This is a genomic window from Streptomyces yongxingensis (assembly GCF_055597465.1).
In genome coordinates this window covers 740,164-797,834 of record NZ_CM145717.1, presented here as the reverse complement: position 1 = coordinate 797,834, position 57,671 = coordinate 740,164, and the positions used below count along the sequence as shown (strand labels likewise).

Annotated in this window: 43 protein-coding genes and 2 pseudogenes (2 of these 45 only partly in view); 11 read left to right on the top strand and 34 right to left on the bottom strand. The window is 70.7% G+C overall.

The genetic code is table 11. From position 1 onward, the window contains the following. The 7 genes from ACZ6TD_RS03555 to rpmF form a co-directional block, all read right to left on the bottom strand. Window positions 1–654, bottom strand: partial view of an ABC transporter permease gene (locus tag ACZ6TD_RS03555; RefSeq protein WP_471350274.1) — the 5' portion only. 303 nt of this gene lie to the left of the window's left edge; 654 of the gene's 957 nt are visible here — the first part of the coding sequence; its start codon is at window positions 652–654; its stop codon lies off the left edge, out of view. Next, a complete protein-coding gene (locus ACZ6TD_RS03550) occupies window positions 651–2,210 on the bottom strand; it encodes an ABC transporter substrate-binding protein (RefSeq protein ID WP_471350270.1) in 1,560 nt (519 codons plus the stop codon). The genes ACZ6TD_RS03555 and ACZ6TD_RS03550 overlap by 4 nt, the downstream gene beginning before the upstream one ends. A gap of 28 nt (window positions 2,211–2,238) precedes the next feature. After that, complete coding sequence (locus tag ACZ6TD_RS03545; RefSeq protein WP_471350267.1) at window positions 2,239–8,919, bottom strand: SDR family NAD(P)-dependent oxidoreductase; 6,681 nt, start codon at window positions 8,917–8,919, stop codon at window positions 2,239–2,241. Then, window positions 8,916–12,932, bottom strand: coding sequence for an amino acid adenylation domain-containing protein (locus tag ACZ6TD_RS03540; RefSeq protein WP_471350261.1), 4,017 nt, complete (start codon window positions 12,930–12,932; stop codon window positions 8,916–8,918). The genes ACZ6TD_RS03545 and ACZ6TD_RS03540 overlap by 4 nt, the downstream gene beginning before the upstream one ends. 115 nt (window positions 12,933–13,047) lie before the next feature. Next, complete coding sequence (locus tag ACZ6TD_RS03535) at window positions 13,048–13,785, bottom strand: class I SAM-dependent methyltransferase (protein WP_471350258.1); 738 nt, start codon at window positions 13,783–13,785, stop codon at window positions 13,048–13,050. A gap of 102 nt (window positions 13,786–13,887) precedes the next feature. Next, window positions 13,888–15,108: a GTP-binding protein gene (locus tag ACZ6TD_RS03530; protein WP_471350252.1), complete on the bottom strand. Its 1,221-nt coding sequence runs from the start codon at window positions 15,106–15,108 to the stop codon at window positions 13,888–13,890. 7 nt (window positions 15,109–15,115) lie between these two features. Further along, window positions 15,116–15,286 (bottom strand): 50S ribosomal protein L32, encoded by a 171-nt coding sequence (gene rpmF / locus ACZ6TD_RS03525; protein WP_060944632.1) that lies wholly within the window; start codon window positions 15,284–15,286, stop codon window positions 15,116–15,118. Between the two features lie 223 nt (window positions 15,287–15,509). Between rpmF and ACZ6TD_RS03520 the strand changes: the two genes are divergently transcribed. Beyond that, entirely contained in the window at window positions 15,510–16,688 is a 1,179-nt protein-coding gene (locus tag ACZ6TD_RS03520) for a GTP-binding protein (protein ID WP_471350247.1), read from the top strand. Between the two features lie 66 nt (window positions 16,689–16,754). Here ACZ6TD_RS03520 and ACZ6TD_RS03515 read toward each other — a convergent pair whose 3' ends face one another. The 11 genes from ACZ6TD_RS03515 to ACZ6TD_RS03465 all read right to left on the bottom strand — a co-directional run bounded on the left by ACZ6TD_RS03515 (window position 16,755) and on the right by ACZ6TD_RS03465 (window position 27,910). Beyond that, on the bottom strand, window positions 16,755–17,474 hold the full coding sequence (locus tag ACZ6TD_RS03515) for an ATP-binding cassette domain-containing protein (RefSeq protein WP_471350243.1): 720 nt from the start codon (window positions 17,472–17,474) through the stop codon (window positions 16,755–16,757). Then, a complete protein-coding gene (locus ACZ6TD_RS03510; RefSeq protein WP_471350241.1) occupies window positions 17,471–18,481 on the bottom strand; it encodes an ABC transporter ATP-binding protein in 1,011 nt (336 codons plus the stop codon). The genes ACZ6TD_RS03515 and ACZ6TD_RS03510 overlap by 4 nt, the downstream gene beginning before the upstream one ends. 59 nt (window positions 18,482–18,540) lie before the next feature. Further along, window positions 18,541–20,277: an ABC transporter permease subunit gene (locus tag ACZ6TD_RS03505; protein WP_471350238.1), complete on the bottom strand. Its 1,737-nt coding sequence runs from the start codon at window positions 20,275–20,277 to the stop codon at window positions 18,541–18,543. Beyond that, window positions 20,274–21,764: an ABC transporter substrate-binding protein gene (locus ACZ6TD_RS03500; RefSeq protein WP_471350235.1), complete on the bottom strand. Its 1,491-nt coding sequence runs from the start codon at window positions 21,762–21,764 to the stop codon at window positions 20,274–20,276. The genes ACZ6TD_RS03505 and ACZ6TD_RS03500 overlap by 4 nt, the downstream gene beginning before the upstream one ends. 198 nt (window positions 21,765–21,962) lie before the next feature. Continuing rightward, window positions 21,963–22,268: a 30S ribosomal protein S14 gene (rpsN, locus tag ACZ6TD_RS03495; RefSeq protein ID WP_471350231.1), complete on the bottom strand. Its 306-nt coding sequence runs from the start codon at window positions 22,266–22,268 to the stop codon at window positions 21,963–21,965. After that, window positions 22,268–22,453, bottom strand: a complete 186-nt coding sequence (rpmB, locus tag ACZ6TD_RS03490; protein WP_471358811.1) for a 50S ribosomal protein L28 — start codon at window positions 22,451–22,453, stop codon at window positions 22,268–22,270. Before rpmB ends, rpsN begins: the two co-directional genes overlap by 1 nt. 178 nt (window positions 22,454–22,631) lie before the next feature. Continuing rightward, entirely contained in the window at window positions 22,632–22,931 is a 300-nt protein-coding gene (locus ACZ6TD_RS03485) for a hypothetical protein (protein WP_471350228.1), read from the bottom strand. 110 nt (window positions 22,932–23,041) lie between these two features. Further along, complete coding sequence (locus ACZ6TD_RS03480) at window positions 23,042–23,809, bottom strand: class I SAM-dependent methyltransferase (protein WP_471350225.1); 768 nt, start codon at window positions 23,807–23,809, stop codon at window positions 23,042–23,044. A 105-nt stretch (window positions 23,810–23,914) separates the two neighbouring features. After that, entirely contained in the window at window positions 23,915–25,114 is a 1,200-nt protein-coding gene (locus ACZ6TD_RS03475; protein ID WP_471350222.1) for an aminotransferase class V-fold PLP-dependent enzyme, read from the bottom strand. Window position 25,115: 1 nt separating this feature from the next. After that, window positions 25,116–26,444, bottom strand: a complete 1,329-nt coding sequence (locus tag ACZ6TD_RS03470) for a pyridoxal-phosphate dependent enzyme (RefSeq protein WP_471358808.1) — start codon at window positions 26,442–26,444, stop codon at window positions 25,116–25,118. Beyond that, a complete protein-coding gene (locus tag ACZ6TD_RS03465) occupies window positions 26,441–27,910 on the bottom strand; it encodes a type III PLP-dependent enzyme domain-containing protein (protein WP_471350219.1) in 1,470 nt (489 codons plus the stop codon). The genes ACZ6TD_RS03470 and ACZ6TD_RS03465 overlap by 4 nt, the downstream gene beginning before the upstream one ends. 635 nt (window positions 27,911–28,545) lie before the next feature. Here ACZ6TD_RS03465 and ACZ6TD_RS03460 point away from each other — a divergent pair. Continuing rightward, a complete protein-coding gene (locus ACZ6TD_RS03460) occupies window positions 28,546–28,875 on the top strand; it encodes a hypothetical protein (RefSeq protein ID WP_471350215.1) in 330 nt (109 codons plus the stop codon). A gap of 364 nt (window positions 28,876–29,239) precedes the next feature. On the opposite strand, the gene ACZ6TD_RS03455 is transcribed toward ACZ6TD_RS03460, so the two are convergent. After that, a complete protein-coding gene (locus ACZ6TD_RS03455; protein ID WP_471350212.1) occupies window positions 29,240–29,626 on the bottom strand; it encodes a winged helix-turn-helix transcriptional regulator in 387 nt (128 codons plus the stop codon). Window positions 29,627–29,734: 108 nt separating this feature from the next. On the opposite strand from ACZ6TD_RS03455, the gene ACZ6TD_RS03450 reads away from it, so the two are divergent. Next, window positions 29,735–30,376, top strand: coding sequence for an enoyl-CoA hydratase/isomerase family protein (locus ACZ6TD_RS03450; protein WP_471350209.1), 642 nt, complete (start codon window positions 29,735–29,737; stop codon window positions 30,374–30,376). 537 nt (window positions 30,377–30,913) lie between these two features. Next, the gene (locus ACZ6TD_RS03445) at window positions 30,914–31,705 is read left to right on the top strand and encodes an IPT/TIG domain-containing protein (RefSeq protein WP_471350207.1); all 792 of its coding nucleotides are present in this window, start codon (window positions 30,914–30,916) and stop codon (window positions 31,703–31,705) included. Window positions 31,706–31,825: 120 nt separating this feature from the next. Here ACZ6TD_RS03445 and ACZ6TD_RS03440 read toward each other — a convergent pair whose 3' ends face one another. Continuing rightward, complete coding sequence (locus ACZ6TD_RS03440) at window positions 31,826–33,529, bottom strand: ATP-binding SpoIIE family protein phosphatase (protein ID WP_471350205.1); 1,704 nt, start codon at window positions 33,527–33,529, stop codon at window positions 31,826–31,828. A gap of 669 nt (window positions 33,530–34,198) precedes the next feature. Next, on the bottom strand, window positions 34,199–34,852 hold the full coding sequence (locus ACZ6TD_RS03435) for a class I SAM-dependent methyltransferase (RefSeq protein ID WP_471350201.1): 654 nt from the start codon (window positions 34,850–34,852) through the stop codon (window positions 34,199–34,201). A gap of 382 nt (window positions 34,853–35,234) precedes the next feature. On the opposite strand from ACZ6TD_RS03435, the gene ACZ6TD_RS03430 reads away from it, so the two are divergent. Beyond that, window positions 35,235–35,930 carry an alpha/beta fold hydrolase gene (locus tag ACZ6TD_RS03430; protein ID WP_471350198.1) on the top strand — a complete coding sequence of 232 codons (696 nt, stop codon included), beginning with the start codon at window positions 35,235–35,237 and terminating at the stop codon, window positions 35,928–35,930. Window positions 35,931–36,716: 786 nt separating this feature from the next. Here the strand turns inward: ACZ6TD_RS03430 and ACZ6TD_RS03425 are convergent. Then, the gene (locus ACZ6TD_RS03425; RefSeq protein WP_471350195.1) at window positions 36,717–37,049 is read right to left on the bottom strand and encodes a helix-turn-helix domain-containing protein; all 333 of its coding nucleotides are present in this window, start codon (window positions 37,047–37,049) and stop codon (window positions 36,717–36,719) included. 135 nt (window positions 37,050–37,184) lie between these two features. Here ACZ6TD_RS03425 and ACZ6TD_RS03420 point away from each other — a divergent pair, with 135 nt between their 5' ends. From ACZ6TD_RS03420 to ACZ6TD_RS03410, 3 genes are read left to right on the top strand one after another with little or no spacing between them, the layout of a single operon-like run. Next, window positions 37,185–38,576 carry an MFS transporter gene (locus ACZ6TD_RS03420; protein WP_471350192.1) on the top strand — a complete coding sequence of 464 codons (1,392 nt, stop codon included), beginning with the start codon at window positions 37,185–37,187 and terminating at the stop codon, window positions 38,574–38,576. 1 nt (window position 38,577) lies between these two features. After that, window positions 38,578–39,582, top strand: coding sequence for a mandelate racemase/muconate lactonizing enzyme family protein (locus ACZ6TD_RS03415; protein WP_471350189.1), 1,005 nt, complete (start codon window positions 38,578–38,580; stop codon window positions 39,580–39,582). Beyond that, a complete protein-coding gene (locus ACZ6TD_RS03410; RefSeq protein ID WP_471350186.1) occupies window positions 39,579–41,543 on the top strand; it encodes an oxidoreductase in 1,965 nt (654 codons plus the stop codon). Before ACZ6TD_RS03415 ends, ACZ6TD_RS03410 begins: the two co-directional genes overlap by 4 nt. A gap of 19 nt (window positions 41,544–41,562) precedes the next feature. On the opposite strand, the gene ACZ6TD_RS03405 is transcribed toward ACZ6TD_RS03410, so the two are convergent. The 8 genes and pseudogenes from ACZ6TD_RS03405 to ACZ6TD_RS03370 all read right to left on the bottom strand — a co-directional run bounded on the left by ACZ6TD_RS03405 (window position 41,563) and on the right by ACZ6TD_RS03370 (window position 49,589). After that, entirely contained in the window at window positions 41,563–43,059 is a 1,497-nt protein-coding gene (locus tag ACZ6TD_RS03405) for a methyltransferase domain-containing protein (protein ID WP_471350183.1), read from the bottom strand. Window positions 43,060–43,102: 43 nt separating this feature from the next. Next, a pseudogene (locus tag ACZ6TD_RS03400) lies at window positions 43,103–43,453 on the bottom strand (ATP-binding cassette domain-containing protein); the annotation flags it as partial. Between the two features lie 166 nt (window positions 43,454–43,619). Further along, window positions 43,620–44,294 (bottom strand): annotated as a pseudogene (locus ACZ6TD_RS03395) (alpha/beta fold hydrolase); the annotation flags it as partial. A gap of 66 nt (window positions 44,295–44,360) precedes the next feature. After that, the gene (gene mhpA / locus ACZ6TD_RS03390; protein WP_471350180.1) at window positions 44,361–45,911 is read right to left on the bottom strand and encodes a bifunctional 3-(3-hydroxy-phenyl)propionate/3-hydroxycinnamic acid hydroxylase MhpA; all 1,551 of its coding nucleotides are present in this window, start codon (window positions 45,909–45,911) and stop codon (window positions 44,361–44,363) included. 51 nt (window positions 45,912–45,962) lie between these two features. Then, on the bottom strand, window positions 45,963–46,895 hold the full coding sequence (locus tag ACZ6TD_RS03385; protein ID WP_471350176.1) for an NADP-dependent oxidoreductase: 933 nt from the start codon (window positions 46,893–46,895) through the stop codon (window positions 45,963–45,965). Between the two features lie 53 nt (window positions 46,896–46,948). After that, a complete protein-coding gene (locus ACZ6TD_RS03380) occupies window positions 46,949–48,031 on the bottom strand; it encodes an alpha/beta hydrolase family protein (RefSeq protein WP_471350173.1) in 1,083 nt (360 codons plus the stop codon). Next, a complete protein-coding gene (locus tag ACZ6TD_RS03375; RefSeq protein ID WP_471350170.1) occupies window positions 48,031–49,014 on the bottom strand; it encodes a fumarylacetoacetate hydrolase family protein in 984 nt (327 codons plus the stop codon). The genes ACZ6TD_RS03380 and ACZ6TD_RS03375 overlap by 1 nt, the downstream gene beginning before the upstream one ends. Then, window positions 49,011–49,589: a VOC family protein gene (locus tag ACZ6TD_RS03370; RefSeq protein ID WP_471350167.1), complete on the bottom strand. Its 579-nt coding sequence runs from the start codon at window positions 49,587–49,589 to the stop codon at window positions 49,011–49,013. Before ACZ6TD_RS03370 ends, ACZ6TD_RS03375 begins: the two co-directional genes overlap by 4 nt. 287 nt (window positions 49,590–49,876) lie before the next feature. On the opposite strand from ACZ6TD_RS03370, the gene ACZ6TD_RS03365 reads away from it, so the two are divergent. Further along, window positions 49,877–50,635: an IclR family transcriptional regulator gene (locus tag ACZ6TD_RS03365; RefSeq protein WP_471350163.1), complete on the top strand. Its 759-nt coding sequence runs from the start codon at window positions 49,877–49,879 to the stop codon at window positions 50,633–50,635. A gap of 266 nt (window positions 50,636–50,901) precedes the next feature. Here the strand turns inward: ACZ6TD_RS03365 and ACZ6TD_RS03360 are convergent, their stop codons facing one another. Beyond that, window positions 50,902–51,714 carry a LysR family transcriptional regulator gene (locus ACZ6TD_RS03360; protein ID WP_471350160.1) on the bottom strand — a complete coding sequence of 271 codons (813 nt, stop codon included), beginning with the start codon at window positions 51,712–51,714 and terminating at the stop codon, window positions 50,902–50,904. Between the two features lie 68 nt (window positions 51,715–51,782). Here ACZ6TD_RS03360 and ACZ6TD_RS03355 point away from each other — a divergent pair, with 68 nt between their 5' ends. Next, on the top strand, window positions 51,783–52,679 hold the full coding sequence (locus ACZ6TD_RS03355; RefSeq protein WP_471350157.1) for an NAD(P)H-binding protein: 897 nt from the start codon (window positions 51,783–51,785) through the stop codon (window positions 52,677–52,679). After that, window positions 52,676–53,368: an SDR family NAD(P)-dependent oxidoreductase gene (locus ACZ6TD_RS03350; protein ID WP_471350155.1), complete on the top strand. Its 693-nt coding sequence runs from the start codon at window positions 52,676–52,678 to the stop codon at window positions 53,366–53,368. The genes ACZ6TD_RS03355 and ACZ6TD_RS03350 overlap by 4 nt, the downstream gene beginning before the upstream one ends. 120 nt (window positions 53,369–53,488) lie before the next feature. Here the strand turns inward: ACZ6TD_RS03350 and ACZ6TD_RS03345 are convergent, their stop codons facing one another. The 3 genes in view from ACZ6TD_RS03345 to ACZ6TD_RS03335 are tightly spaced (at most 40 nt apart) and all read right to left on the bottom strand, a layout consistent with a single transcriptional unit that may run on beyond the window. Next, window positions 53,489–55,870, bottom strand: coding sequence for a bifunctional salicylyl-CoA 5-hydroxylase/oxidoreductase (locus ACZ6TD_RS03345; RefSeq protein WP_471350151.1), 2,382 nt, complete (start codon window positions 55,868–55,870; stop codon window positions 53,489–53,491). Between the two features lie 11 nt (window positions 55,871–55,881). Continuing rightward, on the bottom strand, window positions 55,882–57,549 hold the full coding sequence (locus tag ACZ6TD_RS03340; RefSeq protein ID WP_471350148.1) for an AMP-binding protein: 1,668 nt from the start codon (window positions 57,547–57,549) through the stop codon (window positions 55,882–55,884). Between the two features lie 40 nt (window positions 57,550–57,589). Then, window positions 57,590–57,671, bottom strand: partial view of an acyl-CoA thioesterase gene (locus tag ACZ6TD_RS03335; RefSeq protein WP_471350145.1) — the 3' portion only. It continues 821 nt past the right edge of the window; 82 of the gene's 903 nt are visible here — the last part of the coding sequence; its start codon lies beyond the right edge, outside the window; its stop codon occupies window positions 57,590–57,592.

Sequence of the window (57,671 nt, the reverse complement as noted above, 5' to 3'; positions counted from 1 at the left end):
GATCAGCCGCGCCGGCAGCCCCCGCGTCCGCGCGTCGGCGACGTGCGGCAGACGCAGCACGTCGGTGAGCGCACCGCGCAACAGGACGGTGGCGAAGGCCGCCGACGGCAGCGCCAGGGTCAGGGCGGGCAGAACCAGCGCCCGCGGCTGTGCCCAGGGTGAACTCCCGGGCGCGAGCAGCGACACGGCGGGCAGCCAGCCCAGCACCCCGGACAACACCGCGCCCAGCACGGCCGCGTACACGGCCTGCGGTACGGCGGCCAGTCCGGGCGCGAGCGCCCCGCCCCGGCCCCCGCGGAGAAACCCCACAGCCAGAGCGAGCGCGGTGAGCGCCACCGTGACGGTCAGCGTGCCGACGACGAGCGCGGCCGTCGCGGGCAGCCGCTCCGCGAGCAGATCCGCCACCGGTCTGCCGCTCGCCAACGACCGGCCCAGATCGCCCCGGACCAGGTGGCCCAGCCACCGCAGATACCGGACGGGCGCGGGCACGTCCAGTCCGAGCCGCTCCCGCTCACGTGCCACGTCCTCCGCCGACGCCCGCCCCGCGCCCCGCACGTCCCCCACGTCGCCCGGCAGGATTTCGGTGGCGGCGAAGACCACGGCCGTGGCCGCCACGGCCAGCAGCCCGGTGCGGAGGAGAGCGCGCGGGATCATTTCGCCTTCCAGGCGCGGTCGATGAACATCCGCTGGAAGCCGGGCCCGTCGGGCAGGCCGTGGACCCCGGGCGCGGCCAGGTCCAGGCCGTCTCCGGTGCCCCACACCACGTATCCGCCGTTCCGCCACAGCTCCTTTTGGATACGCGCCAGGGCGGCGTTGCGCGCCCTGGCGTCCAGCGTCCCCATGGCCTGGGTGAAACCGGTGTCGAACGTCCGGCTGCGCCACGCGGTCTCGTTGGTGGGGGAGTCGCTGAGCAGACCGACGCGCACCAGGTCGGCGAAGGAGATCCCGCCGTAGTAGCCGGTGTAGAAGTCCTTCTTGGCATAGATCCTGGTCCAGTAGGTGTCCGCGGGCTCCACCTTGACCTCGGCATCGACGCCGATGTCCGCGAGTTGCTTGGCGTACAGGGTGGCCGCGGTGTCCATGCCCGGGTAGGAGGTCGTGGTGTGCAGCGTGAGCTTCAGCCCGTGGGCGTGGCCGGCCTCCTTCAGCAGCCGTTTCGCGCGGGACACGTCCCTGGTGCGCTGCTTGAGGCCCTTGGGGTACGACGGGTCGTAGGGGGTGGGCAGGTCGTTGGCGATCCGGCCGTAGCCGAGGAAGACGGTGTCGACCAGCGCCTTGCGGTCGGCGGCGAGCCGGAACGCCTCACGGACCTTGGGGTTGTCGAACGGCTTGGCATCCAGCCGCATGATGAACGGGTACTCGGTGACGCCCTGACGGGTGACGATCCGCACCGAGGAGGAGGACTTGGCGCTCTTCGCGGCCGCCGGGCTCACACTGCCCGCGACATCCGCCTGGCCGGACGTCACGGCCGAGGCGCGGGCCTGTGGGTCGGCGACCGCGCGGATCTCGATGCGGTCCAGGTGCGGCCGCGTGCCCCACCAGTCCTTGTTCCGGGTGAGGACGGCGGTCTGGGCATTGGTCCCGACCACCCGGTAGGGGCCCGAGCCGGGCACGGGTTTGGAGAAGTCCGTGGAGCCGTCGGGCACCACGAAGCTGATGGATTCCAGCGCCTTGGGCGCCTCGGCCATCGGGGCGCGGGTGGCGAGCACCACCGTGTGGTCGTCGGGGGCGGTGGAGGACTTCAGGTCGAAGTCGGCCAGTCGCCCGTAGTTCTCGGCGGCCTTCTCGGCGATCCGGGTCAGCGAGTACAGCACGTCCTTGGCGCGTACCGGCCGTCCATCGGTGAACTCGGCGTTCTCGCGCAGCCGGAACGTCCACCGGTCGAGGGCCTTGTTCGGCTTCCAGGACACGGCGAGTCGTGGCCGCGGCTCGCCGTTCCCGCCCGGGACCGTGAGCACGTCGTAGGTGAGGGCGAAGCGCATGACGTCGGATTCATTGCCGAGCCCGCCGTGGGGGTCGTCGCTCGCGGTGGCGGGGGAGCCCGCGACCACGTAGCGCAGGGTTCCGCCGTCGACGGGCCGCGCGGAGGCGTCGTCGGGTGTGCCGGGCCCGGCGTCGGAGCCGCATCCGGCAAGTAGCAGGGACGCGGCCGAGGCGAGGGCGAGGAAGGCGGTCCGTGGCCCGCGTCTGGACAGGGGGGAGTTGTGCATGGTCCGTCCGATCGAAGAGGCGGATGAGTCAGCGGGAGGGGAGGACCGCGAGTGCCCGGTCCAGCAAGGAGACGATCGTTTTCACGGCGTCGCCGGTGAGCAGCGAGTAGTGGTGACCCTCGACGACGGCCTCCTCGACGGGGCCCGCCGCATGGGGCCGCCAGCCGAGGGCGGGCAGGTCGCAGGCGTCGTCGACGCCCATGCCCACCGCCGCGTTGCGGGGGGACGGCTGGGAGGCCCGTACGAGCAACAGCCGGGTATCCGGGTCGGACAGGTGCCCGGCGCGGTGGTCACCCAGCGCGCGCAGATGCCGTTCGAAGACGGCCAGCCGTGTGTCGGCGGTGTCCCTCGGGCCGACCAGCCCGGCCCGGCGCATCCGCTCGGTGACCGTGGCGCGGATTTCGTCGTGGGAGAGCCCGAGCAGGTCGGTCCCGCCGTCCGGTCCGAGCTCCGGGACGAGATCCATCTCGAGGAACGCCTCCAGCGAGTGCAGATAGCGGAGCGCGGCGATGGCGGTGTCCTGGCGGGGGTCGGCTCCGCCCAGCGGCCTGATCCGGTCCGGCGTATTGGAGTCGATCATCACGAGGAGGTCGGTGCGCTCCCCACGCCGCTCCAGCGCGCAGGCCATCTCATGGGCCACGGTGCCGCCCATGGACCAGCCACCGAGCAGGTACGGCCCGTGCGGCTGGTAGGCGCGCACGGCCGACAGGTAGCGGTCGGCCATCGCCGGGATGTCCGCCGGGCCGGTGCCACCGGTCAGCGCGGGGTCGGTGAGGGCCACCAGCGGCCGGCCGTCCTCCAGCAGCCGGGCGATGTCGCCGTAGCAGAGCACGTCGCCGCCGGACGGATGCATGAGGAACAGCGGGCGGCCGCCGTCGCCGTCGCGCAGCAACAGCGCTGTCTCGCCCGGGTCCTCCCGGACCACGGCCGCGGCCGGAAGCCGTGGCGTGACAACCGGGCGTGGATCGCGAGCCATGTCCCATGCCGGGGAATCGGTGGCCAGCCGCCGCACCGCGGCGACGTATCCGGCGAACGCCCGGTCCGCCTCCTCGGCGGGCAGCACACTCTCCAGGACGTCCCACTGCAGCAGCAGTGCGCCGTGCTGCTCGATCACCTGGTGGTCCAGCCAGGTCTGCGGGGTGCTGCTCGCCCCGTACACGGGGGTGCCCGCCCAGTCCAGGTCGTGTCCGCCGGCCAGTGGGCCATCGAGCCCCAGGGCGCTGGTGAAGACCACGGGCACGGACGCGGTGCGTCCCTCGCCGGCGGACTTCTCCGCCAGCAGGTCCAGGGCGGAGAACTCGCGGTGGTCCAGGTCGCGGAAGAGCGTGCGCTGGGCCTGGGCGGCGTCGTCGGCGAAGCTGCCGGGCCGGGTGCGGTCCACCTCGTGGAGCATCAGGGAGGTGAAGTCCCCGACCACCAGGTCGACATCCCGGTGCACCTCCGGCCGGTCGAACAGCGTCAGCGTGATGGCGAACCGCCCCTGCCCCGACCACGCCGCCAGCGCGTCCGCGTAGGCCGCGAGCAGGACCGCGGTGGGGGTGAGGCCGCGCCGCGCCGCCTCGGTCTTGAGCGCCTGCCACTGGTCGGGCTCCAGCCGGGCGGCGCGCCGGGTGAAGCGGGGCCGAGTCGTGGGCGCGGCCGGTGTCTCCGGTTCCGGGCGGCGTACGGGGAGGTCCGGTGCGCCAGGCAGGGTGTCGAGCCTGGCCCGCCAGTAGGCGGCGGCCCGCTCCCACGCCGGGCCCCGCCCGCGTTCCTCCAGGGCGGCGACGCAGTCGGCGAACGTCGTCCCGATGGCCGGGAGCCGCGCGCCGGGGTCCTCGTACAGGGTGCGCAACTCGCGGTCCCAGACCAGGAAGCTGGCGGTGTCGCAGACGAGCACGTCCACATTGAGGAAGAGCCGTATGACCCCGCCGGGCAGTCGCGCGGCGCGGATGTCCACCAGGGGCCACCGGCCGGGCCGGGGCTCGCGGTTGACCATGGCTTCCCGGATGCGGGCGAGCTTGTCGGCGCGTGCCTCTTCGTCGAGTCCGGAGAGGTCCCGGACGCGGATGCGGTAGCGGGGTACCCGGTCGAGAATCCGGTTCCGGCCCTCGGGGGTGACGATCGCGCGCAGCATCGGGTGGCGGGCGATCACGCGGTTCCAGGCGTCCTCGTAACGGGCCATGTCCAGGCCGGGGCAGTCGTGTTCCAGATGGAACGAGCAGGGGACATCGCCCAGCCGGTAGCCGCCCGATCCGCCGACCCAGTAGGCGTGCTGCACCCGAGTGAGCGGGAACTCCCGCGGCCCGTCGGCGCCGTGCTCGGCACCGCGTGCGGTATCGGGTCCGGTCGCGACGGGTCGCGGGAGCGGTACCGGGGTCCCTTCGTCCGGCACCAGCTCCGCCAGCGCGGCGACGGTCGGCCGCGACAGCAGGTCCTGGAGCCGCAGTTCGACGCCGTGCTCGTCGCGGAGCCGGGCCAGCATCCGGGTGGCCAGCAGGGAATGGCCGCCGAGAGCGAAGAAGTCCGCGTCCCGGTCGCGGACCGGGAACCCCAGCAGCTCCGACCACAGCCCGGCCATCGTCTCTTCCGCACCGCCCCGAGGAGCGCTGCCGCTGTCGGCCTCCTCCCGTGACGCTCCATCCCTCCCTGGCCGCTGTTCCCGGGCCGGGGCACCGGAGGTGCGCGCGTTCAGGTCGGCGGGGGAGACGGCCACCCAGGCGGGGGCCCGGCCGCCGGCGGCCAGGGCGAGGAGCCGGTCCACCGAGCGCATGCCGTCCCGCAGGCCGATCGAGTGCCGTGCGGCCACGGTCCGTTCGCCCCCGTCCGGCCCGACCCGCCAGGCATCCCAGGCGACACTGATCCAGCGGGTGTGACCGTCCTCCCGCGCCAGCCGCTCGGCCAGCGCGTCCAGATAGCGGTTCGCGGCGGCGTACGGCGCGATGCCCAGGCCGCCGACGACGGTCGTCGCCGACGACATCAGCAGGACCGTGGTGGGACGCCGCCCCTCGGGCAGATCCTCCAGCGCCGCGCGCAGCGCCTCGGCGCCCGCGACCTTGGCCCGCGCGTGCGCGCGCACCACCTCGGGGCCGACGGATCGCAGCGGCGCCACCTCCGCCGACGCCACCACGCCCGCGCCGTGCACGACGAGATCGACACCGCCGTGCCGCTCGGCCACCTCCCGCAGCAGTGCCGCGGTGGCCGCCCGGTCCCCGGCGTCCACCGCCTGTACCTCGACCGGCAGCCCGCGGTCCCTCAGCCGTGCCACCGTGGCGCACTTTTCCGCCTCCCGGCTGCCCGGCGCGGGGTCGGGCGTCAGCCCGGTGCGCCCGGTGACCACCACACGCCATCCGGCCTCCGCCAGGTGTCCGGCCATGGCCAGGCCGACATCCCCCAGCCCGCCGATCAGTACGGCGGTGCCCGGTGCCGCACCGTCGCGTCCCTTGGGGAGCCGGGGCTGCCACGGGGTCAGGGAGCGTATCCAGCGGTGCTTGCCGCGCAGTGCGGTCTCCAGCCCGTTCCGTCCCCCGTACGACAGGTCCGCCACTTCCTCGATGACGGCCCGGCCGCATGTCGCGGGCTCCTCCTCGGCCGGGAGGTCGAGGGCACGCCACCGCAGTCCGGGGAACTCCTGGGCCAGTACGCGCGGGACGGCCGTGGCCGCCGCTCCGCCGGGGTCGGGGCGGTCGGCGCTCTCGACCTGCTGGGCCGCCCGGCTGACGTGCAGCAGGCACGCCTGGTCGGCCCATCCGGCGGTGAGCCGGGCCACTTCGGCGTGGCGCAGCACACCGTCGGCCGCCCGGTCGGCGGGGGCGCCGCCGGTGCCGGACAGGTCGAGCACGATCACGCCCGCGCAGGGGACCGTGGGATCGGCGGCCACATCGGCGGCGCTGACCGGCGTCGCCCCCGCCTCGGCCAGTGCCGTGCGTACCGCATCGCCGACCGGGTGGTCCGTGGGACCGTCGAGCAGCCAACGGCCCTGGAGCGAGGGCGTGTCGTCCAGCGCCGGCGCGCGGCGCCAGGACGGTACGTGGAACGGCTCGTCCTCGTCCGGTCCGCCCGCCTCCGCCGGGTCCGGCACGGCTTGTGGCGCGGGCGGATCCACCCACAGTCTGCGGCGTGCGAACGGGTGGCCCGGCAGGATGACGCGCCGCCGGCCGGGCCGGTGCAGGGCCTCGGCGTCGAGCGGGGCACCACGGGTCCACAGCTCGCCCGCCGCGGCCAGCAGCGCCGCCCGTTCACCGCCGGTGTCCTCCTGACCCGGGAACGTGGCGAGGGTGGCGACGAGGTTCGGCGACCGATGACCGCGGGCGAATTGCAGCAGTCCGCTCCCGGGCCCGGTCTGCACGAGGACGGTGGGACCGTCCGTCAGCAGGGCCGTGAGCGCGTCGGAGAAGCGGATCGGGGACCGCAGGTGGGACACCCAGTGGTCCGCGCCGGGCGGGCCGTCGAGGTGCCGTCCGGTGAGCGTGGAGATCAGGGGAACACGGGGCGCCCGCGCGTCCACTCCCGATGCGGCGGCCCGCAGCTCGGGCAGGACGGGATCGACGAGCCGGGAGTGGGCGGCGGCGGTCAGACGCACCCGCGCGACGCGCACTCCCCCGGCGGACAGCTGAGCCTCCACCGCGGCCACCGCGGCTTCGGGGCCGGAGACCACACAGGACTCCGGGGCGTTCACGGCGGCCAGGTCCAACTCGGGGTGGGCCGCCAGCAGGGCGGTGACCTCCTTCTCCGTGAGCGGCACGGTGAGCATCGCACCGCCCCCGGCGGTACGGGACATGCCCCGGGAGCGGACCTTCACCAACGCGGCCGCGTCGGCCGTGCTCAGTGCCCCGGCCACCACCGCGGCGGCGTACTCGCCGACGCTGTGCCCGACCACCGCGTCCGGCCGCAGCCCCCACGCGTGCAGCACACGCGCGGTGGCGAGGGAGACGGTGAACAGCGCCGGGAAACCGTACGCGGGATCGCGGACGAGCCGTACGGCCTCCTCGTCGTCGCGGTCGGCCAGGAGCAGATCGGCCAACGGGGGAGCGCCGTCGCCGTCGAACAGGGCGGCGCACTCCTCGACGGTCTGGGCGAACACCGGCTCGTCCCCGAGAAGTTCGCGCCCCATCCCCGGGTACGGAGCGCCGCCGCCGGGGAAGGCCAGCACGATCCTGGGGACCGGGGCCGCCGCCGCATGGTGTTGTGCGGTCCGCAGCGCGCGGCCGTCGTCGGAGGGGTTGCCCGTGACGACCGCCGCGGCACGGTGCGGCAGTGGCGTACGACCGGTGTGCAGGGTGAACGAGGCGTCCGCCACCGGCAGGTCGCCCGCCGTGTGCAGGGCGTCCGCGGTCTGGGCCACGGTGCGTGCCAGGGCGTCGTCGCCGTGCGCGGACAGCAGCATCAGCTGCGGTCGCGGATCGGGTTCGGTCGCCGGGCGCGGGGGTGCGCTGCCGAGCACCACATGGCAGTTGGTGCCGCCTATGCCGAAGGAGCTGACGCCGGCGTAACGCGACCCGGGCCATTCCGTCGTTCGGTCGACGACCGAGAACGGCGAATCGTCCAGTTCGAGGTCGGGGTTGAGCGGTGTGGCGTCGAGGGAGGCGGGGAGGACGCCGTGGTGGAGGGCGAGCACGGTCTTGGCGAATCCGGCGATCCCGGCCGCCGAGTTCGCGTGGCCGATGTTGCTCTTCACCGAGCCGAGGGCGCACCAGGCGGGACCCTTCTGTCCGAACACCCGGCGCAGGGCGGTGAGTTCTACGAGATCACCGAGCCGGGTCGCCGTACCGTGCGCCTCGACATAGCTCACCTGGCGCGGTTCCAGGCCGGCCACGTGGAGTGCTTCGGAGACGACCCGGGCCTGGCCGCGTGGCGAGGGTGCGGTGAAACCCGTCTTGTCGGCGCCGTCGTTGTTGACGGCGGAGCCGCACACCACCGCCAGCACCGGATCGCCGTCGGCGAGGGCGTCGTCCAGCCGGCGCAGTACGGCGACGCCCACGCCCTGCGTGTGGACGATTCCGGTGCCGTCGGCGGAGAACGTACGCACCCGTCCGTCGGCGGAGAAGATGCCGTCGGGCACATGCAGATACCCCAGCCCCTGGGGGACGATCAGGGAGACACCCCCGGCGAGCGCGGTGTCGCACTCGCCGGACAGCAGTGACTGCACGGCCAGGTGCACGGCGACCAGCGAGGTGGAGCAGGTGCTGCCGACCGCGACCGCCGGCCCGGTCAGGTTCAGGCGGTGTGCCACGTGCAGGGGCAGGTAGTCGGGCACCGTGGCCATCGCCGTCTGGAGGCTTCCGACCGGGTCCGTGGCCGCGGCGTTGTAGCGGTGGGCGAGGTTGCGCATCAGATAGTCGCTGTGGGCCGAGCCGGCGAACACGCCGACGGCTCCCGCGCCGGTGCCGCCGCCGTGGCCGGCCCGTTCCAGGGCGCGCCAGCACGCTTCCAGGAACAGCCGTTGCTGCGGGTCCATGAGAGCGGCCTCGGAGTCGCCGATCCCGAAGGGGGCGGGGTCGAATTGGTCCTGGCCGTGGATGACCCCGCCGACCGGCACATAGGCGGGATGCGTGCGCAGCCGGCGCGGCACACCCCGGTCGGCGAGTTCGTGTTCGGTGTGCCGGGTGAGGCCGTGGCGTGCGGAGACCAGCAGTTCCCAGAACGCCTCGGTGTCGGGGGCGCCGGGGAACCGGCAGTCGAGCGCGGTGACGGCTATGAGCGGCTCGCCGGAGCCGGACGCTTCGGTCATCGGCCGGCCTCCTGGGCATGGGCGCGGGCGGCGACCCGTGAGGAACGGCGCGTGGATACGAGGGCGGCGGGCGTTTCCGCGCGGGCTGTTCCGTCCGGGATCCGCAGGCCGGTGATGTGGGCGGCGAGGGATGCCACCGTGGCGTGTTCGAACATGTCGGCCAGGGCGAGTCGTGGAGCGACGCTCTCGCGCAGCCTGCGGTGCGTGAGGACGAGCGTGAGCGACGTCGCACCCAACGCGGTGAAGGTGCTGTCCGCCCCGACCGGACCGCCGGTCAGGTCGGCCAGGATGGCCGTGATGGCGTCGGTCACGGCGGGGTCGGCGTCGCGTGCCGGTGAGGTCCGGCCGCTCATGGAGGGGGATCGACCGGCTGTCGTAGTACGGGGCGGCGTGCTGGTGCCGTTCGGGTTCGCGGGCCGAGCCGGGAGGGCGATCTGTACCAGGCCGTCTGAGGAGAAACGTTCCTCCCATGCCGGGGTGCCATCGCCCACCAGCTCCCGCATCCGCTCCAGCCACCGTGCCGACGCGGCCAGCGCCTCGGCCGGGGCGAGCCGTCCGGGCCGTACGACGAGCCCGGTCTCCAGCCCGAGCGCCGCCGCTTCCGCGACCGCCACCTCGGCCCATGTCGCGACGGGCGCGGGGCCGGTTTCGGTCGTCGGCGCGGCGGGTGCGGCAGGCGCCGCGGCTCCGGAGGCCGTGGCGGACGCGGACGCGGGGGCGGCGGTGCCGGGTAGCGTCCGCGGGGGAGAGACGGGGGCCGACGCACCGTCGTTCGCGGGCTCCTCGCCGGTCCGGTAGGGATTGGTGAGCGCCGTATGGTCGATCTTGCCGTTGGCCGTGACGGGCAGCGCGTCGAGGACGACGAACCGGCTCGGGACCATGTAGTCGGGCAGCCGTTCGCTCAGCGCCCGGGCGAGTTCGCCGTCCGGAGGCGCGGTGTGCGACCTCCTCGGCGCCAGATACGCCACCAGGCGCGGGCGGTCGTCCGGGCCGGGGACCGAGGACACCACGCACTGCCGGATGGCCGGGTGGCGGCTCAAGACGGCCTCGATCTCGCCCAGTTCGATGCGGTGGCCGCGGACCTTCACCTGGCGGTCGGCGCGTCCCAGGAACTCGATCGTGCCGTCGGTGCGCCACTGCCCGAGGTCCCCGGTGCGGTACAGACGTGTCCCCAGGACGGGATGGGGGGCGAAACGGGCGGCGGTCTGCTCAGGGTCTCCGATGTAGCCGTGGGCCAAGCCGTCGCCGCCGATGAACAGCTCGCCCGGCTCCCCGACCGGGCAGGGTCCGCCCCGCTCGTCGAGGATGTGAAAGGACTGGGCGCGCAGGGCCCGGCCGTAGGGGATGCTGCGCCACTGGGGGTCGACTTCGCCGATGGGGTACGTGATGGACCAGATGGACGCCTCGGTGGCCCCGCCCAGGCTCATGATCCGGGCCTGGGGCGCGAGTCGGCGCAGCCGGTCGGGAAGGGTGAGGGGGATCCAGTCGCCCGAGAGCATGACCAACCGCAGGTCGGCCAGGGCCGTCGTGGCCGCCTCCGGTTCGATCTCGGCGTACTCGACGAGCATTTCCAGGAGCGCGGGCGCGGTGTTCCAGACGGTGACGTGATGGCGGTCGGCGAGTTCGAGCCAGTGCTGCGGGTCGCGCTGCCGGGCGGGGTCGGGCAGGACCAGCGAACCACCCGCCCCGAGAACCGCGTAGATGTCGAAGACGGACAGGTCGAAGCTGAGCGCGGAGAGCGCCAGGACACGGTCCTCGGCGTCGATGCCGAAACGGTCGACCACGTCGTCGATGGTGGTGCGGGCGGCCCGGTGCTGGATCTCCACGCCCTTGGGAGTGCCGCTGGAACCCGAGGTGAAGATGGTGTAGGCCGTGCAGTCCGGGGCCGGGCGCGCGGTTTCGTCCGGTCGGTCGGCCTCCTCCGCTTCCCGCTGGGCCCGAGGCCGGCCCGCCGCGGTGAGGCCGTGTACGGTGACCCCCTCGGGCCAGCGGGCACGCACGCCCCGGCCGACGAGGGCATGCCGTATCCCGGCCCGTGCGCAGACCGCGGCGACGCGGGCCTCGGGCCAGGACGGCTCGATGGGCAGATAGCCCGCGCCGCAGGAGTTGACGGCCAGCACGGCGGCGATCTGGGCGGGGCCCTTCTCGCAGGCGACCGCGACCAGGTCGCCGGGCCCGACGCCCCGTGCGATGAGCAGGGCGGCGGTAGCGGCGGCGTTCTGGGCGAGACGGCCGTGTGTCGTCGTACCGCTGCCGCTGATCAGGGCCGGTCGCTCGGGGGCACGGCGGGCGGCGGCCGCGGCCGGGTCGTGCAGCAGCGGTCCCGCGTCGGGGAACGGGGTGACGTCGAGCGGTTCCGGCGGGAGCACGAACGGGTCCCAGGCCAGGCCCGGATCCTTCCATCCGGTCGCGTCCGTCAGGCGGCGCAGAAGCCGTACGAAGGAGGCCAGCATGGAGCGGACGTAGTCCGGGGGGAACGCGTCGTCGACGGCGTCCCAGGCGATCCGCAGGGCTCCGCCTTCGTCCCGGACGATGTGGTCGAGCAGCACCTGCGGGGTCTGAGAGACGCCGAAGACCTCCTCACCGATCCACGCCGCCGCCGGCTCGGCTTCGCCGGACAGGCCCACGCCGCTGGTGAAGACGATGGGGTAGGGCGGCGTCTCCCGCGCGTGACCGAGGTCCCGCAGGACCTCCACGCCCGAGACCGAGCGGTGGTCCAGGTCCTCCCAGAAACGGTGGTTGAGGTCAGCGGCGTACGCGGCGAACCCGGACCATGAGGCAGGGTCGAAATGCGGTGTGGCGACCAGTGCCGTGGTGGTGAAGTCGCCTACGATCCGCTCGATGCCCTCGGGCTCGTCAGGGCGGTCGAACAGCGTGGTGTTGAGACAGACCCGCTCCCCGGCGCCCCACCGGCCGAGGATGACGGCGAAGGCGGCCAGCAGCGCCGCGGTCGGGGTGACGCCGTGCTCGGAGCACCGGGCGCGCAACTCCTGCCACTCGGCCGCGTCGAGCCCGTCGGCGTGCCGGGTGAACCGGGGAGGTTCGGTGGCGGCGGGGTCGCGGACCACCGGCAGGCGCGGCGCGGGCGGCAGGTCCGCGGCGCGCGCCGCCCAGTAGGCCCGGTCCCGTTCACGTCGGGCGGCCCATTCCGGGGAGGCGGCCCGGCCGCGGAGCAGAGCGGCGAAGTCGGTGGGCGGCTCCGCGAGTTGCTGAGCGGGGTCGGCGACGAGCCGCCCCCACTGACGTATGAGCAGCATCCAGCCCGCCATGTCCGTGACCAGCACGTCCATGCCCACATGGAGGCGGGTGCGGCCGTCGGGCAGGAACGCCGCGTGGAGGTCGAACAGCGGCCACTGCCCGGCGGGGCGCACCTGGTGGGAGCGCTCGTGCCGCAGGGCGGCGAGAGCCTCGGCTACCTGGGCCGGGGACGCGTCGCGCAGGTCGGTGACGCCGATGCGGTACGGACCGGGAGAGGGCAGAGTGCGCTGCCGGCCGCGGTCGTCCACGACCATGCGCAGCATCGGGTGGTGCTCGACCAGGCGGTTCCAGGCTGTTTCGAGCCCCGCCACGTCCACGACCGGATCACCCGCCGGGGGAAGGCGGTCGTACTCGTAGTAATAGAAGGTGGCGACTCCGCCGAGCGCGAATCCTTCCTCCCGGCCGACCAGGTAGGACTCCTGAATGGGAGTCAGAGGGAAGGGCTCGGCCGTCGGCTGCGGCGCCGAAGTCGGTGCCGCAGCCGGATCGCCGTCAGGAGCTCGGCCCTCGGCCCGCTCCGACAGCCGCGCCGCGAGGTCCTTCGCTGCCGCGTTCCCCAGGAAAGCGGTCAACGGCAGGTCGTGACCGGTACGTTCGCGAAGTCTGCGGCGCAGCCGCACGGCGGTGAACGACTCCAGCCCCAGGGTCGTCAGCGGGGTCTCCGGAGCGATGTGGGCCGGTTGAGTGCCGAGGACCTCGGCGATGCAGTCGGTGACGTGCTCGAGTGCGGAGTCGGTACATGCAGGCTGGCTCATCCGGTCTCCGTTGTCGCTAGAGAAGGGGGAGTCCCCCTGTTCCCGCAGAGGAGCGGAGGGGACACTAGAGAAGCTAAATGAAAATGATTATCGTATCAACTCTGAATCCCGGGTCTTACGACGCCAAGGAAGCGGCATACAGGCCGAGATCGGCTTGGCCGGCCGGGCGCAGGGACAGCCCGTGCTCGGCGAGTTCCCGGGTCAGTCCCGGTTCGTCCAGCACCCACCAGGCGTAATCCACCGTCACTTCGGACAGCGGTCGTCCCCGCCGCAGGGTGCGGTAGGTCATGTGCCAGGTGATCTGGCGGTCGCCGCTGGGTTCGGCGCTCGCCCAGCCTTCGTAGGTGAGGTCTCCCACGGTGAGGTTCGCCATCAGGGACGGTGGGACGTGGGCGGGGGCGGTCGGCGGGGCGAGGTTGAGGAGGATGCGGCTCCCGGGGGCCAGGCGTGGGGCAATCCTTGCCCACAACTCCTGCCGCTGGTCGGGCGGAAGGTGGCCAATCATGTTCATGGCCAGCAAGGCGCGGATGCGGTCGGGGAGTGGGCTGTTCAGGGCGTCGCCCGCGTCCACGGTGACGCGTCGGCGCAGCCGCGTGTCCTCGTGGATCCGGGCGAGCAGGACCGCCCGTAGTGACGGGGACGGTTCGACGGCCAGGACCGGGGAGTCATCCGGGAGAGCGGCGCACACGGCGCGGACGCCCCTCCCTGAACCGGCGCCCAGATCGACGATCGTTCCCTCGATGGCTTCGACACCTCTCAACTCGTCGGCCAGTGCGGGGCCGAAGGCATTCCAGGCATCGGCGATCATGATGTCGATGTACTCGGCCGACCGTTCGTAAGGGTCGTTCATCATGGCTCCTCGGCGGAAAGCGGTGGTGGATCAATGTGCGGGGTGGACCGGACCCGGCCCACCCCGCACGTGGCGCCGCTCGGGGCCTGCCGGGTGTGCTGAGTTTCAGGGCACCGGTACGGGTTCGGCCTCGTGTGGACCGTGCTCGTGGTCGCACGTCTCGTCGAGGCCGTAGGTCTCCCAGGCGGGGAAGGGGTCGTGCCAGGCCGACCAGTCCCGAGCGCCCAGCGCGTGTTCCTCGTCGGTGAGCAGGCATGCGGACAGTGCTTGGTGCAGGGCGGCGGGGCGCAGTCCGGTGCCGATGAAGACGAGTTCCTGGCCGTGCGCGGCGGCTTCTTCGGCCTCGCCGTGGCCCTCGCGTGCTCCGGAGGGTTCGAACCGGGCGACGGCGCCGGCCTGCGACCACAGACCGGTCACCCGCGGGCGGGTGGCCAGCCAGAAGAAGCCCTTGGAGCGCAGGACGCTGCCGTAGGCCCCGGTGTCCAGGTCCGTGGTGACGAAGTCCCACAGTCGGGCGGGGTGGAAGGGCCGGGTGGCACGGAAGACGGTGCTGGAGATGCCGTACTCCTCGGTCTCCGGTATGTGGTCGCCGTTGAGCTCCCTCACCCAGCCGGGGGCCTGCTGGGCGCGTTCGAGGTCGAAGCGGCCGGTGCCGAGCACGTCCGCCGGTTCCACCCGGCCGTGGGTGGCGGGTACGAGGCGGGCGGCCGGGTTGAGCCGGGACAGTGCCGCCGCCAGCCGTTCGGCGGTCTCGGGGGTGACCAGGTCGAGCTTGTTGAGGACGATGACGTCGGCGAACTCGACCTGGTCCATGAGGAGGTCGCTGACGGTGCGCTCGTCGTCCTCGTACTGATCCAGACCCCGCTCGACGAGCTCGTCACCCCCGGTCAGCTCCGGCAGGAAGTTCGCGGCGTCGACGACGGTGACCATGGTGTCGAGGCGCGCGACCTCGCCCAGAGTGGCGCCGTCGTCGCGGGGGAAGGCGAAGGTCGCGGCGACGGGCATGGGCTCGGAGATGCCGCTGGACTCGATGAGGAGATAGTCGAACCGCCCCTCCCGCGCGAGCCGGTCCACCTCCTCGAGCAGGTCGTCGCGCAGGGTGCAGCAGATGCAGCCGTTCGTCATCTCGACCAGGCGCTCTTCGGTACGGGAGAGGGCCGCGTCGCCGTCGCGGACGAGTGCGGCGTCGATGTTCACCTCGCTCATGTCATTGACGATGACGGCGACCCGTAGCCCGTCGCGGTTGTTGAGGAGGTGGTTGAGGAGGGTGGTCTTGCCGGATCCCAGGAATCCCGACAGGACCGTCACCGGCAGTTGATCGGCCATGGCGCGGTCAGTCCTCGGGGTGCAGCAGACCGCGCCGGTAGGCGGGGACGAGCCGTCGCGGCACCTGGTGTTCGCGGCCGTCGATGGTGATGGTCACCAGCTCCGGCGTGCTCGCCTTCCACTGCGCGCGGCGGTGGCGGGTGTTGCTCCGGGACATCTTCCGCTTGGGCACGGCCATGTCGTACGGGTCCTTTCCTGGTCGGTGTTGTTCCCGCGACCGTACATGAAAATGAGTACCGTTTCCATGTAGTGTGCTGGCTGCTGTGAGGTCGTCGCTGAGGAGGAGAAGTGCCGCCGTTGGTGATGTTGCGGGTACGCAGGACTGCTTATGCGCTCGTCACTGCCATCGGACGGGGGCAGGGGTGAGGGCCGGGGGGAGGGGGCGCGACCTGCTGGGCGTGGTGTCCGGCAACACCCCTGAAGCGCGAGGCCGCGTTCTGGACCTGCTGCGGCGTGCCTCGCCCGACGCGCTGGTGCTCTCTGTCTCGGTCCACGCGGACGCGGCGGGGCGGTACCCCTTCGTGCAGCGCTTTGCCGTGGGTGGTGATGAACGGCAGCGGGCCTCGTTGTCTCAAGTGGCCACGGGTGACCCGGCGGTGATCGTTCGCCAGGATCTGGGTGCCATTGCCGGGGCCGCCCCGTGCCCGCATGTCGTGCTGGCGCTCCCTGACAACATTGACGCCCTGCCGTTCCTGGCCGAGCTGTGGCGGAGCCCGCTGGGAAGGACTCCGCTGTCGGATTACTACGATCTCGCGCCCCTCGCCGTCGGCGTCGACCCCGGCCGGCTGCTGAGCGACCTGCGCTGTGTGCACCGCGCCGCTCACCTCTTCGGTGACCATCCGCGGGCTGTCCCCCTTACGCTCGCCGAGGCCGCGGCCCGGCAAGTGGAGGCTGCCCAGGTGATGGTCCTGGGGGATGGCGGAGCGGAGGACGACGGCCGCCTTGACGGCTCCCGTGCGCTGCTCGCCCATCTCAACCCATCCGCGCTGGTCCTCCTCGATGGGGAAGAACGCGACAGCGCCTCGCTGGCGCCTTTGATACGGCCCGGTTCCGGGTGGGCCGCGGCCGGGCCGGCCGACCGGCTCGACGTCATCGCCCCCGCCGTACGCCGCCGTGGCACCGACCGCGGCGTGGCCTCGGTGCTGTGGCGGTCCCGGCGCCCGTTGCACCCCCAGCGGCTGGCGGAGACCCTGCCCCAGGTCATGCCCGCGGTGGTGCGCGGCCGCGGGTACCTGTGGGTGGCCACCCAGCCGGACGCGGTCATCTCCTGGCGCTCGGCCGGCCGTCATCTCGAACTGCGGCAGGCGGGGAGCTGGCTGGAGGACGGGGATGCGGGCGCGTGGCGTGCCGCGTCGCCCGAGCGTCGAACCCTGGCCGCGTGGCACTGGGATCACCACTACGGCGAGCGTCGCAACGAGATCGTGTTCATCGGAGCGGAACTGGACGAGGACCGGCTGCGGGCCGCGCTGGACGCCGCCGTACTTGACGACCGTGAGCTGGCACTCGGCGCCGACCGCTGGGCCGGCCTGCCCGATCCGCTGCTCGGCACCGCGACCCGGGACCCGGGGGCTGAACCGTAGGTGGAGTGCGTCCGGCTCATGGCCGGATGCCCCCACTGACGAGGTGGTCCCCACCGGGCGTGATGCCTATGCAGGAGGGCCACCGAGCGCGGTGAGGTCCAGCTCGCGGGCGGGGCGGGTCTCGACGATCCGGCCTTGGCGCATGATCGCGACGCGGTGTGCGAAGTGGCGTACGAGTGCCAGGTCGTGGCAGATGAACAGATACGCGAGCCCGCAGTCCTCTTGAAGGGCGGTGAGCAGATTCAGCACCCCGGCGCGCACCGACGGGTCGAGTGCCGAGACCGGCTCGTCCAGGACCAGCAGGCGTGGCTTTCCCGTCAGCGCCCGCGCGATTCCGACGCGCTGGCACTGTCCGCCGGACAGTTCGTGCGGCAGTCGGCCGCCCAGCGAGACGTCGAGGCCGACCGTCTTCATCAGCTCCTCGATCCGGCCGGGTGCCGGTGCCCTTCCCCGGACGCGCAGGGGCTCGGCGATCGCGTCGCGGACCCTCAGGCGCGGGCTGAGCGAGCCGTAGGGGTCCTGGAAGACCGGCTGGAACCGTGGCCGCAGCGGACGTAGCTCCCGCTCCCGCAGGCCGGTGAGCTCCCGTCCCTCGAAACGTACGCTCCCACCATCCGGGCGGCGTAGCGCCAGCGTGGCCAGAGCGGTGGAGGATTTGCCGCAGCCGGAGGCACCGACCAGGGCGAGTGTCTCGCCCGCGTGGATCTCGAAGGAGACCTTGTCGACGGCAGTGTGCCGGCCGTAGCGGACGACGAGGTCGGTCACCTTCAGCAGCGGGTCGGTCATGCCGCCGCCTTCCGCGAGAAGAGTGCGGTCGCCGGTACGGGGAGATCCATCGAGCGGTGGCACGCGGCCAGTTGCCCAGGCTCCCCGGACTCGGCCAGCGCGGGCTCATGGCCGTCGCACTCCTGCCCGGCCAGCGGGCAGCGCGGTGCGAAGGCGCAGCCGCGCGGAAGGTCGGTCGGCGATGGCGGTGTCCCGTCGATCGACGGCAGCCGCCGGTCCGCCGGGTCCACCTCGGCGGGTGGCAGGGAGGCGATCAGGCCGGCGGTGTAGGGGGCCCGGGGTGCGCGGAACACCGGCTCCACCGGGCCCGATTCCACGGCCCGGCCGGCGTACATCACCAGGACCCGGTCCGCGTTCCGCGCGACGATCCGCAGGTCATGGGTGATCAGCACCAGCGCCGCGCCGGTGGCCTCGCACGCTGTCGCCAGCACGTCCAGAACCTGGGCCTCGATCGCCGGGTCCAGCGCGGTCGTCGGTTCATCGGCGATGACCACCTCCGGCTCGTTCACCATCGCCATCGCGATCACCGCGCGCTGTCGCATTCCGCCCGAGAACTCGTGCGGATACGCCCGCGCGCGCCGCGCGGCGTCCGCGATGCCCACCCGGTCCAGGGCCGCTACGGCGCGGGCCCGGGCCTCCTCGCGGGAGGTCTTGGCGACGGACCGCACGGCTGCGGCGATCTGCTCGCCGATCGTGTGCACCGGGCTGAGCACGGTCAGCGCGTCCTGCGGCACGAACGCCATCCGGCGGCCCCACACGTCCGCGCGGGGTTTTCCGAGGAGTTCGCGCCCGCGCAGCCGCACGCTGCCGGTGACGCGGGCCCCGGGTGGTGGCATCCCGAGGACCGCCCGCGCTGTCAGGGACTTTCCGGCTCCCGACTCCCCGACGAGCGCGAGGACTTCGCCCTCGTCCACCTCGAACGACAACCCGCGCACGGCGGGTATGACGTGGCCCCTGTCCCTCAAGGTCACACGAAGGTCGCGTACGGAAAGGAGTGGTTCGGGCATGGGATGTCACCTTCGATGCGGAGGGTGCGGATCGGATGCGTACCGGGCGGGCAGCGACCTCACGGGCCGGTGTTACGGCGCGGTCGCAGGCCGGCGGTCGAGAGGGAGACCGCCAGACCGGCCAGCAGGGCGAGGGCCAGCGCGGGGGCGAGGGCGGCCCAGGGGGCTCGCTCCACGTACAGCCGTGACTCGTCGAGCATGAGGCCCCATTCGGGGGCGGGCGGCTGGGCGCCGAGCCCCAGGAAGCCGAGCGAGGCCAGCGCGAGCGCGATGCCGGGCAGCCGCAGCACCGCGTGGCGGGCGACCGGCCCGGCGACCGTGGGGAGGATGTGCCGGGTGAGGATCCACAAAGGCCGTGCGCCGATGGCCCGTTGGGCGGTCAGATAGGCCGCGGCACGCGTCTCCACCACCAGCGCCGCCGCGTGCGCGGCGAGTGGCGGCCAGGAGACGAGGGCGACGGCGATCGACGCCCCCGCCGTGCCGGGGCCGAGGACGGCGGCGACGAGGATGCCGACGACGACTGGGGGCAGGGCATTGGCGATATCGGCGGCGCCGGTCGAGACGTTCGGCAGGAAGCCGAAGGCCAGGGCGAAGAGATAGGAGACCACGCACACGGCGATGGCCACGCCGACCGTCGCGGCGGCGCCGTGCCCCAGCCGGGCCAGGACGTCGCGGCCCAGTGCGTCCGTGCCGAGCGGATGGGCGAACGACGGCACGGTCAGGCGCCCGTCCGTGTCCAGACGGTACGGATCGCCGAGCAGTCCCCAGCCGATGGCGGCGGTCAGGACGGCCGCGAACAGCACCGGCACCGCCCGGCGCAGCCGTGTCGGCTGCGGTGCGACGGGGGCGGGGAGGGACAGTGCCGCGTCCTTCAGAGCTGGCCCGAGCAGTCGACCGCGGACGAGATGGGCCAGCGCGCCCGCCGCCAGCCCGAGCGCGAGCAGGGAGAGCACGGCGCCCTGGAGCAGCGGCAGATCCTGGGATTTGGCGGCGCCGAGGGCGGTGCGCCCCAGGCCCGGTACGGCGAAGACGGTCTCGACGGCGACGGCGCCACCCGTCAGGCCGACCGCCACCAGACCGAGCTGCGGCACCAGTGCGGGCATGGCCCGTCGCAGTGCCGCGCAGGCGATGCGTCCCCCCGTGACACCCGAGGCCCGCCACAACCCTGCCCACCGCTCACCAAAGGCGGCGGGCAGCGCGTCGTCGACGAGCCGTCCGACGATGCCACCCGCCGGGACACCCATGGCGAGAGCGGGCAGCACCATGTGCGCGGGTCCCTGCCACCCGGAGGTCGGCAGCCAGCCGCACCACACTCCGAGACCGATCAACAGCACGGTCGCCAGGAGGAATTCGGGCACGGCCGCCAGCATCGCGGCCACCGCGCCACCACCCCCGCGTGCGGTGCCCCGCGCACCCCGTACCAGCGCCGGAGCACACAGGGCGGTGGCGACCAGCAGCGCCACCAGCAGTGACGCGCCCATCAGGGTAAGGGAGACGCCGAGCCCGGAGAGCACCGACGACAGTACATCGGTGCCGGACACCCAGGACTGTCCGAGGTCGCCGCGCACCACCCCGCCCGCCCAGTCGGCGAGCAGAGCCGGCGCCCCGGCGTCCAGCCCGAGATCCCGCCGCACATCCGCCAACGCCTCGCGTGTCGGCTCCTGCTCGGCGGACCGGGCGCGCAGCACGGTGAGCGCCGGGTCCCGGCCGGAGAGCCACGGCAGCAGCCCGACGCCGGCGGTGACGGCGGCCAGCACCGCCACCCGGGTCAGCCCGGCCCGTAGAGCGGCGTTCACTTGACGTAGGTATCGGCGGTGACCAGCTCACGCTCGCGTGGATCCTTGGCGGAGCCCACGACGTCCACCGCATCCCCCTGGATGACCCGCTCGTGCAGCATGGGGATCGCGGCGTCGGTGTTGAGGATCGCGGTCTCGGCTTTGAGGATCGCCGCCCGCCGGGCGTCGCCGGACGCGGTGGCCTCGGCCTTCCGCACCGCCCCGTCGACCGTTTCGTCGCTGAGCTGGGCGATATTGAAGGAGCCGTCGCCGGCGAAGTCGCTGTGCAGATACGCGGCCGGGTCACCGGAGTCCAGCACCGTCGCACGGGAGAGGACGAAGGCGTCGAACCTCCCCGCCAGGGCATCGGATTCGATGTTGGCGTACTCGCGCACCTCCAGCTTCACCTTGAAGCCCGCGTCCTTGAGCTGCTGCTGCAGCACGGTGGCGACCTCGGGCAGTTCAGCGCGATCGGTGAAGGTCCCGATGGTGAGGGACCGGCCGCCCGGGTCACCGGCCTTGACGGTCTTCGTACGGCCCTCCCGCCCCTCGGCCGCCCAGGGCAACGCCGGCCCCAGCAGCCCCCGTGCGACATCGGCGCGGCCTTCGTAGACGCCCTTCACCAGCGCCTTGGCGTCAACGGCCCGGCGGGCGGCGGCGCGCAGCGCCGGGTCGCGGAACGGGCCCCGCTCAGTGTTGAGATACAGGGTGTTGGTACGCGGCATGGGAACTTCGCTGATCTGGTCCTGGTCCAGCAGTGCCGCCTGGGAGACGGGTACGGCTTCGACGATGTCGGCCTCGCCGCTGCGCAGGGCGGCGGCCCGGGCGGCGCCGTCGGGCACGAAGGTGACGTCGATACCAGCGGCCTTGGCCTTGCCGCCCCAGTAGTCCGGGTTCTGATCGAGAGTGGCCGAAGTAGTGCCGTTCACCCTCTTCAGGACGAAGGCGCCGGTGCCGGCGCCGACCGGGTTGACCGTCTTCCCCCGGTACGCCTTGGCAGCGAGGATTGACAGCTGCGGAGAGGACAGCCGCTGCGGGACGAGTGGGTCCGCGTCAGCGGTGGTGACAGTGACGGAGCTGCCACCGCTCGCCTTCACCGTCATATCGACCCCGTCCAGGATGCGCGGCTTGGGCGCGGCCTTGGCGGCGGTGTTCAAGGACCGCGCGACGGCCTGGGCGGTGAGTGCCGTCCCGTCGTGGAATTCCACGCCCTGACGGAGGGTGAAGGTCCAGGTCCTCTCTCCGGTCTGCCGCCACTTTGTGGCGAGAGCGGGTTGCGCGTCGCCGTCCTTGTCGAGGGTGACCAGGGTCTCGGCGGTGCTCCAGCGCGACAGCTTGAACGCATCGTCGCTGAGCGGGGACAGACCGGAGCGCGGCGGCTGCATCATCGCGACGCGGATGCGCTTGCCCTCGGTAGCCGATGGCGCGCCGGAGGCGAAGCAGCCGGTGAGCAGAAGCGAGGAAGCCACGGATATCGCGGCGTTGGGCAGAGCCTTGGGCAGGTTCACAGGAGTCTTCCTGAGGGCGGCGAGCTGGGAATTTACCTGCCCTTGACCGTAGCACACGATAATCATTGTCGAATTGGCTGCCAGGGAGGCTGTCGGCGCGAGTGCGAACGCGGGCGCTTTGCGGGGGTCGCGGTGCGGACGCTGCGGGCCGGAGTGCGGCATGTGGCGTCCGCACCGCGTCCGGTGGCCCGGTGAGAGTTACCAGCTGCTCTTGGTCACGCCGGGGAGTTCGCCCGCGTGTGCCATTTCGCGCAGCCGGATCCGCGAGAGGCCGAAGGCGCGTAGATGGCCGCGGGGGCGGCCGTCGATGGAGTCGCGGTTGCGTACGCGGGTGGCGCTGGCGTCGCGGGGCTGGCGGCGCAGTTCCCGCTGGGCGTCGAGCCGTTCCTCCGCCGGAGTCCTGGGATCGGCGATGATCGCCTTCAGTTCGGCGCGGCGCTCGGCGTGGCGGGCCACGATCACCCGGCGCTTCTCGTTCTTGGCGATCTTGCTCTTCTTGGCCATCAGACCTTCCCTCCCCGGGCGCGGATCCGCGCCACGGCGGCTTCGATGCCGATGGTGTCGACGGTCTTGATGGCCTTGGCGTTGAGGGTGAGCCGGATGTGACGGCGCTCGCTCGGCAGCCAGTAGCGCTTGCGCTGGACGTTGGGGTCGAACCGGCGCTTGGTGTGGCGGTGCGAGTGGGAGATGTTCTGGCCGAATCCGGGTTACCGGCCGGTGAGGCTGAATCGCCGCTTATTACTCGCCGTACCCGATCGGCTCGCGACGCTCTTCACGGCCCCGACAGGGTCGCACGGTGACATCGCGGGCGGTACGGGGCAACGTACCGGGGCGGCCACGGCCCTGACCGGCACGGGGCGGAAGTGGTCAGTGGTCGTCCCAGTGGTCCTGGTGCTGGGCGTGGCGGTGTCCGTCGTGGACGTAGTCGACGTGGTCGCCATGCGGGACGGCGACATGGCCGCAGCCGTCCCGGTGCTGGTGGTCGTGGCCCTCGTGGACGGTGTGACCAGCGGTTTCGCACTCGTCGACGTGGTCGTCGTGCGTGCGGTGCAGGTGGCCGTCGTGGACGTAGTCGGTGTGGTCCTGATGCGGTACCGCGACGTGGCCGCACTCACTGCCGTGCTCGTGGGCGTGGTCGGTGTGGGGTGTGTGCGTGGAGGCGGTCATGAGGGCCCTTCTTTCTCCCCCCTTCCTCGTCTTCCTCTGGCATTCTGCATCCGGACCACTGTCGACGCCATTCTCCGATCACCGAGACCTGGTCGGCCCGGCTCGCCGCGCTACCGGATAGCGACGAGAACGTGGCTGCTCCCGAACTGCCAGACCGGGCCGACCTGGGCGAATCCCGCCTGATGCAGCAGCTGCACGTGCCGGGACAGGGACAGACCGTTGTGGCCGCCGCCTCCGTGAGGTGCGGGCGGTTGCTTTCTGCGGCGCTCGGCGAGCAGCCCGGCCAGCTCCGGATCCCTCGCGGTGGCCGCCCACCAGGACTCCCAGTCCTCGTGGGCGAAGGCGCGCAGCCGCTCGGCCCGCCGGTTTCCCACATGGGCGGCGATCTGCGTCGGCTGCGTGTCGTCGGAGGGAAAGTGGTCGGCGTTGACCAGGACGCCACCCGAGCGCAGCAAGTCCGCGAGCTGGAGGTACGTACGCCGCAAGGAGTCCTCGGCGAGGCAGTGCAGCGCCGTCGTGGAGACGACGGCGTCCGGCGGACGGTCCAAGCCCAGTGCGTCGATCCATCCGGCCTCGCCGATGACCGTCTCGACGTAGCGGGCCGCGTCGGCGTGGCGGGTGCGGGCGAGCTCCAGCAGCAGTGGGTCCATGTCCACCGCGATGACCTCCGCCTCGGGCAGCCGTCCGGCCAGCCGTGCGGTGAGTGAGCCGGGGCCGCAGCCGAGCTCGATGATCAGGGGCCGCCGCCGGCCGTTCGTGACCTGCTGCACGACGTCGGCGATCACGGTGAACCGCTCCTCGCGGTCGATGGCATAGCGCTGCTGCTGGCGGTCCCAGCGCCGTACCCATCGCTCCGCCGCGGCCATGCTCAGCCCCATCGGGTCGTACCACCTCTGCCGTTTCCGCATCGTCTGCCGGGGATACGCCCGAACCTACATCTGGAAACGGTTTCCATTCACATCTGGCTGGAGATTTCACCCTTTTCACTGAAGGGTGCGCAGCACGGCGAGCAACCGGTCGATCTCCTCAGGAGTGTTGTGGAGGTGCAAGCTCACCCGCACGGACCCGGTCTTCTCTCCCGCGCTGCCCTGGCAGTGGCTGTCGGAGCGGACCATGAAACCGTGGCTGAACAGGATGAACCCCAGGTCGCCGGAGGCGATCTCGCGGTGCCGGAAGGCGACGATGCCCCGGCGCCGCTGCACGGCCGAATCCGCGGCGAGGCTGGTCTGGCAGCCCAGCACCTCATAGGCGTCCAGATGCCGCAGCCCATCGGTGAGCCGGGCAGCCAGAGCGACCGTCCAACGCTCGATCCGGCCGAGGCCCGCCGCGTCCAGCCAGTCGAGCGCGGCCGTCAGCGAGGCTATGCCGACGGTGTTCGGAGTGCCGTTCCATCCCCCGGGCCGGAACGCCGGACCGCGCGCCTGACGTGCCCATACCGCACCCGTGCCCGGCAGCGCCAGCGCCTTGTGCCCGGAGAAGACAACGAAGTCCACGTCCAGGTCGGCGACGGACACCGGCATGTGGCCGACGCTCTGGGCGGCGTCCAGACAGATCACCGCCTCCGGGCCCACCGCCTGGCGGATGCGGTGGACGTTCATGTCCCCGCCATAGACATGGTGGACGTGGGTGACGGCGACGAACCGGGTCCGGGCCCCGGCGAGCGCGGCCACGGCGCGGTGGTCGTAGTCGCCGGAACCCGCCTGGTACGGCATCGGGACGACGCGCACGTCCACGCCTTGGCGGGCCAGCAGTCGCTGTGCCTCGAGCCAGGGGACGATGTTCGCCTGGTGGTCCGCTTCGGGTATGACGATCTCGTCCCCGTCGGCGAGGTACGCAGGGATCCAGTCGTGGGCGATGGTGCTCAGACCTTCGGTGGCTCCGCTGGTGAAGTGCGTCGACGACAGCCCGGGGGCCGGGTCGTGCAGGAATTCCTTGACCCGGTCCCGGGCGCGCTCGACCAGCGCCGTGGTCCGGTTGGCCCACGGGTAGGTGCCGCGCCCGGCGTTGGCATTGGTGGTGGTGAGGTAGGTCCAGGCGGCGTCGAGCACGGGCTGCGGCTTCTGCGTGGTGGCCGCGCTGTCCAGGTAGACCAGCTCGGGGTGGCCGGTGATGATCGGGAACTGGGCCCGTAGCCGGCTCTGCCACTCCCGCAGCTCTTCCAGCTCCTCCGGCACGGCCGTCACGTCAGTCCCGCACCAGCGGTGCGCCGGCGTCGCGCCAGGCGATGATGCCGCCGGCGAGGCTGCGGACGTCGGGATGGCCCATACGGGCCAGCAGCGCCGCGTATCGCGCGGACTGCTCGCCCACCGGACACGCCAGCAGCACCGGCCGGCTGCGGCTGAAGGGCAGCCCACCGTGCACCAGCTCCTCGAACAGCTCGTCCACGATGTTCACCGAGCCGTCGATGTGCAGCGCGGCGTACGCGTACGGGCTGCGCAGGTCGACCACCAGCGGCTGCTCCCGTTCGATCCAGGCGCGGGCCTCGGGGACCGCGATGGCCGGGGCGGCGCGCACCTCGGTGTCGGACAGCTCGGCGAGGGAGTGCGTTCGGCGCGGCCGGCCCAGCAGCTCGGGACGCCGCTGCCGGACGTAGCTCAGATAGCTCTCCACCCGGTCACAGACGATGAACACGGCGGTCCTGCGACCGTTCTCTCCGGTCGGCTCGTCATCGTACGCGCGCAGGTGGCGCACGGCACCCGTGTACGCCGCGCCGCCGGTGGGCCCCGCCATGATGCCGCAACGGCGGTTGAGGACGAGCATTCCGTCGATGGCCTCATCCGCGCGGACGGAGGCGATGGTGTCGTAGGTACCGGGGTCGAACAGGCCGACCTCATGCACTTCGTCCAGAGTGCGGATGCCGGGGATGAAGTCGGATTTGGCCGCGACGAGTCCGACGACCCTCACTCGTGGGTCATGCTCGCGCAGCACCCGGGCGACGCCGCTGGAGGACCCCGCGGTGCCCACGCAGGCGATGAACCAGTCCGGGGCGTTGCCGTCCAGATCCTTCACGATCTCGGGGCCGGTGCCGGTGACGTGTGCCTCGGTGTTGCGGGCGTTGAAGTACTGGTCGGTGTGCAGATAAGCGTCGCCGGATTCGGCGAGCGTGCGGTGGAAGAGGGTGAGCGGGTCGTCGGTCGCGGTCGGGTCCAGGCATTCGCTCTGTCCCGGCAACTCCTCGATCTCCGCGCCCAGCAGGAGGAGCAGATCCTTGATCTCCGGAATCCGCATCCGGTTGGTGACGCTCTTGAAGGACAGCCCGTGTAGCCCTGCGATGACAGCCAGGGCCTTGGCGGTGTTGCCGCTGGAGAGCTCCACCACCTGGCTGCCGGCCTCGACGGCGGTGGCCAGATGCGGCCGTGCCATGTTCCACGCGGCCCGGTCCTTGACCGAGCCGAACGGATTGAGCAGCTCCAGCTTGGCGAACAGGTCAATGTGGCGCAGCCCGTGCACGGCCGGGTCCAGGCGCACCAGCGGGGTGTTCCCGATGGCCTCGGTGATGCTGTCGTACCTCACTGCTGTCCCCCAGGAGGTGTGATCGGCCAGTACTGCTCGTCCAGACACCAGCGCCACTCACTGTCGCCGACCTGCCAGGCGGCGACCTTGCGGGCGACGGGCTGCCATTGCGCATGGGTGGCGTGGAAGTCCATGCAATACGCCGCGGTGTTAACGAACGCCATCAGGTCACCGGGCGCGGGGCGGTTGGGCAAGAACACGATCCGCCGTGTGATCAGGTCGGACTCCAGACACAGGCTTCCGAAGAGATGAGCCGCTACGGGCCCCGTGTCATGGTCGGCCACACCGGGCGCGCGTGGCAGGAGCACGGGATCCATGAGAACGCCGTGCTCCTCCAGCCCGATGTCGTCTGCTGTGGCCGCCAGGCGCACCCACAGCGGCCCGGCGCCGGTGTCCCGGGTCTCGACCACCTTCGCCAGGGTGAGCCCGCACTGGTCGAGCAGCGCTCGGCCGGGCTCGGCGTAGAGGTCGTAGAGGTGCTCCAGAAGCAGCGTGGCCAGCTTCCGGCCGCTGAAGGCCAAGGCGGGGCGGGACAGCAGGTCATCGAGATACCGCTCACCGGCGACCGGACGGTAGGCGGGGTACAGGCCGAGCGTGCCGCGCAGTGTCCCGCCGTCCTCGCGCAGGCCGTAGCCGTGCCCGCCCCACGTCAGCGGCGGGCGGCCGCCCAGCACGGCGTTCGCGAGCTCGGTCGTGTACTGCTCCCATTGCGTGGCATGGGCGAGGTAATTGACGCCGAATCCGCCGCCGATGTCCACGGCCCGCGGGGCCAGCCCCCGGGTGCGGCACTCCTCCAGAGCCACCAGGCAGCCTTCGAGCGCGACCGCCTTCTCCGCCGGGGACGTGGTGTCGAGGTGATAGGCGACTCCGGTCAGTTCCACGGCGTCGCCGTACCGCTCGACGGCCTTCAGGACGGCGTCCAGCTCCCGTATGGGCGCCCCGAAACGGCTGGGGCGGGTCAGCATCTTGACCCCAGCCGACTCGAAACCCGACAGGCGCAGCAGCACCTTTACCCGCGGCAGCCCCTGCGCGCGCACCAGCGCCGCGAGCTGGTCGAGCTCGACTGACGAGTCGAGGCTCACGGTGACTCCGGTCCGGGCGGCCAGCCACAGGAACTCCGGGTCCTTCGGCCCGGTGGCCATGATCAGGGCCGGAGCGAATCCGCAGCCCAGGGCGTGCTGCAGCTCGCCGAGCGAGGCCACGTCCACCCCCGCCCCCGTCGTGACCAGCCGCCGCAGCAAGGCGCTGGAACGATTTGCCTTGTGCGCCAGGAAAGTCCGGCCCGAAAGGTGGTGCTTGGAATACACCGACCGGAATCGCTCCACGTTCTCGCCGATCTGGTCGGGCAGCACCAGACCCAGCGGTGACCCCAGCGCGTCAGCGAGGGCATGCAGAAGGCCGGAGGAGCCCAGCAGGGAACTCACCCTCGGCGATACGCGCGGCTCCAGGTACAAGGCGCCGCTCATCCCGAGGCCGCCTCCCCCCTGTTCGCGGCGACTTGATTGGCGTCCTGGGAGGAGCTGTGCCCCTCACGATGGACCGTTACGCCGATGTCGCGGCTTTTGGCTCATACTGAACATGGGCTTGGATTCCATGTGCAGATGACTTCATCACGTCGATGACTTCATCACGTCGATGACTTCATCAGGTCGATGACTTCATCAGGTCGTACGAGACGGGTGCGGGCGCTTCCTCGTGATCCGGCCTTCGCGCATCACGGCGACGCGGTCGGCGAGGTGCCGCACGATGGCCATGTCGTGGCAGATGAACAGGTAGGACATGCCGAGCTGTTCCTCAGGGCCGGCGAGGGGTTGAGCACCCCGCCTGTACGGAGGGGCCGAGCGCCGACGCCGGCTCGTCGAGGACAAGCAGGCGCGGATTACCGGCCAGGGCTCCGGGGATCCGTTGACCGGCCTTCATGTTCTGTGCGATGTCGGCGGGTTCGTATCGGCAGGCAAACCACCGTATCGCATTTTGTGCACATACCAGGCGCTGTCTTCACCGGGCTTCGGTCCGGCAACCGTGGCACTGGACATGATCCGGGGCGGGGCGTGATTGACCTGGCAGTGATGCTTGCCGACGGGGGCGATTCCATCACGACGTGGTCCTGTCTCGCGATCAGGCCGAGGTTTTCGGGCCAGTCACCTCCACGCCAACCGCGTGGCGCTTGTTGGTCGGCATCGATCCCGCCGCCCGCGCGGCACTGCGGTCCCGTGCCACTGTCCGCGAAGCGCCCACCTGGGGCGGTGCACTCTTTGGGCTGGGTTTCCCGTTGCTGTCGGGCCCGGATGCGGGCGTCCTGGCAAGCTGGGGGTTGTGGCCGCTGATCGTGATGCGATGGTGGACCGGGGTGGCCCGGGTGGCGGCGCGAGCAGCGCCGGTTGCCGTAGGGACGTGCGTTTCGATCGCCGCATTGGCCGACCGCGCGTGACGTTATGCGGCCGCTCAACAACTCACCACGCGCCGCCCGGTGGCATGGGGTCCGCCCGCGCCACCGGGCGGCGTGCTCATCGCGCAAAGAGGGCCCTCGATGACGCACAGCGTCGTCGCAGCCGGCACGGCGGGCAGACGACCCGGCACGCTGAAGATGTTTCTCGGGGCCGCGCCCGGGGCCGGCTGGGGTTGGTCTGCCAGAGGTGCTCAACTGTGGGGACGAAACGATCTTCGAGGTGGTTGGATCACTCCGGGCGGGTGATCGGGAGTGCGGGGTGGCGCGGCCGAAGGCGTGGGAAGTCGACGACGAACTGTGGGCGGTGATTGGGCCGTCAACAGGTGATTGAGCAGGCGGCTATGTGTCAGCTCCTGCTGTCGTACGCCCGCTGGCAGTTCTGGATTTCCTCGCTGTGCTCGACAGCCCAGCTGTAAAGATGCCCGAAAGGCTCGCGCAGGGACTCGCCCAGCGCCGTGAGCGAGTACTCGACGCCGACCGGTGAGGTCGGCAGTACTTTCCGCTGAATCATGCCGTTCCGCTCAAGACGGCGCAGTGTCTGAGTGAGGACACGCTGCGTCACACCTTCCAATCGGCGCTTCAGCTCATTGAACCGCATGGGCCGCTCCAGAAGCGCCATGACCATCATCGACCACTTGTCTGCTATCTGGTCGAGGATCGGCCGGCTGGGGCAGTCCGCCCGGAAAACAATGTGTGTTCCCGCGCCAACGCCGTGCGGGTCGGTATCCCTCATGATCCTTGGTTCTCCCAGAGTGCGTTCTTGATGGTCCCAGCGGCGTCGCCGACGGTGAGTATGCATTGCAAACCTACACACCTATCGGTAACTGATGGAGAACCGAACGTGCTCGACGCGGCGATGATGCGCGAGCTCCGCACGGCGCTGGACGCCTTGAGGGGCGATTCATCGGTCCGGGTGATCGCCTTCTCCAGCGCCGACCCGGAGTTCTTCATCGCTCATGTGGACATGCGGATCGGGGAGAGGATGGATGTCCTGGAGCAGCTCGCTGCGTCGGCGCCGGCGGACGTCAATGTGTTCCAGGCCGTAGGCGAGCTCCTCCGCCATCAGCCCCAGGTGACCATCGTGAAGCTCGCCGGGAAGACCCGTGGAGGCGGGGCGGAATTCGTAGCCGCGGCGGACATGGCGTTCGCCGCTGCCGAGACCGCCGGAATCGGCCAGATCGAAGCGCTCATGGGCATCGTCCCCGGAGGAGGCGGAACGCAGTACCTCCGTGACCGCGTGGGCCGCAACCGTGCGCTGGAGGTGGTGCTCACCGCAGACCTGTTCGATGCCGAGACCGCAGCGTCCTACGGCTGGATCAACCGGGCTCTGCCGGCCGGCCAACTCGACGAGTACGTCGACCGTATCGCCCGCAATATCGCTGCCCTGCCCGATGGTGTCATCGAGGCGGCCAAGCGCGCATTGCCTGCCGAACGACCAGCCGGGCCGCGGCATCCTGGCGGGCCTTCGACCGACCTGCCGTGAACAGCTCTAGCCTCGCGCATTCACGATGTGGCATGCCCGAGGCTTTGTCAGAGCCTGGGAAGCACGCCTGACCTGCAACGGTCAACCTCATCCCTGCGGTATCCGTAGTTGGGGGCCGCGGCAGGGGCAGGAGGTACCGTGCCGGAAGACCGGAAGAGGCCGCACGTACGCCACGGCCGCGCCGTTTTCAGCCACGCTCCGATCATGACGGACGACGTCAGAGGGCGCACAACAGCGGATAGGACTGGCGAGATGGCTCTAATCCCTATTGGCGCATAACTTCCCTGAGCTTCAACTCCACCTGTCGCCTCCCTCGCTCGATCGCTTAACTCGGTAGAGCGAGATTGACGGCGCCCCGTGCTGCGGTGCCGAGTCGCTTCACCCGGACGGATCGTCCCCAGGTGCCAACCCCGAGGCAGCGGCTCTTCGCATGTACCCTCCCCGCCCTCACCGGGATGCCTGCGGTCGCGGGCCGCGTTCATCCGTCCGGTCACTCTCCGCCCCGCCCCAGGGCAATGCGACAGAAGGAGAAGGATCATGGCAACCATCACCTCGCTGGTGGATACCACCAGCAGCACCAACCAAGGCAAACCCGGGGATACAGTGCAGATCAACGGCACCGCTCTGTCCACCACTCTCCGGGTGAACTTCGGTGCAGCCGCGGTCACCCCGACCTCCGTCACGGCCACCCAGGTCACCTTCGTCGTGCCCAGTTCGGCGCCGTGCTCCGGACAGGTCTCCGTCAGCGTCACCAGCACCACCGGCGCCACCAGCAACACCCTGCCGTTCATCGTCATCGCCCCGCCTACGACCACGGCGCTGAGCGTCTCGTGCCTGCCGGCAGCCACGGGTGGTACGGCCACGCTGTTCGGCACCAACTTCCTGTCAGGAACTCAGGTCGAGGTCGGCACTGTCGGCAATGTCCCGGTCACCCCCACCCAAACCAGCCAGGTCACCTTCACCGCGCCGGCAAACCCTGGCCAGGTCGCCAATGTGGAGAGCCAGCCGGTGACCATCACCACCGCCGGTGGGACCAGCCCCTCGGGCACCACCGTGGTCGACTACTATCTCGCCCCGACCATCACCACGGTGGCCCCCGCGACCGGCACGGCGGGCGACACCGTCACCATCACCGGAACCGGCTTCGTCAACGTCGACACCGTCACCTTCACCGACAGCGTCGCCGCCACCGTCACCGCGGTCTTCGCACTCGCGAGCGACACCCAGCTCGTCGCCACCGTGCCCGGCGGACTCGCCGCCGGTGTCGGGACCATCACGGTCCACACCTGCGGCGGCACCTCCAACGCTCAACCCTTCACCATCATCTGACTGCCGTTACCCAGATCACCGTCAGCGCGCCCGCCGGGCCGCCGTCGTGGGTGAAGGTAACGGTCACCACGGCCCACGGCCCGGACGTCGGGGGCTACGCCGTCCGCACACGAATGACTGTCAGGCACGGTTCGGTCCGAGCTGGCTCCACATGGCATTCCCTGGGGCACCGTGCGTGGGCAGACGGTGTTCGAACCAGACGGTCTTTCCCGCAGGTGTGGTGGTGCAGCCCCATCGCGTCGCGAGCTTGTGGATAAGAGCGACGCCTTGCTCGGATGTGTCCGTACCCGCGGGTTGCAGGAGCGGGGGTGCCACCTGGCGGTCGTCGGTGACCTCGCACAGAAGTGTGTCGGTGTGCACCAGACGCAGCCCGATCGGATTCGAGGTGTGGCGGGCCGCGTCGGTGAGGAGCTCACCGGCCAGGAGTTGGGTGGTGTCACAGATGTCGCGCAGCCCCCATGCCGTGAGCGTGTCGCGAACGAGCCTGCGGGCGATGCGTACCTGCTCGGGCTGCGGGGGGAAGCGCCAGGTGGCGCTTCTGTCGTGGGGAATGCCGTGGAGGCGGGCCATGAGGACGGTGGCGTCGTCGTGGTGCTGTCGCCGTAGGAGGGCATCGCACGCCTCCTCCAGCGAAAGATGGGGTGTGGTGAGGCTGCGGCGCACGGCGATGAGTCCCTCTTCGATGTCCTGCTCGCGGGTCTCCACCAGGCCGTCGGTGCACATGACGAGAAGGCTGCCGGAGTCGATGGACAACTCCAGTGTGTCGAAAGCGGCGCTTCCCACCCCGATCGGTGCGCTGACGGGCACCTCGAGCAGTGCGTCCTCGCCGCCAGGACTCACCAGGATGGGCGGAAGGTGCCCGGCACTGGCGAAGCTGGCCCGGCGAACGAGGGGATCGTAGATGCCATACAGACAGGTGGCCAGGATGGTGTGGTCGAGACCCTGGGCGAATTGATCAAGGCGGAGCAGCAACTGGTCGGGGGGAAGATCCAAGATGGCAAGCGTTCTCACCGCAGTACGCAGTTGGCCCATGGCCACGGCCGCATGCAGTCCGTGGCCCGCCACATCGCCGATGACCAGACCGACCCGGTGGCCGGGCAGCGGGATGGCGTCCAGCCAGTCGCCGCCCACCTGAGTTGCGCGGCTGTACGGGTGGTATCGGTAAGCGATTTCCGCCCCTTGCAGGTGGGATGGCAGTACGGGCTGGAGGCTGCGCCGCAGCACGGCTGAGGTGCTGGCCTGGCGGCGGTAGAGGCGGGCGTGGTGCAGGGACAGGGCCGCCCGCCCGGCCATCTCCCGGCAGGCGGCCAGGTCCGCCGGGACGAATGGGGGGCGCTCAGGTTTGCGTCCGAAGACCAGGAAACCGAGGGCCGAGTCGCGCACGGTCAGCGGTACCAGCATGACGGAAGAGCCTGTGAGCACCGACCGGGCGGATGGGCTGTCGAGTTCGGCCGGCAGCTTCCGCAAGATGTCCTCGTCGGCCCGGGGGATGAGGACAGGCTCGATGAGTGCGAGAAACCTGGCCATCGCCGTGCCGGATGGGTAGACGAAGGTCTGGCCCGCCTGGAGTCCCTCCCTGTGCCCCAGGTCGTCAAGGTGGACCGCGGCCACGCGGTGCATCACCGAGGAGGCGTGCGGATTCCGTGAGGTGGAGTCGTCTTCTGACGCGGTTACGTGATCGTGGAGATGGACCGAAGCGAAGTCGGCGAACCCTGGGACGGCTGAGGCGGCCAGTAGGCGGGCCGCGTGGCTGAGGTTCAAGGTGGTGCCGATATCGCGGATCGCCCTTTGGAGGAAGGCCAGCCTGGCCGTCTCACCCTCCATGTGCGCGTCGGCCGTATCGTGCCAGCCGGAGGCGGTGCCGTTCGAAGCACTTTGTGGCGCCTGCAACTAGGCCCCCTGACGTGGTGTCGGGCAGCGGTGGCGCCCATGTGACGACGAGGAGAACGGCGACCGACGAGCCATCTATAAATGGCCCGGATCGTCGGACAAGACCGTATCGCCTGTTTCGCGATGAGGTGGTCGCTCAAAGGAGTGATTCCGCAGGGGGAAAGATGACGCATGAGCCTTCGTGGAGTGCTTCCACGTGGCGGTTGAGGTCTCGACGACCGGCTGGAAGTGACGCCGTCGCATCGTGGCAGTCGGCGGCGACCGCGGCGAGAAGCGGGTCGCCTGCCCCGGCCGACTCCACCTACGGCGGTCGCCGGGGCGCGGAGCCAGAGCGAGCCCCCAGGGCAAGGCCGCCGCCGGCCACGGCGGCGGCGACCCAGATGCTGGTGCGCCAGCCGCGGCCGGTCCCATCGGTGGTCGCCGTCCCCATGGGCACGCCGCCGACGAGGAACCGCACGCGGATGTCCGCGGTCGGCGGTGTCACCGTGGCCGTCAGAGTGGTCGGGAACCGCTGGGGCCGCCCTCTCGACCCAGCGGCCTGAGCGCCGCGCCCTGACCGTCGGTGATCTGACACGAGCGGCTTCGCCGCAGGAACAAGCCCCGTCAGGTCCTTTCGGGCTTGCGGGCCAGCAGGCAGGCGTGCGGTCTCTTCACCCGTCCGCCGGGCTCCTGCTCCAGCCTCGCGGTGACGACGAGTCCGGCCTGCTCCAGCAGGCCGACCATGCACTCCAGTGGCAGGAGGTACGACTCGTAGGACACCGGACGGCCATAGCCCTGGGTCGGCTGCAGCCGTTCATTGCCGACATAGTCTCCCCAGAGCAGGTAGCCGCCGGGCGCGAGCGTGCGGTGAAACTCGGCGAACACGGCCGGCAGCCACTGCGGGGGCGTGTGGTGGGTGGAGTACCAGGCCAGGATGCCGCCGAGCTCGTCGCCCTTCATCTCCAACGCGGTCATCGAGCCCTCGGTGAACCGAAGGTTCGGATAGGCGTGCCGGGCCAGCGCGATCATCTTCGGTGACAGATCGACACCGAAGGCGGACACTCCCAGCCCGGCCAGGTGCGCCGTCACGCGGCCGGGGCCGCATCCCAGGTCCGCGACCGGCCCCAGACCAGCCGTCCGCACGAGCTCGGCAAACCCCGCCAGCATCGCTCGTGACAGCGGGTCCATCGCGGCTGGAGGCGGGACGCGTTCGACGTAATCAGCGGCGACCGTGTCGTACGACTCGCGCACAGCGGTCAGAAACGAGGGCTCAGCCATGAGGGCGACGTTAGACCAGAGGACCGACAGGCCGTGTCACACCTTGGGGTGACCTGCGTTCATTAGGGTCCGCATCAGCGAGAACACGATCCCGCCGAAGGCCAGGGCCGCGATGACGGCGCTGGTCCGCGGGGGTCCTCGTCCGCAGGCCCCGTTACACGGCCTGGGGTTGACGTAGTCGTCCTGACGCCTCCAGGCCGCTCAAGGGCGCTTCCGCGCACCGGTGGCGAGAGCGCCGGGCTCGCGGCCCGAGTTGGTGGGTTTATCGGCGTCTCCACTCTGTCGTCCGTTGCTCGTTCGCCGCCTCGAACCGCACTCTAGGTGACCGAGCTGAATTCAGTTAAGCTCGGCTTGTTTCGCATCGACGGCAAGGAGGTCACCCATGTCGTTCGTCCTCATCCACGGTGCCGGCTTCGGCGCGGACTGCTGGGACGAGCTGATCCCCCACCTGAGCGCGGAAGTTGTGGCGGTCGACCTTCCGGGCCGCGGGACGAGGGCCGACGTCGGACTGTCCACCGTCACTCTCGCCGACTGCGCCGATGCCGTCCGGGAGGACGTCGAGGCGAAGGATCTGCGGGACGTGGTACTGGTCGGCCATTCCTTCGCGGGAGTCACGGTGCCACGCGTACTGGACCTCCTCCCTGAACGGATCCGGCACGTCGTCCTTGTGTCGGCCGTCGTGCCTCCCGACGGGTCCCGGGTGCTCGACCAGATCGACCCCGGCGTGCGGGATCTGGTCGAGCGGTCCATCGCCGGCGGGGTCTACCACCAGACCCGCGAAGGCGCCGCCGCGATGCTGTGCAACGACATGGACGAGGCGACCGCCGCGTCCACGTTGGACCGACTGGCCGACGACTCGGCCGCCCTGCTGAGCGAGACCGTGGACCTGAGCGGCTACCGGTGGGAAATCCCCCGGACGTACGTGCGCCTCACCCGGGACCAGTGCTATGTCGAGGAACTCCAGCAGCGATCCATCGCCCTGCTCCGGCCGGAGGTCATCGAGCTCGATACCGGTCACATGGCCATGATCAGCGCACCCGGAAAGCTCGCCGCCATCCTCAACGCCGTTCACGGCTGATCGCCGGCCCGAGCGCCACTGGGCGGACGGCCCCTGGCCATGTGCTGGGTCCGCTCGTCCCCGACGTCGGTCACGGCACTACGCGGTCTCGGTTTACCGGCCGCGGCGACCTCTCCCTCGTCGTACGACCTCGTCGTACGGCGCCCAGCGGGCCAGGCAGGCAGCAAGTTCGGAGTCGGGACGGCCGACCACTGTCCACGATGTGAAGAACGTACTGTGGGGCGTTTGGGGCAACGGCCGGTGGTCCGCGATGAAGTCGGTTCAGTCCGGCTTTTCCGCATGGGGGACGCGTTGGTCGGCAGGGATGTCCATGCCTCGATGCTGGACGCGGGCCGCCGCTGCCGAACGATCTGAGCTTGTCGCGCGCCGGAAGGGTGTTCCGCGGGTGGGGGAACCCGGGGCGCGCTGGCTCTGGCTCGCTCAGCGGGGCCGTTTCGGATGGTCCCGGTGCTCGGTCGCTCCACGGGCTGCAGCGACTCCGGTTTTAGGGTGGCGAGCCGCCGCAGGAGCACGCCGCCGAGTGCGCCTCGCACGGCGTGGACGTCGAGCACCCGCTCCGCTGTCACCATGGGAATTGAGAGGTTCTCGCTCTTCGAGTCGGAAGTAAGGTGGGGAACCCACACCAGTGGCCCGGACGGACTCGCCACCCAGGTCCGGAGCTGGTTCCGAAGATCGCGCACCGTGGAATCGGGGGCGGTCGCGCAACCAGCGGACGAGGCGAGTATCGGTGTGCGCCACCGCGCCCGCCACGACGACATGCGAGGGGCGAGCAGGAGCCCGGTGAGCTCACTGGGCCAGGCGCGGGAACCAGTCGCCGGTGGCGGCGCCGGGCCCGAGCGAGCGCAGTATCCGGCTGACCGCGGTCTGGCTCAGGGCGGTCGGCGTGGAGAGGGAGCGGGTGGACCAGGCGGCGGAGGCCACCGGCGGCTCGCTCAGCAACTGCTTCGCGAGACGGTCGCGGTGTGCCTCGGTGACCGTGCGCGGCCGGCCCGTGCGCGGCCGGTCGGCGAGCCCGTCGAGGCCCCCGGCCAGGAAGCGCGAGTGCCACCGGCCGACCATCTGGGCCGAGACGCCCAGCCGTCGCGCCACCGCCCGGTCGGTCGGCTCCGGGGTGGCCACCGCCGGAAGCCAACAGAACTTTCGACTCGGTTTTCACCAACAGCGCTGCTGGCGGGACAGAAACGTTGTTGACAACCCAGGCGCTTCGCATACTTCCTGGCCACTGGCCACGACCACCGCGAGGTGTTGTTCAGGATGACAGTGGAGAAGCCGGTGCTCGACGAGGCACCAGTCAATTCGTTTCACAAGCGCACCGTCATGGTCGCGATGGGCGGGCCGTTCTGCGACGGCTACCTGCTCGGCATCATCGCCGTGGCCCTGCCCCAGCTGACCCCACGGCTCGGGCTCGACGCGATCGGTTCCGGGTTGGTGGCGGCTTCGGCGCTGTTGGGCGTCTTCCTCGGCGGCCTGATCTTCGGGCCGGTCACCGACCGCGTGGGCCGCCGACTGATGTATGTGCTCAACCTGGTCGTTTTCGTGGTGTGCTCGGTGCTGCAGTTCTGGATCGCCGAGACCTGGCAGCTGGTCGCGCTCCGGCTGATCACCGGCATCGCCATCGGCGCCGACTATCCGATCGCGTCGGCGCTGACCGCGGAGCTGGTGCCGCGGAAACTCCGCGGGCCCGCGCTGAGCGGGCTGGTGCTGGCGTGGTGGCTCGGCTACGGGGTGAGCTTCTGGGCGGGCTGGGCCATGCGGGGCATCGGCCCGGAGGCGTGGCGGTGGATGCTGGCCAGCGCCGCGGTGCCCGCCGCGCTCTTCCTGGTGTTGCGATCGGGCATTCCCGAGTCACCGCTGTGGCTGGCCTCCCGGGGGCGGCTGGCGGAGGCCCAGAAGATCCTGCTGATGTGTTTCGGCCAGGAAGCCACCCCCGAGGAACTCAGCCGGGAGAAGGGGAACCGGCACAACGAGCGCGGTACCGGATTGGGCAACCTGGTGGAGATCTTCCGCCGCGGGTATGGCGTGCCGTTGCTGTTCTGCTCGGTGTTCTGGTTCTGCCAGGTCGCCCCGGCCTACTCGATCCGCACCTTCCAGCCGCAGTTGCTCGAGTCGCTGGGCGTTGGCAACGCCTATGCCAGCTCGGCCCTCATCATGGCCATCGCGGTGGTCGGCATCACGATGGGCATGGTGCTGGTCAACCGGATGGGTCGGCGGCCATTGCTGATCGCCAGCTTCGTCGGTGCCATTGCCGCATTGGTCGTGCTCGGAGTCGTGCCGCACAGTGTCGCGCTCCTGGTCGTCGTGTTGTTCGTGCTCTACAACTTCTCCGAAGCCGCGGGCAGCGGACTGCAGTTCGTGTATCCGAGCGAGCTGTTCCCCACCGATCTGCGCGCCACCGGCGTGGGCTTCGCCACCGCGATGAGCCGGCTCGGGTCGATGGCCAGCACCTTCGTCCTGCCCCTCACCACCGCCGCGCTGGGCACCGCGGGCACCCTGCTCCTCGGCGCCGGGATCACCGCCGTCGGCCTGCTGGTCACCCTGCTGCTCGCGCCGGAGACGAAGACGCTGTCCCTCGGCCAGAGCAGCACACGGCCGCGGCGTGGCCGTCCTGCGCCGGAGCCCCGGGCGACGACGGGAAGCGGGTCCTGACATGGGACTGAGCGAACGGATCGGCTCGGCGGAGGTGTACCGGATACCCAATCCGTCGCTCCGCCCCACCGTCCTCCGCCTCCGCCTCCGGACGGACGAAGGGACCGTGGGACTGGGCGACACGGGCGTCTCCTACGGTGCGGGCGCCGAGGCGATGCCCCCGCTGCACGAGCTGCTCGGTGGCCGGGTGCACGCGCGGCTGCCCGTCTACGCCAACGGCTGGTACTTCGGGCAGCACTCGGAGGAAGACCGGTTGACCGCCGCGCGGCGCGTGGTCGCCGACGGGCACCGGGCGCTGAAGACCTACCCCCTCGTCCGGCAGGACGAGGAGCAGCGGCTGCACCATCCCAGCCCGGCGCGGTGGGATTCCGCGCTGCTCCGCTCGGCCATCGACCATGTGCGGCGGCTGCGCGAACGCGTGGCGGACGAGGTGCGCCAGATGGTGGACCTCAGCGGTTGCGTGCCGCGGGACCACGCACCGGAGCTGCTCGGCGCGCTGCGCGACCTCGGCGTCGAGTTCGCGGAGGAGCCGTTCGACCCGGCGGACGAGTCCAGTTCGCACTGGCTGTCGGCCCCGGCGCCGGGGCCGCTGGCCACCGGGGAACGGCTGACCGGGCTCGCCGCGTTCGAGCGGGTGCTGCGCACCGGGGCGGTGAGCATTCTCCAGCCGGACGTGTGTCTGGCGGGCGGATACGGCGTCTTCCAGTCCGTGGCGGCACTGGCCCGCGGTCACTCGATCCGCGTCTCCCCGCACAACTGCTCATCCGGCATCGGAACGGCACACACGGTGCAGGCCGCGGCCGCCGTCCCGAACCTCCACTCGGTCGAGACCTTTCCCTATCTGTCGGCGGTTCCCGGATACCGGGAGATCCTCACCGACCCCCTCGAATCCCGCATCGAAGCCGGTCTCCTGGCGGTGCCCGACCGCCCGGGGATCGGAGTCGATCTCGACGACACGGTGACCTCGGCCTTTCTCGTCGAACGGCTCAAGGAGCAGCGCACATGAAGCTCATGACCCCCTTCCGCCTGGCACACCTGACGCTGGGCAATCGCATCGTGTCCACCGCCCATTCCGAACAGCTCGCCGTGAACGGGCTGATCACTCCCCACCTGGAGGGCTACCACCTCCGCCGGGCCCGGGGCGGGGCCGGGCTGATCATCGCCTTCGGCTCCGCCTCGGTGAGCCCGATGGCGGCGAACAGGTTCAACCCGGCCCTCTGGAACCCGGAGAACGAGCCCGCGCTGCGCCGAATGGCAGACGGCGCGCACGCGGCCGGAACCGCTCTCATCGCCCAGGCGACACACCGGGGCGCCCGGGAGGAGATGGCGGACCCGGATCTGGCACATGTCGCGCCCTCGCCCGGAGCCGGGTTCCTCCCGAAGGGCACGCCGCGAGTACTGTCCGAAGAGGACATCAGGGGCCTGGTCCGCGACTACGCGGACGTCGCCGCGCGACTGTACCGCTGCGGCTGGGACGGCATCGAGGTGACGTCGTACGGCACCCATCTGCTCGAACAGTTCTGGAGTCCCGTCCTCAACCAGCGCGACGACGCCTACGGCGGCACGCCCGAGAGGCGGCTGCGGTTCGGCACCGAGGTGCTGCGGGCCGTGCGGGACGCGGTGCCCGGCGATTTCGTGGTGGCGCTGCGCATGTCCCTGGACACCAGGACGAAGCGGCTGGGACTGAGCCGCGAGGACCTGCTCGACATCGCCACCCACTACGACGCGCTCGGTGTCATCGACCTGTTCGACATCGTCGGCAGCAGCGCCGTGACCGCCGACGGCGCGGTCGGGACGGTGCCGACCGCGGACTATCCCCGCGGGGTGTACCGGGAACTGGCCGCGCGGGCGAAAGCGCACCTGCGCGCGCCCGTACTGGTGGCGGGACGGATCCTGGACGCCCGGCAGGCCGAGGACGTGGTCGAAACCGGGGAAGCCGACCTCGTCGGCATGACCCGCGCGATGATCGCCGACCCGCGGCTGGCCGACAAGACAGCCGCCGGTGAGTCCGGTCTGGTGCGCCCGTGCATCTCGATCAACGAGGGATGCCGCCGGGTGGGCGCGTCGCTCACGCTCGCGTGCTCGGTCAACCCCGAAGTCGCGCATCCCGAGCTGGCCACGGTGCCCTCGTCGGCGAGGACCGGCACGGCGGTCGTCGTGGGCGCGGGGCCGGCGGGCCTCGAAGCGGCCCGCCTCATGGCGCAGGGCGGGTGGCGCGTCGTACTGCTGGAGCGGGACGAGCGCGTCGGGGGCCGCATCGACTGCGCACTGCTCGCCGACCCGGACCAGATCCACCGATACCGGCGGTGGGCCGAGCGGGCCCTGGCAGAGCACGACGTCGACGTCCGGCTCAGCACGCCGGCCACACCGTCCGTGCTGGCCGGGCTCTCGCCGGACCACGTCGTCCACGCGGGCGGCGCCAAGCCCGTGCTGCCGGCATGGCTGGACTCCGCACAGTACGAGGCGCACTCCGACGTCGACTGTCTCACCGGAGCGTGGACACCGGGTCCGGGTGAGAATGTGGTCGTGTACGACCCGGAGGGCTACAGCGCGGGCACGGTCATCGCGTTGCGGCTCGCCGGGGACATCGCCCGCCGGGTCACCCTGGTCACCCCACTGCCCGCCGCGGCCGGCCGCGTGGAGGGGCCGAACCAGGTCCGGCTCACCAAGCAACTGCTCCGCTCGCCCGTGCGCGTGTCGCCCCACACCGAACTGGTGCGGGCGGACGACGGGACACTGTTTTCGCGCAACGTGATCACGCGGGACACAACTGAACTCGGCCGGGACGTTCCGCTGGTCGTGTGCGGATACCGCGCGCCGGACGACGAGCAACTCCCGGCATGGCGCGCGGCGTGCCCCGACACGCGCTGGCACGTCGTCGGCGATGCCTCCTCACCCGGACTGATCCGCCACGCGATCACCGCCGGCGCCCGGCTCGCCCATGAAATCCTGCGCCAGCCTAAATGACGGTATCTGCGCGGCTTCCTTATCCGGATTGGCCATCAAGGCCCGTGACGAGATAGTTCGGGCCTCGGCCCTGGCGTGCGCGTTCGATGGAATCGAGACGGGCGAAGGGCAGCTCGCCCATGAGCTGTCGCCACTCGGCGAGATCATGGACGGCCCACAGGTCGTGTTCGGCCGGGTCGAGTCGGATGCGGCGCAGCTGCTCGGAGCTGAGTTGGCCGCCGTCGAAGATGAAGCCGATCTTGCCCAGTGGCCAGCGGGGGCCCGGGGGGAGGTAGTGCGTCAGCAGCAGGCGTGGTCGGCCCTGGCCGAGGTCGAGCCCGGTCTCCTCGGCCGTTTCCCGGCGTGCGGTCTCCAAGGGGTCTTCCCCGGCGTCGGTGTTGCCTCCGGGGAATTGCCACAGTCGGTCGCCGTACACGGAGCGCAGCTGTACCGGGCGATCGTGCTCGTCGCGGATGTACAGGCAGCCGTACACCGTGTGATGGGGGACCGTCTGAACGTACTCCGCGGGAGTCATGGGCATGGTGTGGCCGGGGCGTCCCGGACGGTGGCCGAACTCGAAGGCGAGGGCGCCGAGGGCTTCCTTGTCCGGCGGGTAGATGTGGCGGAGGTTGGCGAGTTGCTCCTCGCGCGTGGAGTCGGGATCGATGCGTGCTGGATCCTCCGCGTCAAGGAGCTTGTCGAATGAGCTGTACGGGGTGATTCGCTTCGCGACGATGTCGAGTTCCCGCCCGCTGTCCGGCTCGCGGAAGACGATCGTGTCCCCGGCTTCGACGGCCGCCTTCTTGGGGGTCCCGACGCGTACCTCGATCGTTTTGCGTCCGGATTCCACCTGGGCGTAGTAGCGCTCCCGCAGGGTGAAGTGGTGCTGCCGCGAGGTGGGCGTCGCATCGTGGCTATCGGCGAGCGCGCGGGGCGTGCGGTTGGCGGATGGCGAGGACGGTGACGTGGCCTCGGCCGGGTGAGGGCCGCGCAGGACCACGAAGGCCAGTCCTTCGGCATCGTGGCGTTCGGCGGTGGACCAGCCGGCCCGCAACTGGGCGAGTTCATCCTCGTCGAGAGCGATGCCGCGCCGCTCGGCCGGGGTGTCGGCGGCGAGGGGCGTGATGACCACGATGGCGGCGCCAGGTCGCAGGCGGCGGGCGAGGGCCCGCATGGTTCGGTCGCGGTGCTTCAGGAAGGGATACACGAACCGGAGGGTGATCATGTCGTAGCCGTCGGCGTGCAGTGGTGCCCAGTCGTCGAGCTCGATGTCCAGGCGCAGCCACCGGGCGGCGTTTCCGTGCTGGGCGGTTGCCTCGGCGAGGGCGTTGTCGGACCAGTCGACGGCGTCGACGTGGTATCCGAGCGAGGACAGATGGGCTGCGAGTTCTCCGACCCCGCACCCGACGTCGAGGGCCTTGCCGTCGACAGGGGCGGGAAGGTGCGTGGCAAGCAGTGACCGCTCGCGGTCGCTGAGTCGGCGATAGCGGCGGCCATCGGCGTAGCCGGTGTTCCATTCGTCCTGTGTGGTGAACACGAGGTGCACGTCCTTCCGAAAGGCGACGGGTCAACGGCAGTAGCTGTACAACCCGTCCTTGGTCGAGGACGACGATCCTGTCCGCCACCGCGACGATGGCGAGCCGGTGGGTGATCAGCAGGATCGCCGGCTTCTTGGCCAGATCCCGTAGTCCGGTGAAGATGTGGTGCTCCGCGCGAGCGTCCAGCGCGGCCGTGGGCTCATCCATCACGAGCAGAGCCGCCTTCCGGTGGAACGCCCTCGTCAGCACCACACGCTGCCACTGCCCCCCGGACAGTTACCGGCCTCCGTACCACTCCGATGTCAGGAGGGTGTCGAGTCCTGACCGCGGGCTGGGCAGCATATCCGCCGCCCCGGACGCCTCGCAGGCGGCCAGGACGGCGGCGTCGCTGGTGAAAGGCGTCTCTATCTGCTCGGCCGTGCGCTGGGCGCGGATACGGGCGCGGACCCGCGCCCGGCGACGGCGTGTTCGCGTAGCGGCTGATGAACTCGCGGATCTCCCGGGCGACGAGCTCGGGAGACTCGTATGGGGCGAGATGCCCTGCGTCCGACAGGAAGACCAGCCGGCCCCCGGGCATCGCACGGACGTCGGCGATCAACTTGTCCTGCGGGGCGATGGTGTCTCTGCCGCCGATGACGTAGCACGCCGGCACGTCGATCCCGGACAGCTCCTCGAACATGCTCGTGTAAGCACCGCCACCGGTTCCGAGCCAGCTGTGCCAGAACTGCTCTGTGACAGCACTCGTCATCGTGCGCACGACGTCGGTCGTCTTGCTCGGGTCCAGCGAGATGGCCCCGATGGCCTCCGTGATGGCTTCGACGTCACGGAAGGACGTGTGGAACCCTTCGATGACTGGATCGCCCGCCTCGGTACCGCCCGCGTTCCACGGCATGAGCGCCATGACCGCGAACACCTGGCCGGGCCGGTTGAGAGCGATCCGCACGCTGAGCGCGCCACCGAAGGAGAGACCGACGAGGGCGAAGCGTTCGAGGCCGAGCTCATCACAAGCGTCGATCACCGTTTCGGCGATCCGGGCGAGGCTCGATCCGTCGGCAGGCGCATGGAGGGAGCCCGCGTGGCCCGGCAGGTCCATGAGAACGAGGCGATAGCCGTCGAGTAGGGGTGCCACCTCGGACCAGCACGTGAGTGAGCACCCGAGTCCGGGCAGCAGAACGATCGAGTCCGGTCCGTTTCCCCGCTCCTCGTAGTGGATACCGTTGTTCGTCTTCGGCATGAGATCCCTCCGTGTGTCACGTGATCCGGGCTGTCGTCGGTCGCCGCGCGAGCGGGTGTCACGCCGCTACACCAGCGACAGGCTTGCGCGAAGTGAGGCGAGTAGACCCGCCACCTCGGAGAGCTCGGTAGCAGTGCCGAAGACGTAGAAGTCCGGGCGAACCAGCACGGACACGACACCGGACTCCTTGAGCCAGTCACTCAGTGCCTCGCCCTCTTCCCGGACCCCCTCGGCGCCAAGCACCACGGACCGCAGCCCAATCGCGCGCTCGAGTTCCGATACGGCCGCAGTCGTCGCCGCGTCCGGTTCGACCAAGCTGAACAGGGTGAACCCGCGGCCAAGCACGTCGTCGGACCGCTCGGTCTTCCCGCCGCTCGTACGCAGAAAGGGCTGTACAGCCAAGTGACCGGCCAGCGGTTGTCCGTCTCGGAAGCCTGCGCCGACGGGCGGCTCGAACGGTGGTGGAAGCTCGGTCGCCGACCGCATCTCCTCACGACGTCGCGCCGCACGAACGGGGTCGGTCTCGCAGACGACGGTCCCTACCCGCACCGACTCTTCGATGTAGTCGATGACCTGTGGCCTTCTCGAGAGCGTGTACAGGTCCAGCAGCTTCGGGTCCGCGGCGCCGGTCAGCACGAGGTCGAGCATCCAGCCGAGGGTTGCGGCGTCTCGGATGCCAGAGCTCATGCCCTGTCCGAGGAATGGCGGCATGACGTGAGCAGCGTCACCGGCAAGCAGAACCGACCGGTGGCGGAACGTATCGGCCACGATGGATCGGAACTGGTAGACGGTCTGCCGGATCACCTCCCCCTTCTGTGGGCCGATCCAGGGCCTGAGCAACTCCCAGACGCGTTCCGGCTTCACCATCTCGGTGGGATCGTCGCCCTCGACGAGCATGAACTCCCAGCGGAAGTACCGCTGAGCCACTCGGCCCATGTGGTTCGGCCTCGCGGGGTCGAGTACCTGGCCGGTGTCCGGGATGTCCAGGGTCGGGGCGCCAGGCTGAGGCCGGACGTCGACGACCAGCCAGTCGCCCCGGAAACCGAGATCTTTCGTCGGAATGCCACAGAGCGTGCGTACCGCGCTGTTGGCGCCGTCTGCCCCGACCACATAGCGGGCGGTGACGACGCCGCCGTCCGCCAACGTCACCACCACGTGGTCGGCCCTCTGGCACAGATCGACCAGCTCCGCACCGAAACGAACGTCCACAGTGGATGCTCCGCGGACTGCCGCGTCCAGGGCATCCTCGAGTTCCGGCTGGTAGAAGTGGTACGACGCGTCCCAGCCGGAGGGAGCGCTCCATTCCCTTGGCAGACGAGAAATCACGCCTCCGTCGGGATCGAGGAATTCATACACACGAGCTGGTTCGGCAATGCGCCGTACATCGTCGGCAATGCCCAAAGACTGAAAGACGCGCATGATTTCGTGATCGAAGTGTCCGGCTCGTGGCGTCTCGTAGCGCCCGACTCGCCGTTCGCACACCAGTACGCGGTGCCCCGACGCCCCCAGTAGAGCAGCCAGGGTCTGACCGACCGGGCCGTACCCGATGATGAGGACATCCGCATCCACGGCATCCGGCGTGATCGTGGATGTGCGGGGTTCATCGGCAAGCTTCATGTGTCCCAACCCTTCGCTTACACCGGAGCGTGTGCGTGCCGGAAGACCACCTCAGGTGGCGTCGATGTCCAGAACGATCCGGCCGCGGGCGCGGCTGTCCGCGTGGAGCATCCGCCAGGCGTCGGCGGCCTGCTCCAGCGGGAAGGAGCGACTCACGGGGACGGACAACTTCCCTGACTCGGCGAGCGCGGCCACCTCCGTCAGCTCGTCGGCGTTCGCGCGTGCCCACACCAATTGGCCACCCTGTTCGGGAGCGGTGATGTCGGCCACGGAGGCGACCCGCGCGGGATCCTTCAAGACCTTTCGCGAGACGGCCACCGCGTCCCCGCCGTAGAAGTCGAGCGCCGCGTCGACGCCCTCTGGCGCGAGCTCGCGCACCCGCTCGGCCAGTCCTTCTCCGTAGGTGATCGGTGTGGCGCCGAGTTCACGCAGGTAGTCGTGGTTGCGCTCGCCGGCGGTGCCGATGACGTGTGCGCCCCGGGTGGCGGCGATCTGCACGGCGAGCGTACCGACCCCACCGGCGGCCCCGTGGATCAGGACGGTGTCGCTCTCGCCGATGTTGATGCGTTTGATGGCCTGATAAGCCGTCAGCCCGTTCAGCGGCAGACACGCCGACTGCAGCCAGTCCCAGGACGCCGGCTTGCGTGCCAGTGTGCGGGCCGGGGCTGAAACCAGTTCGGCGTAGGTACCGTTCTGCGCCCAGTCCTTGACGACGAAGCCGATCACCTCGTCGCCGATCTCGAACTCGGTGGCGCCGAAACCGCGAGCCTCAACGACGCCGGACATCTCGAAGCCCGGGATGAGGGGGAAGTGGGTCACCATGATGCCGTCGAGAGTGCCGACGGCGATCTTTTCGTCGCCCGGGTTCACTCCGGCCGCCTTGACCCGGACAAGGAACTCCCCGGGCGCGACCGCCGGTGTCGGCAGGTCCATGAGCTCCAGGTCGTCCGCGCCGCCGTAACGCGGGAGTGCAATTGCTTTCACGGTCACCTCAATGATCTTGTCAGCTGTGGGAATCGGATGTGTGGTCGCCTGGGTCACGCGCGGCCGAGCTGGGCACGGAACCAGTCACAGACAAACTCCGTGCGCTCGGCCGAGTGGTTGTACATGGTGTGGTCGCCGTCGTCCCAGACCCGCAGGGTGTGATGCGCCGACAGGCCGAGGAACACCTTCTGCTGGTCGAGGCTGACCAGTGGGTCGTTGCCGCCGTGCAGCACGAGCATCGCGGCGCTCGTGTGGTCGACCGCCGGGTCGAGCCACAGGGTGCGGAAGACGGCCGCGGCTTCGTCGTCGGTGTCGACGCCCAGGAGCGCCCGCGATTGTTCGCGTGCGGTCCGGAACGGCAGTGGCTCCGGCTTCGCGGTGGCCCCGTTGACGCAGCACGCGCCGAAGCGGCTGTCGTGCACCGCGGCACGGGCGGCGAGCAGTCCACCGAAGCTGTTTCCCCACACCCCGTACCGGCCGTCGTAGCCGGTACGGGCACGCACGGCGTCGAGGGCAGCGCTGAAGGCTCGGTCGACGTTCCCGTCGAGGTGGAGTCCGCCGGCCATGCGCGTATCGCCCTGGCCCGGTGCCTCGAGCAGGACAGCGGACAGTCCCCGCCGGGCCAGGGCTTCGGCCTGCTGATGAAAGGCCGGGCCCCAACCGCTCTGCCCGCCGACAATGACCACCGTGGGGCCAGGGCGAGCGCCGGAGCGACTCACGAACCAGGCGGTGCAGTGGCTCTGCCGGAACGGGATCGACAGCCGTTCCACGCGCAACTCGGTGTCGAGCTCGGCCGCGGCCTGGTAGGCCCGGGTGAGCCGGACGTAGAGCGCGCGTTTGGCCGGGTGGTCGGTGTTGAAGGCCATCTGCGCGAAGATCAGGGAGGCCGTTGCCCGGCGATAGCACGCGACCGCGGTCTCGACATCACCGCGGTCGGCGGCCGCCTCCGCGCGGGTCAACTGCGCCTCGGCCAGGCGAGTCGCGACTTCATGCCACGGTTCCGAGACAGTCGCATTGGCCAGGTGGACGGCGTCCCCGTGGTCCATGCCGTAATCGAGCATTCGGGACATCGGCATGGCACGCAGCAACGCGGCCCGAAGCTTGGCCAGGTCCTCAGCCGAGACGGGAGCGTCCATCAGCGCGCCGCTCCGTCGGTGAATCGCGGTCGTGTTCCGTCCTCCTGCCCTGCCGCGCCCCGGGTTCGCAACGGAATGACCGGCGCCGCCTCGGTGACGGTATTGCGCAACTCGCCGAGACCTTCGATCGCCGCGACGACCTCGTCGCCCGGCTGCAACCAGGGGTAGGTCGCCGAGTCGTGAGTGCGGGAGAGCTCCAGGACGCAGCCGGTGCCGCAGGTGCCGGAGCCGATCACATCGCCGGGCCTCACTTCGGCGCCGCGGGAGGCGTAGGCGATCATTTCGCCGAACGACCAGTGGATGTCTGACCACAGGGCGCGGGAGTAGGGGGCGCCGTTGACCGTGCAGGTCATTTCGAGACGGTATCCGTTGCCCTCGCGGAAGTCGGCGATCTCGTCCGGGGTCACGAAGTACGGGCCGAGGCTCGTCGCGGTGTCCTTGCCTTTCACCGGTCCCATCGACAGCTTCATCTCGCGCTGCTGAACGTCCCGGCCGCTCCAGTCGTTGAGCACGCAGTAACCGGCGATGGCGTGTTCGACGTCCTGGGCGGTCAGGTCGCGGCCGCCGTGCCCCACCACCGCGGCGACCTCCAGTTCGAAGTCGAAACGCTCCGCACCCGGCGTCATCGGCACCGGCCCGCAGCCCATCACGGCGTAGGGGCTGGAGAAGTAGAAGACGGGCAGCTCATACCAGTCCGGTTCCATCTCGAGGCCCCGCCAGGCGCGCCCTGCCCGGACATGCTGTTCGAAGGCGTAGAAGTCGCGGACGGTCGGAGGCGTCGCGATCGGCGACAGGGGAACGATGTCCGGCAGGGGCACGGTAGCACCGCGTCGCAGCGCGGTCCGTCCGGCAGCGAGCAACTCGGCCTCGCCGGCCTCGATGAGAGGCAGCAGGTCTGCCGGACCGTCGACAATCCGGACCAGGTCACCGTCCACCACGCCGACGCGTGAGGACGTGCCGTCCGCGTAACGAACGAACTTCACTGCCTTACCTCCTTGGCCGCGGCGGCATCGGCTGCCACCGCTTGTTCGCGCGTCCAGGCGCGGTAACTCTCCTCGGTGAAGCCCGTCGCGCCGTGGCGCTCGACCGAAGCCCGGATGGCGTCCAGAAGCTCCTCGGGATCCGTCTCGATGTCGATGTGCTCGACGAAGGGCTGTCGTGCCACGAGCCCGGTCCGCCAGTAGACCTCACACCGGTTGCCCTCCGGATCGTAGAAGTAGACGCCGACGGCGTTGCCGTGCGAGACGATCATGTCGAGCCGGACGTCGTGCTCCCGGAAGCGCCGATGGAAGCCGAGGACGTCCTCGAAGCGTGCGCACCGGAACGACACCTGCTGGATGAGTTTGACGCCGACCGGCGCGTCCCGCCCCTCGGCCAGGAGCAGTTCGTGATGTTCGGTGTCCGGCCGGGCGGACAGGAACCAGATGCCCAGCCGCTCGTCGTGGTCGGTGACCGTCAGTCCGAGGACTTCGGCGTAGAACGCGAGTTGCCTGCTCACGTCGTGACAGCGCAGGCCGACATGGCCGAGTTCCGCGACGGACGGCGTTGGAGTCGTCACGGCGCTCCTCTGAGACAGCGTTCTGCAAGGCAGATCATGTTCTGGAGAGTAGCTCCGCCTCAGTAACTGGTCAACAGTGATGTTCTTCTGAACGGCAGGTGCTCTGCCCAGCAGAACACAGCGCGCCGGAGGCGCCGGCGCCGTGACGCACCACCAACACGGCTGCGGACTGATTCGCGAGATCCGCCGAGACGTCGATGGGGGACTGCGGTTATTCTGGTAGGCGAAATGCAATTCCGAGCACCAGAACAGCCGCGCCGCAGTGACGACGGCGAGATGGAGGGGTTGTGGCAGTGCCGGCCGCCTACCCGGTGGAATCGATCGACAACGCCGCGCGGATCCTGCTGATGCTGGTGGACAACCCGTCGTTGCGAGTTGCCGACGTGTCCGCCGAGCTCGGAGTGGCCAGGTCGACCGCTCATCGGATGCTGACCACCCTGCAGGCCCGCGACCTGCTCCGCCAGGACGCCCAGACCAAGGGCTACGGACCCGGGCCCGCCCTGGCCAGGCTCGGCATCGCCGTGATGGGGGCAGTCGCCCTCCGCGACGAAGCGCGTCCCCTGCTGGAAAAGCTCGTCGAAGACACCTCCGAAACCGCGCATCTGCTCGTACTGGAAGGCGCGGAGACCGTCTTCGTCGAAGGTGTGGAGAGCCAGCAGGTAATCCGTGCCGGGATGCGTATCGGGCAGCGAGGCCCGGCGCACGCGTCTGCCGCAGGGAAAGTGCTGCTCGCCGAGCTTTCCCGCGAAGAGTTGCGGCGCCGCTATCCGGGCGCGCGGCTGCGAGGCGGAACCGAGCGCGCGGTGAGCACCCGCCGGGCGCTCGAGGCCGAGCTCGAGAAGGTAAGGGAGACCGGCTACGCCACCAACATGGAGGAAAGCGAATGGGACCTCTGCGCGGTGGCCGCCCCGGTACGGAACCGGCAAGGCGTGGCCTGCGGTGCGCTGTCTGTATCCGGCCCGGCGAGGCGGGCGGAAGCCAAACTCGCCCTCCTCAGCGGCGCTGTCGTCGCCGCCGCCACCGAACTCGGCGCGCGGCTCGGTTAGGGCGCGGACTGAGCCCTCCGTCCTGGCGGTGGGTGAGGCTCGAGGGCTGGCTGGTGGACGTGGCGGGGCTGGAACAGGCGATGGCCGCCCTCAAGGGATGGCGCCTGCTGCGGAAACCGCGCTGCAGCTGCAAGCCGGCATCCCCGAGATCCGCGAAGCGCGATCCCGGCGCCTCCGTGACCTGCCACGATCCGATGTCGGCGGTTATCGCGTCCGCCCGGCGCAGCCTTCGAAGCGCGTCCTGTCGCAAGCTCTGCGTGCCCCGCTCAGGTGCGCCGCAGCGTCGCGGTGGCGATCTCCAGGAAGTCGCGCAGCAGCTGCTTCTCGTGCCGGTCCGCGGCGACGGCCAGGCAGGTCTCGGCCCCTGGGGCGTCCGTGACGGGGAGGTGGACGAGGTCGGGGCGGGAGTAGGAGCGCGCGGCGCTCAGAGAGATGAGCGCGATACCGTGCCCGGCGGCGATGAGCTCGAACTTCTCCTCGATGGAAGACATCGGCCGTGTCGCCGCGTCGAGCATCTTCTCGCCGTGGAGGTCGGCGGAGGTGAGCTTCTCGCGGCGCGCCAGCGGGTGCGTCGCGGGCATGCAGGCGACCCGGGGCTCGTGGCCGATGGGGATGGTGCGCAACCCAGAGTCGTCGAAAGGCTGCCGTAGGTATCCGACCTGGGCCCGGCCGTCCCGGAGCGGCGCGTCCGGTTGCCACCAGCGGGCCGGGACCACGTCGGTCTCGACGTCCGGATGGCGCGCTGTGAAGGCCCGGATCGCATCCGACACACGCAGCCCGGGGGAGAAGGCGACAACGAGGCGCTGGGCGCCCCGTTCGGCGTCGTGTACGCGCCGCACCGCCGCGGCGACCGCCCCGAGGATCCGCTGCGCCTCCTCGTAGAGCTGTCTCCCGGCGGCGGTCAGCTCCACGCTGCGGGTGGTCCGTACGAGCAGGGCGCACTCCAGCTCCTGTTCGAACGCCTTGATTTGGCGGCTGAGGACCGGCTGGGCGATGAAGAGCTGTTCCGCGGCCCGGCCGAAGTGCCGGTGCTCGGCCACCGCGGCGAAATAGCGGAGCTTGCGCAGATCGAGATCCATGCCCTCAAGGTATCAATTGCCGGGAAAGGTATTGGACGCTACAGGTCACCCGCCCCGAGACTCACAACATGATCGTTATTACCGCTCCCACCGGCCAGATCGGCAGCCAGGTCCTGGGAATCCTGCTCAACGAGGCCCCCAAGCGGGGCGAAGAGCTGCGTGTCATCGTGCGCGACCCGGGGAAGCTCCCCGACGCCCTCCGCGCCCGCGTCGACGTCGTCACCGGCTCGCACGGCGACGCCGAGGTCGTCGACCGGGCCTTCACCGGCGCGGACGCCGTCTTCTGGCTGGCCCCGCCGCACCCCCAGGCGCCGAGTCTGGACGCCGCCTACTCCGGGTTCACACGCGCCGCCGCGAAGGCGTTCACGGTCCACGGGGTCGGACACGTCGTCGGCGTCTCGGCGCTCGGCCGCGGCACTCCCGCCGCCGGCCGCGCCGGGCATGTGACGGCGTCGCTGGCCATGGACGACCTCATCGCGGGCACGGGCGTGGCCTACCGGGCGCTCGCCTGCCCGAGCTTCATGGACAACCTGCTGCGGCAGGTGGCCTCGATCCGCGACGACGGCGTGTTCACCGACACCGCCGCCGCCGACCGCGCGGCACCGACGGCCGCCACCGGAGACATCGCCGCGGCCGCCGCCGGTCTGCTGCTCGACCGCTCGTGGACGGGGACTGGCGAGGTCCCGGTGCTGGGCCCCGAGGACCTTTCGGCGAACGACATGGCGCGCATCATGTCCGAGGTACTCGGCCGCCCGATCCGCTACCAGCGGCAGTCGCTGGAGGACCTCCGCGCCGCACTCACCGGGCGCGGCATGGGAAACGCGCTCGTGCAGGGCTACGTCGACATGATGCGTTCCAAGGACGACGGCATCGACGTGGGCGTGCGGCGCACTCCCGAGACCGCCAGTCCGACGACCTTCCGCCAGTGGTGCGAAGAGGTCCTCAAGCCGGCGGTCCAGGCATGAGCGCCCCCAAGACCGCTCTCATCATCGGCGCGTCCCGCACCCTCGGACTCGGCCTCGCCACCGAGTACGCGCAGCGCGGCTGGAACGTCATCGGTACCGTCCGGGGCGAGCGACGCACCGGCCTCCACGACCTGGCCGAGGCGTCCGGGGGCCGGGTCACGGTCGAGTCGGTGGACATGACGGAGCCGGACGAGGTCGCGGCGCTGCGCGAGCGCCTGGCGGAGCGCACGCTCGACCTGCTGTTCGTCAACGCCGCCATCACCAGGGGCAACGTTCCGATCGGCGACGTACCGACGGCGATGTTCACCGAGGTCATGGTCACGAACGCACTCAGCCCGATGCGCGTGGTCGAGTCCCTCCGCTCGCTGGTCGCCCCGACCGGGACCATCGGCGTCATGTCCTCGCGCCAGGGCAGCCTCGCCCTGAACACCAAGGGTGGTCAGGACGTCTACCGCGCCAGCAAGTCCGCCCTGAACCAGCTGATGCGCAGCTACGCCGCCCGGTACGCCGAAGCCGCGCACACGCTGCTTCTCATGTGCCCCGGCCACGTTCGCACCGAGCTCGGCGGACCGGACGCACCGCTGACCATCGACGAGTCCATCCCGGGCGTGGTGGACACGATCGACCGCCACAGCGGCGAACCGGGCCTGAAGTTCCTCAACTACCAGGACCAGCCGGTGCCCTGGTAGCAGCCGTCGGCCCGGGCGCGGCCGCGCCCGGGCGGCCGCCCGTGGGGATGTGTGGCAGACCCCGCACGTCCGCACGTCGACGACCACCTCACCCGGGCCCGGTGAACCGTGCGGGCTCCCTCAGGAGACACGGGCCGGTTCACGGGACGGGATCCAGCGCAGGTGGACGGGCTGATCGGCGTCGGCAGAGCGGAGCAGCGACAGGCGCGGGCGTATGGCGTCGGTGCGCGCGGCCGGGGGCTTGCGGCTGCCCGCGCGGAACTGCACCGGCCATGCGGCGCCCGGGCCCCGGTACTCCTGCTCGGCCGCCGCGTGCAGGGTCCAGTGCGGGTCGTACAGATGGGTGCGGCCCACGGCGCACAGGTCGGCGCGGCCTGCCAGCAGGAGGGAGTTGACGTCGTCGTACGAGGCGATCGCGCCCACCGCGATGACCGCGGCCCCGGTGGCGGCGGCGACCTCATGGCGGATGCGGTCGGCGAACGGGGTCTGGTAGGAGCGGCCGAAGGCGGGGCGCTCGTCCTTGGTGACCTGGCCGGAGGAGACGTCGATGGCGTCCGCGCCGTGGGCGGTGAACGCGCGGGCGATCTCGACGGCGTCGTGTTCGGTGGTGCCGTCCGGCACCCAGTCGGTGGCGGAGATGCGCACGATCACCGGCCGCTCCGCGGGCCATGCCTCCTGTACGGCGTCGAAGACCTCCAGCGGGAAGCGCAGCCGGTTCTCCAGCGGGCCGCCGTACGCGTCGGTGCGGCGGTTGGCGATCGGGGAGAGGAAGGAGGACAGCAAGTAGCCGTGGGCGCAGTGCAGTTCGAGCAGGTCGAACCCGGCCTCGGCGCCCCGGCGGGCGGCGGCCACGAAGTCCGCGGCGATCCGGTCCATGTCGGCGCGGGTGAGCTCGCGCGGCACGGCCGAGCCGGGGCCGTACGGCAGCGGGGACGGGCCGACGACCTCCCAGTTGCCCTCCGGCAGCGGGTCGTCCATGCCCTCCCACATCAGCCGGGTGGAGCCCTTGCGGCCCGAGTGGCCGAGCTGGAGGCCGATACGGGCGGTGCTCCGCTCGTGGACGAAGGAGACGATCCGTCGCCACGCATCGCCCTGCTCGTCGTTCCACAGGCCGGTGCAGCCGGGGGTGATGCGGCCCTCGGGGGAGACGCACACCATCTCGGTCATCACCAGTCCGGCGCCGCCCATGGCCTTGGAGCCGAGGTGGACGAGGTGGAAGTCGCCGGGCACGCCGTCGATGGCGGAGTACATGTCCATCGGGGACACGATCACCCGGTTCTTCAGCTCCAACTCGCCCAGCCGATACGGCTGGAACATCGCCGGTGCGGTATCGCCCAGCCCTTGTGCCGTGGCGAAGGCGGCATCCACGCGGTCGGCGAACTCCGGGTCGCGGGTGCGGAGGTTGTCGTAGGTGATGCGGCGCGAGCGGGTGAGGAGGTTGAAGCAGAACTGGGTCGGCTCCTGGTCGACGTACATGCCGATGTTCTCGAACCACTCCAGCGATGCCTGCGCGGCCCGCTGGGTGGATTCCACGACCGGGCGCCGCTCGGTCTCGTAGGCGGTCAACGCGCCCTCGGTGTCGGGGCGTTCGTGGAGGCAGGCGGCGAGGGCGAGCGCGTCCTCCATGGCCAGCTTGGTGCCCGAGCCGATCGAGAAGTGCGCGGTGTGGGCGGCGTCTCCGATGAGCACGAGGTTGCCGTGGTGCCAGCGCTCGTTGCGTACGGTCGTGAAGTTCAGCCACTTGGAGTTGTTGGCGAACACCTGGTGGCCGTCGAGTTCCTCGGCGAACAGCTCGCGGACGCGGGTGACGGCGTGCTCGTCGGAGGCGCCCGGTGCGAAATCGGCTCCCTCGGTGGCGTCGAAACCCGCCCGCCGCCAGACGTCCTCGTGCATCTCGACGATGAAGGTGGAGCCGGTGGCGGAGTAGGGGTAGCCGTGCACCTGCACGACGCCCCATTCCGTCTGCTTGACGAAGAACTGGAACGCCTCGAAGACCCGGTCCGTGCCGAGCCACATGTACTTGCTGTGCCGACGGTCCAGGGAGGGGCGGAAGACGTCCGAATGAGCCGTCCGTATGGGGGAGTTGATTCCGTCGGCACCCACCACGAGGTCGTACGAGGCACGCAGTTGCCCGGTGTCCGGGGCGAGGGTGGAGAAGTGGACGGTGACGCCGAGGTCGTGGCAGCGCTCCTGGAGCAGGCGGAGCAGTTCCTCGCGGCTCATGGCGGCGAAGCCCTGGCCGCCGACGGTGTGGCTCTCGCCCCGGTAGTGGATGTCGATGTCGGTCCAGCGGGCGAAGCGCCGGGCCATGGCCTGGGCGATGGTGGTGTCGGCGTTCTCGATGCCGCCGAGGGTCTCGTCGGAGAAGACGACGCCGAAGCCGAAGGTGTCGTCGGGGGCGTTGCGTTCCCAGACGGTGATCTCGTGGGCGGGGTCGAGCTGTTTCATCAGGGCCGCGAAGTACAGCCCGCCGGGACCGCCGCCGACAATGGCGATGTTCAAGGGGGTTCCTCTCAACTCTCGGCGAGGGCCTCGGCGGTGGCCTGCTCGGCCTCGATGATCCTGCGGAGCGCGAAGCGCTGGAGTTTTCCACTGGTGTTGCGCGGCAGGGCGCTGTGGAAGCGCACCTCGCGCGGGTATTTGTAGGGTGCCAGTATCTGCTTGACGTGGTCCTGGATCTCCTTGGCCTTGGCCGCGTCGCCGGGCACGCCGTCGCGCAGCACCACGAAGGCGCACACGATCGAGCCGCGCTCGGGGTCGGGGCGGGCCACGACGGCGGATTCGGCGACGTCCGGGTGGGTGTCGATGGCGGCCTCGACCTCGGGGCCGCCGATGTTGTACCCGGAGGAGACGATCATGTTGTCGCTGCGGGCGTGGTAGTGGAAGTAGCCGTCCTCGTCCCGGTGGAAGATGTCACCGGTGATGTTCCAGCCGCCCAGGACGTAGTCCCGCTGGCGTGTGTCGTCGAGGTAGCGGCAGCCGACCGGGCCGATGACGCCGAGTCTGCCCGGCTCGCCGGGGCCGAGTTCCTCTCCGTCGATGCCCAGGATGGTGGCGCGGTAGCCGGGGACCGGACGGCCGGTGGAGCCGGGGCGGATGTCGTCTCCGGCGGCGGAGATGAAGATGTGCAGCAACTCGGTGGCGCCGATGCCGTCGATGATCCTGAGGCCGAGGCGTTCGTGGAACTGCTCCCATGTGGAGCGGGGTATGTGCTCGCCCGCGGACACGCCGATCCGCAGCCCGGCCAGCTGGCGCTCGGCGCCCTCGCGCAGGATCGCCCGGTAGGCCGTGGGTGCCGTCGCCAGGACGGTGACGCCCTGGCTCCGCACGATCTCCGCGAGCTGGAGCGGGGTGGCCGCCTCGGTCAGCAGGGCGCAGGCGCCGGCCCGCAGCGGGAAGACGACCAGCATGCCGAGACCGAAGGTGAAGGCCAGGGGCGCGGTGCAGGCCACCAGGTCGTCCGGGACCAGGCCCAGGGTGTGGCGGCCGAAGGTGTTGTCGATGGACAGGATGTCCCGGTGGAAGTGCATGGTGATCTTGGGGGTGCCGGTGGATCCGGAGGTGGGGCCGAGGAGCGCCACATCGTCGGCGGCGGTTTCGACGGTGGTGAACTCACCCGATTTCGCGGCTGCTCGGATCACGAGATCCTGGGTGCCGGTGCCGCCGTACTCCACGACGGCCAGTGACGGCAGAACGGAGTCCCGCAGGGCGTACACGTCGTCGGTGCACCGGTGGTCGACGAGGGCGATCGACGGCCGGGTGCGTTCGGCGATCGGGGTGAGCTCGCGGGCGCGCAGGGCGGCCATGGTGGTGACCACGACACCGCCGGCCTTGAGGACGCCGAGCCAACAGGCCACTGTCCACGGGGTGTTGGGTGAGCGCAGCAGGACGCGCTGCCCGGGTACCAGGCCCAGGTCCTCGGTGAGCACCTGGGCGACCTGATGGGCGCGGGTGCGGAGTCCGCCGTAGGTCCACACCTCGCCGGCCGGGGTGCGCAGGGCGGGGCGGTCGGGGCCGAACAGCGCGGTGGGGGTGTCGATGAGCTCGGCGGCCGCGTTGAGCCGGTCGGGGTAGCGCAGTTCCGGTGTGGTGAACTCGAGGGTCGGCCACAGGTGTGCGGGGGGCAGCTGGTCGCGGGTGAAGGTGTCGAGGTGTGCCGAGGGGGAGAGGGGAAGAGTCACGGAAGTGTCCTTCCGGGAGCCCGCTGGGAAGTGCAGCGGGTCAGGTGGGGCGGATCAGGCCCTCCTGGACCACGGTGGCCAGGTGGCGGCGATCGCGTGTGAAGAAGCGCCCCGTGCCCAGG

Coding starts and splice junctions, on each gene's coding strand:
- ACZ6TD_RS03540 (WP_471350261.1), bottom strand. CDS start 12,932: ATGAGCCAGCCTGCATGTACCGACTCCGCACTCGAGCACGTCACCGAC.
- ACZ6TD_RS03420 (WP_471350192.1), top strand. CDS start 37,185: ATGACAGTGGAGAAGCCGGTGCTCGACGAGGCACCAGTCAATTCGTTT.
- rpmF (WP_060944632.1), bottom strand. CDS start 15,286: ATGGCCGTGCCCAAGCGGAAGATGTCCCGGAGCAACACCCGCCACCGC.
- ACZ6TD_RS03510 (WP_471350241.1), bottom strand. CDS start 18,481: ATGCCCGAACCACTCCTTTCCGTACGCGACCTTCGTGTGACCTTGAGG.
- ACZ6TD_RS03550 (WP_471350270.1), bottom strand. CDS start 2,210: ATGCACAACTCCCCCCTGTCCAGACGCGGGCCACGGACCGCCTTCCTC.
- ACZ6TD_RS03480 (WP_471350225.1), bottom strand. CDS start 23,809: ATGGGGCTGAGCATGGCCGCGGCGGAGCGATGGGTACGGCGCTGGGAC.
- ACZ6TD_RS03445 (WP_471350207.1), top strand. CDS start 30,914: ATGGCAACCATCACCTCGCTGGTGGATACCACCAGCAGCACCAACCAA.
- ACZ6TD_RS03360 (WP_471350160.1), bottom strand. CDS start 51,714: ATGGATCTCGATCTGCGCAAGCTCCGCTATTTCGCCGCGGTGGCCGAG.
- rpsN (WP_471350231.1), bottom strand. CDS start 22,268: ATGGCCAAGAAGAGCAAGATCGCCAAGAACGAGAAGCGCCGGGTGATC.
- ACZ6TD_RS03465 (WP_471350219.1), bottom strand. CDS start 27,910: ATGAGCGGCGCCTTGTACCTGGAGCCGCGCGTATCGCCGAGGGTGAGT.
- ACZ6TD_RS03545 (WP_471350267.1), bottom strand. CDS start 8,919: ATGACCGAAGCGTCCGGCTCCGGCGAGCCGCTCATAGCCGTCACCGCG.
- ACZ6TD_RS03435 (WP_471350201.1), bottom strand. CDS start 34,852: ATGGCTGAGCCCTCGTTTCTGACCGCTGTGCGCGAGTCGTACGACACG.
- ACZ6TD_RS03415 (WP_471350189.1), top strand. CDS start 38,578: ATGGGACTGAGCGAACGGATCGGCTCGGCGGAGGTGTACCGGATACCC.
- ACZ6TD_RS03410 (WP_471350186.1), top strand. CDS start 39,579: ATGAAGCTCATGACCCCCTTCCGCCTGGCACACCTGACGCTGGGCAAT.
- ACZ6TD_RS03535 (WP_471350258.1), bottom strand. CDS start 13,785: ATGATGAACGACCCTTACGAACGGTCGGCCGAGTACATCGACATCATG.
- ACZ6TD_RS03485 (WP_471350228.1), bottom strand. CDS start 22,931: ATGACCGCCTCCACGCACACACCCCACACCGACCACGCCCACGAGCAC.
- ACZ6TD_RS03355 (WP_471350157.1), top strand. CDS start 51,783: ATGATCGTTATTACCGCTCCCACCGGCCAGATCGGCAGCCAGGTCCTG.
- ACZ6TD_RS03455 (WP_471350212.1), bottom strand. CDS start 29,626: ATGAGGGATACCGACCCGCACGGCGTTGGCGCGGGAACACACATTGTT.
- ACZ6TD_RS03380 (WP_471350173.1), bottom strand. CDS start 48,031: ATGGACGCTCCCGTCTCGGCTGAGGACCTGGCCAAGCTTCGGGCCGCG.
- ACZ6TD_RS03350 (WP_471350155.1), top strand. CDS start 52,676: ATGAGCGCCCCCAAGACCGCTCTCATCATCGGCGCGTCCCGCACCCTC.
- mhpA (WP_471350180.1), bottom strand. CDS start 45,911: ATGAAGCTTGCCGATGAACCCCGCACATCCACGATCACGCCGGATGCC.
- ACZ6TD_RS03530 (WP_471350252.1), bottom strand. CDS start 15,108: ATGGCCGATCAACTGCCGGTGACGGTCCTGTCGGGATTCCTGGGATCC.
- ACZ6TD_RS03440 (WP_471350205.1), bottom strand. CDS start 33,529: ATGGAGGGTGAGACGGCCAGGCTGGCCTTCCTCCAAAGGGCGATCCGC.
- ACZ6TD_RS03430 (WP_471350198.1), top strand. CDS start 35,235: ATGTCGTTCGTCCTCATCCACGGTGCCGGCTTCGGCGCGGACTGCTGG.
- ACZ6TD_RS03515 (WP_471350243.1), bottom strand. CDS start 17,474: ATGACCGACCCGCTGCTGAAGGTGACCGACCTCGTCGTCCGCTACGGC.